This window comes from Paeniglutamicibacter psychrophenolicus (assembly GCF_017876575.1).
GTDB classification, from domain to species: Bacteria; Actinomycetota; Actinomycetes; order Actinomycetales; family Micrococcaceae; genus Paeniglutamicibacter; species Paeniglutamicibacter psychrophenolicus.
On sequence record NZ_JAGIOE010000001.1, the window covers coordinates 3,027,053 to 3,084,723 of the forward strand.

At 68.8% G+C, this 57,671-nt stretch carries 47 protein-coding genes (2 of these 47 running past the window's edge); 5 read left to right on the plus strand and 42 right to left on the minus strand.

Annotation, left to right across the window (positions count from 1 at the left end):
• The 5 genes from JOF46_RS13730 to JOF46_RS13750 form a co-directional block, all read right to left on the minus strand.
• Positions 1–826, minus strand: partial view of a DegV family protein gene (locus JOF46_RS13730; protein WP_245348129.1) — the 5' portion only. It extends 362 nt beyond the left edge of the window; 826 of the gene's 1,188 nt are visible here — the first part of the coding sequence; it begins with the start codon at positions 824–826; the stop codon falls past the left edge of the window.
• 24 nt (positions 827–850) lie between these two features.
• Complete coding sequence (gene leuS / locus JOF46_RS13735; protein ID WP_425355056.1) at positions 851–3,367, minus strand: leucine--tRNA ligase; 2,517 nt, start codon at positions 3,365–3,367, stop codon at positions 851–853.
• Between the two features lie 231 nt (positions 3,368–3,598).
• Positions 3,599–4,111 (minus strand): hypothetical protein, encoded by a 513-nt coding sequence (locus tag JOF46_RS13740; protein WP_209907964.1) that lies wholly within the window; start codon positions 4,109–4,111, stop codon positions 3,599–3,601.
• Between the two features lie 196 nt (positions 4,112–4,307).
• Entirely contained in the window at positions 4,308–5,822 is a 1,515-nt protein-coding gene (gene glpK / locus JOF46_RS13745; protein WP_209907966.1) for a glycerol kinase GlpK, read from the minus strand.
• Between the two features lie 93 nt (positions 5,823–5,915).
• A complete protein-coding gene (locus JOF46_RS13750) occupies positions 5,916–7,622 on the minus strand; it encodes a glycerol-3-phosphate dehydrogenase/oxidase (protein WP_342592452.1) in 1,707 nt (568 codons plus the stop codon).
• A 185-nt stretch (positions 7,623–7,807) separates the two neighbouring features.
• Between JOF46_RS13750 and JOF46_RS13755 the strand changes: the two genes are divergently transcribed.
• Positions 7,808–8,869 (plus strand): alpha/beta fold hydrolase, encoded by a 1,062-nt coding sequence (locus tag JOF46_RS13755; protein WP_209907970.1) that lies wholly within the window; start codon positions 7,808–7,810, stop codon positions 8,867–8,869.
• Here JOF46_RS13755 and JOF46_RS13760 read toward each other — a convergent pair.
• From JOF46_RS13760 to pyrR, 13 genes are all read right to left on the minus strand, one after another.
• Complete coding sequence (locus tag JOF46_RS13760) at positions 8,866–10,977, minus strand: primosomal protein N' family DNA-binding protein (protein ID WP_209907972.1); 2,112 nt, start codon at positions 10,975–10,977, stop codon at positions 8,866–8,868. The genes JOF46_RS13755 and JOF46_RS13760 overlap by 4 nt on opposite strands.
• Before the next feature lie 149 nt (positions 10,978–11,126).
• A complete protein-coding gene (gene metK, locus JOF46_RS13765) occupies positions 11,127–12,332 on the minus strand; it encodes a methionine adenosyltransferase (protein WP_209907974.1) in 1,206 nt (401 codons plus the stop codon).
• 169 nt (positions 12,333–12,501) lie between these two features.
• Positions 12,502–13,803, minus strand: a complete 1,302-nt coding sequence (locus tag JOF46_RS13770) for a bifunctional phosphopantothenoylcysteine decarboxylase/phosphopantothenate synthase (protein ID WP_209907975.1) — start codon at positions 13,801–13,803, stop codon at positions 12,502–12,504.
• Positions 13,804–13,911: 108 nt separating this feature from the next.
• Complete coding sequence (rpoZ, locus tag JOF46_RS13775; protein ID WP_113762374.1) at positions 13,912–14,175, minus strand: DNA-directed RNA polymerase subunit omega; 264 nt, start codon at positions 14,173–14,175, stop codon at positions 13,912–13,914.
• Between the two features lie 108 nt (positions 14,176–14,283).
• Positions 14,284–14,862 carry a guanylate kinase gene (gmk, locus tag JOF46_RS13780; protein ID WP_209907977.1) on the minus strand — a complete coding sequence of 193 codons (579 nt, stop codon included), beginning with the start codon at positions 14,860–14,862 and terminating at the stop codon, positions 14,284–14,286.
• Positions 14,863–14,873: 11 nt separating this feature from the next.
• Entirely contained in the window at positions 14,874–15,209 is a 336-nt protein-coding gene (mihF, locus tag JOF46_RS13785) for an integration host factor, actinobacterial type (protein WP_071215083.1), read from the minus strand.
• Positions 15,210–15,597: 388 nt separating this feature from the next.
• Positions 15,598–16,461 carry an orotidine-5'-phosphate decarboxylase gene (gene pyrF, locus JOF46_RS13790; protein ID WP_209907979.1) on the minus strand — a complete coding sequence of 288 codons (864 nt, stop codon included), beginning with the start codon at positions 16,459–16,461 and terminating at the stop codon, positions 15,598–15,600.
• On the minus strand, positions 16,454–19,792 hold the full coding sequence (gene carB, locus JOF46_RS13795; protein WP_209907981.1) for a carbamoyl-phosphate synthase large subunit: 3,339 nt from the start codon (positions 19,790–19,792) through the stop codon (positions 16,454–16,456). The genes pyrF and carB overlap by 8 nt, the downstream gene beginning before the upstream one ends.
• On the minus strand, positions 19,792–20,991 hold the full coding sequence (carA, locus tag JOF46_RS13800) for a glutamine-hydrolyzing carbamoyl-phosphate synthase small subunit (protein WP_209907983.1): 1,200 nt from the start codon (positions 20,989–20,991) through the stop codon (positions 19,792–19,794). Before carA ends, carB begins: the two co-directional genes overlap by 1 nt.
• Entirely contained in the window at positions 20,988–21,548 is a 561-nt protein-coding gene (locus JOF46_RS13805) for a PH-like domain-containing protein (protein WP_209907985.1), read from the minus strand. Before JOF46_RS13805 ends, carA begins: the two co-directional genes overlap by 4 nt.
• The gene (locus JOF46_RS13810) at positions 21,549–22,880 is read right to left on the minus strand and encodes a dihydroorotase (protein ID WP_209907987.1); all 1,332 of its coding nucleotides are present in this window, start codon (positions 22,878–22,880) and stop codon (positions 21,549–21,551) included. It abuts the gene before it with no gap.
• Between the two features lie 20 nt (positions 22,881–22,900).
• A complete protein-coding gene (locus tag JOF46_RS13815; RefSeq protein ID WP_209907989.1) occupies positions 22,901–23,905 on the minus strand; it encodes an aspartate carbamoyltransferase catalytic subunit in 1,005 nt (334 codons plus the stop codon).
• Positions 23,902–24,492: a bifunctional pyr operon transcriptional regulator/uracil phosphoribosyltransferase PyrR gene (pyrR, locus tag JOF46_RS13820; protein ID WP_209907991.1), complete on the minus strand. Its 591-nt coding sequence runs from the start codon at positions 24,490–24,492 to the stop codon at positions 23,902–23,904. The genes JOF46_RS13815 and pyrR overlap by 4 nt, the downstream gene beginning before the upstream one ends.
• A gap of 94 nt (positions 24,493–24,586) precedes the next feature.
• Between pyrR and JOF46_RS13825 the strand changes: the two genes are divergently transcribed.
• Positions 24,587–25,819: a PrsW family intramembrane metalloprotease gene (locus tag JOF46_RS13825; protein WP_209907993.1), complete on the plus strand. Its 1,233-nt coding sequence runs from the start codon at positions 24,587–24,589 to the stop codon at positions 25,817–25,819.
• An 88-nt stretch (positions 25,820–25,907) separates the two neighbouring features.
• Here the strand turns inward: JOF46_RS13825 and JOF46_RS13830 are convergent, their stop codons facing one another.
• The 17 genes from JOF46_RS13830 to JOF46_RS22285 all read right to left on the minus strand — a co-directional run bounded on the left by JOF46_RS13830 (position 25,908) and on the right by JOF46_RS22285 (position 44,982).
• A complete protein-coding gene (locus tag JOF46_RS13830) occupies positions 25,908–26,069 on the minus strand; it encodes an MFS transporter small subunit (protein ID WP_209907994.1) in 162 nt (53 codons plus the stop codon).
• Complete coding sequence (locus JOF46_RS13835; protein ID WP_209907996.1) at positions 26,070–27,464, minus strand: OFA family MFS transporter; 1,395 nt, start codon at positions 27,462–27,464, stop codon at positions 26,070–26,072.
• Between the two features lie 346 nt (positions 27,465–27,810).
• Positions 27,811–28,221: a transcription antitermination factor NusB gene (nusB, locus tag JOF46_RS13840; RefSeq protein WP_071215092.1), complete on the minus strand. Its 411-nt coding sequence runs from the start codon at positions 28,219–28,221 to the stop codon at positions 27,811–27,813.
• Entirely contained in the window at positions 28,221–28,781 is a 561-nt protein-coding gene (efp, locus tag JOF46_RS13845; protein WP_209907998.1) for an elongation factor P, read from the minus strand. Before efp ends, nusB begins: the two co-directional genes overlap by 1 nt.
• A 215-nt stretch (positions 28,782–28,996) precedes the next feature.
• Entirely contained in the window at positions 28,997–29,599 is a 603-nt protein-coding gene (locus JOF46_RS13850; protein ID WP_209908000.1) for a tetratricopeptide repeat protein, read from the minus strand.
• Positions 29,596–30,687: a 3-dehydroquinate synthase gene (aroB, locus tag JOF46_RS13855; protein ID WP_209908002.1), complete on the minus strand. Its 1,092-nt coding sequence runs from the start codon at positions 30,685–30,687 to the stop codon at positions 29,596–29,598. Before aroB ends, JOF46_RS13850 begins: the two co-directional genes overlap by 4 nt.
• A gap of 194 nt (positions 30,688–30,881) precedes the next feature.
• Positions 30,882–31,451 (minus strand): shikimate kinase, encoded by a 570-nt coding sequence (locus tag JOF46_RS13860; protein WP_209908004.1) that lies wholly within the window; start codon positions 31,449–31,451, stop codon positions 30,882–30,884.
• A complete protein-coding gene (gene aroC / locus JOF46_RS13865) occupies positions 31,448–32,650 on the minus strand; it encodes a chorismate synthase (RefSeq protein WP_209908006.1) in 1,203 nt (400 codons plus the stop codon). The genes JOF46_RS13860 and aroC overlap by 4 nt, the downstream gene beginning before the upstream one ends.
• A gap of 32 nt (positions 32,651–32,682) precedes the next feature.
• Complete coding sequence (locus JOF46_RS13870; RefSeq protein WP_209908008.1) at positions 32,683–33,591, minus strand: shikimate dehydrogenase family protein; 909 nt, start codon at positions 33,589–33,591, stop codon at positions 32,683–32,685.
• Positions 33,588–35,840 (minus strand): endolytic transglycosylase MltG, encoded by a 2,253-nt coding sequence (gene mltG / locus JOF46_RS13875; RefSeq protein WP_209908010.1) that lies wholly within the window; start codon positions 35,838–35,840, stop codon positions 33,588–33,590. Before mltG ends, JOF46_RS13870 begins: the two co-directional genes overlap by 4 nt.
• 172 nt (positions 35,841–36,012) lie before the next feature.
• On the minus strand, positions 36,013–36,537 hold the full coding sequence (gene ruvX, locus JOF46_RS13880; protein ID WP_342592453.1) for a Holliday junction resolvase RuvX: 525 nt from the start codon (positions 36,535–36,537) through the stop codon (positions 36,013–36,015).
• Between the two features lie 5 nt (positions 36,538–36,542).
• A complete protein-coding gene (gene alaS, locus JOF46_RS13885) occupies positions 36,543–39,224 on the minus strand; it encodes an alanine--tRNA ligase (RefSeq protein WP_209908012.1) in 2,682 nt (893 codons plus the stop codon).
• Between the two features lie 145 nt (positions 39,225–39,369).
• Complete coding sequence (locus tag JOF46_RS13890) at positions 39,370–39,603, minus strand: hypothetical protein (protein ID WP_209908013.1); 234 nt, start codon at positions 39,601–39,603, stop codon at positions 39,370–39,372.
• Between the two features lie 134 nt (positions 39,604–39,737).
• Positions 39,738–40,109 carry a DUF948 domain-containing protein gene (locus tag JOF46_RS13895; RefSeq protein WP_113762394.1) on the minus strand — a complete coding sequence of 124 codons (372 nt, stop codon included), beginning with the start codon at positions 40,107–40,109 and terminating at the stop codon, positions 39,738–39,740.
• Between the two features lie 158 nt (positions 40,110–40,267).
• Positions 40,268–40,894 carry a 30S ribosomal protein S4 gene (gene rpsD / locus JOF46_RS13900; protein ID WP_113762395.1) on the minus strand — a complete coding sequence of 209 codons (627 nt, stop codon included), beginning with the start codon at positions 40,892–40,894 and terminating at the stop codon, positions 40,268–40,270.
• 240 nt (positions 40,895–41,134) lie between these two features.
• Positions 41,135–42,763, minus strand: coding sequence for a replication-associated recombination protein A (locus JOF46_RS13905; RefSeq protein ID WP_425355057.1), 1,629 nt, complete (start codon positions 42,761–42,763; stop codon positions 41,135–41,137).
• Positions 42,764–43,056: 293 nt separating this feature from the next.
• Positions 43,057–44,982 carry an HNH endonuclease signature motif containing protein gene (locus tag JOF46_RS22285; protein WP_245348131.1) on the minus strand — a complete coding sequence of 642 codons (1,926 nt, stop codon included), beginning with the start codon at positions 44,980–44,982 and terminating at the stop codon, positions 43,057–43,059.
• A gap of 204 nt (positions 44,983–45,186) precedes the next feature.
• Between JOF46_RS22285 and dtd the strand changes: the two genes are divergently transcribed.
• Entirely contained in the window at positions 45,187–45,627 is a 441-nt protein-coding gene (dtd, locus tag JOF46_RS13915) for a D-aminoacyl-tRNA deacylase (protein WP_209908015.1), read from the plus strand.
• 29 nt (positions 45,628–45,656) lie between these two features.
• On the opposite strand, the gene JOF46_RS13920 is transcribed toward dtd, so the two are convergent.
• The 4 genes from JOF46_RS13920 to hisS all read right to left on the minus strand — a co-directional run bounded on the left by JOF46_RS13920 (position 45,657) and on the right by hisS (position 51,011).
• Positions 45,657–46,769 (minus strand): hypothetical protein, encoded by a 1,113-nt coding sequence (locus tag JOF46_RS13920; RefSeq protein WP_209908017.1) that lies wholly within the window; start codon positions 46,767–46,769, stop codon positions 45,657–45,659.
• A 70-nt stretch (positions 46,770–46,839) separates the two neighbouring features.
• Positions 46,840–47,166, minus strand: coding sequence for a PadR family transcriptional regulator (locus JOF46_RS13925; RefSeq protein WP_113762399.1), 327 nt, complete (start codon positions 47,164–47,166; stop codon positions 46,840–46,842).
• A 497-nt stretch (positions 47,167–47,663) separates the two neighbouring features.
• Positions 47,664–49,466 carry an aspartate--tRNA ligase gene (gene aspS / locus JOF46_RS13930; protein WP_209908019.1) on the minus strand — a complete coding sequence of 601 codons (1,803 nt, stop codon included), beginning with the start codon at positions 49,464–49,466 and terminating at the stop codon, positions 47,664–47,666.
• Between the two features lie 210 nt (positions 49,467–49,676).
• Positions 49,677–51,011 carry a histidine--tRNA ligase gene (gene hisS / locus JOF46_RS13935; RefSeq protein ID WP_209908021.1) on the minus strand — a complete coding sequence of 445 codons (1,335 nt, stop codon included), beginning with the start codon at positions 51,009–51,011 and terminating at the stop codon, positions 49,677–49,679.
• Positions 51,012–51,286: 275 nt separating this feature from the next.
• Here hisS and JOF46_RS13940 point away from each other — a divergent pair, with 275 nt between their 5' ends.
• The gene (locus JOF46_RS13940) at positions 51,287–52,999 is read left to right on the plus strand and encodes a DUF349 domain-containing protein (RefSeq protein ID WP_425355058.1); all 1,713 of its coding nucleotides are present in this window, start codon (positions 51,287–51,289) and stop codon (positions 52,997–52,999) included.
• 158 nt (positions 53,000–53,157) lie between these two features.
• Positions 53,158–53,820, plus strand: coding sequence for a type IV toxin-antitoxin system AbiEi family antitoxin (locus JOF46_RS13945; protein WP_209908023.1), 663 nt, complete (start codon positions 53,158–53,160; stop codon positions 53,818–53,820).
• 38 nt (positions 53,821–53,858) lie between these two features.
• Here JOF46_RS13945 and JOF46_RS13950 read toward each other — a convergent pair whose 3' ends face one another.
• The 3 genes from JOF46_RS13950 to secD form a co-directional block, all read right to left on the minus strand.
• Positions 53,859–56,150 carry a RelA/SpoT family protein gene (locus JOF46_RS13950; RefSeq protein WP_209908025.1) on the minus strand — a complete coding sequence of 764 codons (2,292 nt, stop codon included), beginning with the start codon at positions 56,148–56,150 and terminating at the stop codon, positions 53,859–53,861.
• A gap of 241 nt (positions 56,151–56,391) precedes the next feature.
• Positions 56,392–57,375 (minus strand): protein translocase subunit SecF, encoded by a 984-nt coding sequence (secF, locus tag JOF46_RS13955; RefSeq protein WP_209908027.1) that lies wholly within the window; start codon positions 57,373–57,375, stop codon positions 56,392–56,394.
• Positions 57,368–57,671, minus strand: partial view of a protein translocase subunit SecD gene (secD, locus tag JOF46_RS13960; RefSeq protein WP_209908029.1) — the 3' portion only. It continues 1,430 nt past the right edge of the window; 304 of the gene's 1,734 nt are visible here — the last part of the coding sequence; its start codon lies off the right edge, out of view; the stop codon is at positions 57,368–57,370. Before secD ends, secF begins: the two co-directional genes overlap by 8 nt.

The window sequence follows — 57,671 nt, forward strand, 5'->3', positions numbered from 1 at the left end:
AGTGCACCGCCAGGCGCACCTCGGGCCCGCGTTCGGCGGCCTCCTGCCGGGCGATGGCCACCAGGCGGGCCAGCGTGCGCGAATGCGTGCGGACCTTTTCGTGGGCGATGATGTGCCCGTCGCACACCGACAGGATCGGCTTGACGTTCAGCAGCGTGCCCAGCACCGAGGCCAGGGCCCCGATCCGCCCGCCGCGGCGCAGCTGCTCCAGGGAGGGAACGGCAAAGTACACGTGGTTTTCCGCGGCCCTTTCGGCCACGGCCCGCAGTTCCTCGATGGGCGCGCCGGTCGCGGCCAGCTCCACCACATCCATGACGGCAAATCCCTCGGCCAGGGCCACGGTGAGCGAATCGACGACGGTGACGGGAACCGGGGAGGACTCGGCGGCCAGGCGTGCGGCCTCCACCGTTCCGGAAAGTGCGCCGGAGAGGTGGATGGAGATGATTTCCTTCACCCCGGCCGCGGCGAGTTCCTGGTAGGCGCGCAGCATCTGCCCGGGGGCCGGGCGCGAGGTGCGCACCGCCTTGCCCATGGCCAGGCCAAGGGCAAGCTCGGTGGGCACATCGTCGGTGCCCTCGGAGAAGATCTGGTCATCGACCATCACCGGCATGGGCACCACTCGCAGGTAGCGTGCGTGCTGCCCCACCCAGGTCTCGGGCAGCGCGGCGGCCGAATCGGTCACCACGCCCACGGGCACCGAGCCCGCATTTTGGGCCTTGCCCTGCACCGGGGCGCCGGTGCGTTGCCTCCGGCCGCGCAGCCGACCCATCCAACCGCCGGGGCCCGAGGGGCGCGGCGGTTGGTGGGCGGGCTGCGATTGGTCCATGGAAGAAGGCTACCTTGCGGAAGCCTAGGAGGCCGGGACCACGTTGACCAGCTTCGGCGCGCGCACGATCACCTTGGCGACCGCCGCACCGTCGAGGCAGCGCACCACGGCCTCGTCCGCCATGGCCAGCGCCTCGAGTTCCTCGGCCGTGATGTCCACCGAGACCTCCAGGCGGGCCCGGACCTTGCCCTTGATCTGCACCACGGCGGTGATGGTGTCCTCGATGAGCAGCGCCTCGTCGACGGCGGGCCATCCGGCGTTGGCGACCGAGGGCTCGTGCCCCAGGGCCGCCCACATGTCTTCGGCCGTGTACGGGGCGAAGAGCGAGAGGATGATCGCCACGGCCTCCGCGGCCTCGCGCACCGCCGGGTCGGCTGCGCCGGCACCGGAGTCGATGGCCTTGCGGGTCGCGTTGACCAGCTCCATGGTCTTGGCGATCACGACGTTGAACTTGCCGGTATCCAGCATGCCGGCGGCCTCGTGCACCGCCTTGTGGGTGACCGAGCGCAGCGCCTTGTCACCGGTGGCCGGGTCGGTCCCCGGTGCGCTGGAAACATCCTGGGCCATTCGCCAGGCGCGGGCCAGGAACTTCTGCGAACCCGAAGGGGAGACATCGGCCCAGTCCACGTCGTCCTCCGGCGGGGAGGCGAAGATCATGGTCAGGCGCACGGCGTCAACGCCGTACTTGTCCAGCTGCTCGCCCAAATCCACGCCGTTGCCCAGCGACTTGCTCATGGCCTTGCCGCCGTTGAGCACCTGGCCCTGGTTCAGCAGCGCGCTGAAGGGTTCGGTCACGTCGATCAGGCCCAGGTCGTGGATGACCTTGGTGAAGAAGCGCGAGTAGAGCAGGTGCAGGATGGCGTGCTCGACGCCTCCCACGTACTGCCCGACCGGCATCCAGTCGCGCACCGCCTGCGGGTCAAACGGGCCCTCGGTGTAGTTCGGGGAGACGAAGCGCAGGAAGTACCAGGAAGAATCCACGAAGGTGTCCATGGTGTCGGTGTCGCGCTTGGCGTCGGTCCCGCACTTCGGGCACGGCACGTTGACCCAGTCGCTGGCCGCTGCCAACGGGCTGGTGCCCTTGGGGGCCAGGTCCTCGCCGCGCAGGTCGTCCGGCAGGCGCACCGGCAGCTGGTCATCCGGAACCGGGACCTCGCCGCATGTTTCGCAGTGGATGATCGGGATCGGGGTGCCCCAGAAACGCTGGCGGCTCAGCAGCCAGTCGCGCAGGCGGAAGTTCACGAACTTCTCGCCCGTGCCGGCGGCTTCGACGATCTCGATGGCGCGGGCAATGCCCTCGGCCTTCGGCAGCCCGTCCAGCTCGCCGGAGTTCACCAGGGTGCCCTCGCCGGCGGTGGCAATGCCGGTTTCGGCCGGATCCTCGGCGCCGGTGTCAACGACCACGCGCACCGGCAGGTGGAAGGTGCGGGCGAAGTCCAGGTCGCGCTGGTCGTGGGCGGGCACGGCCATGATCGCGCCGGTGCCGTATTCGGCCAGCACGTAGTCCGCGGCCCAGACCGGCAGCTTTTCCCCGTTGAGCGGGTTGATGGCGTAGCGACCGGTGAACACACCGGTCTTCTCGCGCTCGGTGGCCTGGCGCTCGATCTCGCTCAAGGCCTTGACCTTGTCCTGGTACTCCTCCAGCGCCTGGCGGTGCTCCTCGGTGACCAGCTCGTTGGCCAGCTCGGCGTCGGCGGCGACCACGAAGAAGGTGGCGCCGTGCAGCGTGTCCGGGCGGGTGGTGAAGACCGTGGTCTTGTGTGCTTCCTGCGTGTCGGTGGCCTCGACGATGAAGTCGACGTGCGCGCCCTCGGAACGGCCGATCCAGTTCTTCTGCATGGCCAGCACGCGCTCGGGCCAGTGCCCGTGCAGCGCGTCCATGTCATCGAGCAGGCGGTCGGCGTAGTCGGTGATCTTGAAATACCACTGGTTCAGCGACTTCTTGGTCACCGGGGTGCCGCAGCGTTCGCAGGCGCCGTTGACTACCTGCTCGTTGGCCAGCACGGTCTGGTCCTTCGGGCACCAGTTCACCGGGTGGTTCTTGCGGTAGGCCAGGCCCTTTTCGTAGAAACGGGTGAACAGCCACTGGGTCCAGCGGTAGTACTCCGGGTCGGAGGTGTGGATGCGGCGTTCCCAGTCGGCGGAGATCGCGTAGCGCTTGAAGCTGGCGGCCTGGGTGTCGATGTTGGCGTAGGTCCACTCCGAGGGGTGGGCGTTGCGCTTGATCGCGGCGTTCTCGGCGGGCAGCCCGAAGGAGTCCCAGCCGATCGGGTGCATCACGTCGTATCCCTGCTGGCGCCAGTAGCGGGCGACGACGTCTCCCATGGCGAAGGCCTCGGCGTGGCCCATGTGCAGGTCGCCGGAGGGGTACGGGAACATGTCCAACACGTAGCGGCGCTCGGCACTGCCGTCGTCCTTGGGCGTGAAGACCCCTAGTTCGTCCCACACCGGAGCCCATTTGGCTTCCATGTCCTGGAAGCTGTAGGCCGCTGCGGTGGAATCGTTGTCCGCGGTTTCGGTGCCGGTGGGCTGAGTGCTCACTATCGTGTTTCGCCTTCTTTTGTCGTGCGCCTGTGGGGGAACGTCTCTTGGCCAGCTGAGCCGAGTGGGTGTGCCTGGCGCAAATGCCCGTGACACACAAAAGCCCCTTGGCAATCAAGGGGCGGCCGTACGGGGAGTATCCCGTACGGCTAGGTTAGCAAGAGCGCAACGTTCATGTCGCCAATTCTACCGCACGAACCGTGCGGGGTGCGGGTTCGTGTCCCGGCCCCCCTATTGGACGGGGCGGCGGTAGGCCGCCGAGTCGTCGTGGTGCAGCGGTCCCGCCGGTGCCGGACGCCGTCCCAGCCAGGCGATCGCTCCCAGCACCCCGATCACCGCATAGGTCGCCTCCGATGATGCCCCGTGCCACGCCACCCTTGCGGACAATGCCGGGTATTCGGTGTAGCTCGGGTCCATCCGGATGGCTTGCTGCACCTCGCTGGTTCCGAAGATGAGCACGCAGGCGGCCATCACGAGAGCCGCCGCCAGCACGGCCCCCACGCCTGCCGTGCGTTTGGACTGCAGGTGCGTTACGGCCCCGATGCCGGCAAGCACGACGGTCAGTGCGATCGCGGCACCGAATTCCCAGCCGGCCCGCGGCATCATCACCGCGAAGGGTTGACCTCCCCAGTCCAGGCGCACGCCCCTGGACAGCCAGTCAAAATGCATTCCCAGGTAGCCCAGCAGCGCGAACAGCACGAAACCCGCTGCCGCCCCGCCAAGAATCCGCACCAATGCCCGCATGCCTTGCCCGCCTGTCCGTGCGGCTTCCTGCCCGCAGGGGCGGAAGCGTGGGTGGGCCCGAACGCCGAAGTATGCGGGCCGAAGTTCCTTCCACCCTAGCCACGGGTGCATCTCGCGGGGCGTTTTGGCCCACAACGTTATGCAGCCGAGACGCTGCGGCGCCGGCCTGCACGATGTGGCTGCCCACGAAAGGCGATTAGCGCACGTCCTGGTCGACCCAGTCGAAGGTGCGGGTGACGGCCTTCTTCCACAGGCGCATCTGTCGCTCGCGTTCGGCCGGGGCCATGGCAGGTTCCCAGCGCTTGTCCTCGGACCAGTTGGCCTCGAGCTCCCCGAGGTCCTTCCAGAACCCCACGGCCAGCCCGGCGGCGTAGGCCGCTCCCAGCGCCGTGGTCTCGGTGACCGTCGGGCGGATGACCGGGACCCCGAGCAGGTCGGCCTGGAACTGCATGAGCGCATCGTTGGCCACCATCCCGCCATCGACCTTCAGCTCGGTCAGCGGAACCGCAGCGTCCGCGTTGACAGCGTCGAGCACCTCGCGGACCTGGAACGCCGTGGCCTCCAGCGCAGCCCGGGCGATGTGGTGCTTGTTGGCGAAGCGGGTCAGCCCGACGATGGCCCCGCGGGCCTCGGCGCGCCAGTACGGGGCGAAGAGCCCGGAGAAGGCCGGGACGATGTACACCCCGCCGTTGTCCACCACGCCCGCGGCCAGGGTTTCGACCTCGGCGGCGGTGGAGATCATGCCGATGTTGTCGCGCAGCCACTGGATGAGGGATCCGGCCACGGCGATCGATCCCTCCAGCGCGTAGACCGGGTCCGCGTCGCCGAGCTTGTAGCCCACCGTGGTCAGCAGCCCGTTCTTGGAGCGGACGATTTCTTCGCCGGTGTTGAAGATCAAAAAGCAGCCGGTGCCGTAGGTGTTTTTCGCCTCCCCTGCGCCGAAGGCCGCCTGCCCGAAGGTTGCTGCCTGCTGGTCGCCCAGGATCCCGGCGACCGGCACCTCGCGCAAGAGCTGCGAGGAGGCCACCTTTCCGTAGACCTCGGAGGAGGACTTGATGGCCGGCAGCATCGAGGCGGGCACCCCGAAGTCAGCGAGGATCTCCTCGTCCCAGGCCAGGGTCGCCAGGTCCATGAACATGGTGCGCGAGGCGTTGGTGACATCGGTGATGTGCACCCCGCCGTCGGTTCCGCCGGTGAGGTTCCAGGTGACCCACGAGTCGGTGTTGCCGAAGAGCAGGTCCCCGGCCTCGGCGCGTTCGCGCGCCCCGGCGACGTTGTCAAGGATCCACTTGACCTTGGTGCCGGAGAAGTAGGGGGCCAGCGGCAGCCCGGTGCGTTGCCTGTACCGCTCCGTCCCGCCGTCGGCGGCCAATGACCGGACGATGTCCTGGGTGCGGGTATCCTGCCAGACAATCGCGTTGTAGACCGGTTCGCCGGTGTGCCGGTCCCACACCACGGTGGTTTCGCGCTGGTTGGTGATCCCGACCGCCGCGATGTCGTGCCGGGTGAGGTTGCCCCCGGCCAATGCAACGGCGATGACCTCCCGCACGTTCCGCCAGATCTCGAGCGCGTCGTGCTCCACCCAGCCGGGGTGCGGGAAGATCTGCGCGTGCTCCATTTGCCCGGTGGAGGCAACGGTGCCCGCATGGTCAAAGACGATGGCGCGGGAACTGGTGGTTCCCTGGTCGATCGCGATGACGTACTGGTTCATGGCGGTGCCTTTCAGCGTCGGATGGGGGCGGTAAGGCGGGATCGGAGATGTGCGGGGAGCCAAGGCGGCCGCGCCGCCTCCCTGGGCGACGCCCTACGCGTTGGACAGCGCCGGGCGCGCCCCGTGGTCCTCGGTGAGCACGCGGCGGCACTCGGCGACCTGCGCGGCGGCCTGGCCCTGGTCCCAACCAAGCACCGAGGCCAGGGCCTCGGCGACCTGTTCGAGCAGTTCGCCGGTGACCAGCCCGCGGAAGGCCAGCGAGGTGCGCCGGATGAACACGTCGGCCAGCGATCCCAGGTGTTCGTGGGTGCCCAGGTAGGCAAGTTCGGCAGCGGAGAGTTCGTCGCTGGCCGGCAGCGTCGGGTCATCGGGCCCGATGAACTCCAGCACCGTGTCGGCCCGGGTGCCGTAGCGCTCCAGCAACACCTCGAGCCTGCGGCGTCCGGCCAGCGGGGCGCGGGCGGCAAACCAGGCCTCGAGCGCGGCGGGGGTGCCGGGGTAGTTCCGCCCTCCCCCGATGGGCAGGTTCCTGGTGGTGGGCCCCGGTGCCACGCCGAGCTCGGCCAGCACCTTCTTGCCCAGGGTCTCCCCCAGCGCGCGGAACGTCGTCCACTTCCCGCCGACCAGCGACAGCTCGGTGGTGCCTCCGGGAAGCGCCGTGCGTTCGATGCGGTAATCGCGGGAGACGAAGCCGGGGGCGGTGTCGTCGTGGCGCGGCAACGGGCGCACGCCGGAGAACCTGTAGACGATGTCTTCCTCGCGCACCTCGATGGACGGGAAGACGTGCCGGACCAGGTCGAAGAAGTACGCCACCTCCGCATCGGTGCAGCGTGCCGGCACGCCCATGTCCGCGTCGATGTCGGTGGTGCCCACCAGCACCCGGTCCCCCAGCGGGTAGATCAACACGATCCGCCCGTCGGAGTGCTCGAAGAAGATCTCCCGCCCGCCGCAGGCCTCGAGCAGGCCCAGGTGGTCAAGCACGATGTGGCTGCCCTTGGTCCCGCCCATGAAATTGCTGGCGGTGCCGATGGCCTCGTTGGTCAGATCCACCCAGGCGCCGGTCGCGTTGACCAGCACGTCGGCGTCGAAGTCGAATTCCTCCCCGGTGAGCTCGTCGCGCAGCCGTGCACCGTCGACACCGAATCCGGCCAGCGAGACGTAGTTGCTGGCCCGGGCGTGCGGGTTGGCCTCCAACCCGTCGCGCAGCACATCCAGGGTGAGGCGCTCGGGATTGTGCACCGAGGCATCGAAGTAGGTGGCCGTGTACTTCACATCCCCGCGCAGCAGCGGCAGCTGCGCCAGCGAGGCCTTGGCCCCGCGGAACTTGTGCCACGGGGTGTTGCGCCCCACGGCCCCGGCAAAAACGTCGTAGAGCACCAGCCCGGCCTTGATCAGCACCGCACCGCGCTCGGTGGTGGTGGAGCTGCGGTGGGTGAGGAAGCGCATGGGGGCCGAGAGGATCCCGGAGAAGGTGGAGAAGATCGGGATGGTGGTGCGCAGCGGCTTGACGTAGTGCGGGGCGATCTCCAGCAGCCGGTTGCGTTCCTGCACGGACTCGTGGACCAGGCGGAACTCGCCGTTTTCCAGGTAGCGGATGCCGCCGTGGATCATGTGCGAGGAGGCTCCCGAGGCGCCCTGGCAGTAGTCCCCGCGCTCCACCAGCGCCACGTCCACGCCCTGCATGGCCAGGTAGCGGAAGGTCGCCACGCCGTTGATGCCGCCGCCAACGATGAGGACCTTGGCTCCGGGCCGGGCGCGCAGCGCGGCCAGTTCGGATCGGTGGGACGCTGTGGCTGCCACGATGGGGCCATCCTTCGGTGTTGCAGTGGGCGTAAAGCGTGCTTCACATGGTCTTCTCGACATTACCGGGGCGCGGGTGCCGGTGCCTAGCCCACGGGGTGAAGCGTAAGCGAATCGTTGCCGATCCCCGGTGGAACCCGGAGCCTCGCAGCCGCGCGTCCCGCGGCCCGGGATAGGCTGGGAACATGCCCCTTTCCCCGCCGCAAACCCCGCGCCGCGCCCTGAAAAGCATCCACCACGTGCATGGTTCGGAGGTGTCGTGCTGGACCTACCCGGCGCCGGCGTCCTGCCGCGGCGTCATCCTGGCGGTGCATGGCTTCCGCGGCGACCACCACGGCCTGGCGCGGATCATCGAGCAGCTGCCGGACTACACCGTCATCGTTCCGGATTTGCCCGGGTTCGGCTCTTCGACCCCGTTTTCCGGCGTGTCGGCCCACGGCGCGCCGAACGTTGCCCCGGAGTTCCCGGCGCCCGGCGAGGCCCCGGAAACCACCGGGCCGCGCCACGACGTGGCCGGCTACGGCGAGGTCATCGGCGCGCTGCGCGGGCAACTGGGGTTGGGTCCGGCGACGATCTTGCTGGGCCATTCCTTTGGCACCATCGTCGCCGCCGCCTACCTGGCCCGGCACCCGGGAAGCTTCGGGCAGCTGGTGCTGGTCAACCCGATCTGCGAACCGGCGCTCGAGGGCAGCCAGGCGCTGATGTCCCGCGCCGCAGGTGCCTACTACGCCGCCGGCGCACGCCTGCCTGCCGCCCTGGGAGAGGCGCTGCTGCGCTCGCGGCTGGTCACCGATGCGATGTCGCTGGCCATGCTCAAGTCCAGCGACCGGGCGACGCGCGCCTACGTCTTTGACCAGCACCGGCGCTATTTCTCCGGGTTCACCTCGCGCTCCACCCTGCGCGAGGCCTATGCGGCCTCGATCACCGCCACGGTGCGCGAGGTGGCGGCCCGGATCAACGAGCCGACGCTGCTGGTGGTCGGGGAGCAGGACGAGCTCGGCTCGGTGGCCGCCCAGCGTTCCCTGGCCCGCACCTTCCCGCGCGCGACCATGCGGGTGATCGGGGACGTGGGTCACCTGATCCACTACGAAAAGGCGCCCGAGGCCGCTGCACTGATCGAGGAATTCCTGGGCGCCGGGCACCCGTGGGTGCCGCGCGGGATGCCGCGCACGCTCTACCCGGGCGACGGGCGAAGGAACCAGCCAAGGCAGCCGAATCGGTCAAGCGAGAGATCCCAGGCGGGCTAAAGGATCCCGTCCGGGTCGATGCGGATGGCCACGACCGGCTCCTTGGCGGCGCTGAAGGTGGCACGCAGCGCACGCAGCGCCGCGGTCACCGCCGGTCCCTGGGCGTAGGAGAAGAACAGCAGCCAGCGGTGCTCGCCCTCCCCCAGCAGCACCGGCCCGTGCCGGCGCACCTCGTCGCCCAGCACCAGGGCGTCCATGAACTTGTCGGCGGTTCCCGCCGGTCCCTTGACCATGGCGGTGCGCACCGCCGGGGGCAATCCCAGGGTGCGGCGCTCATCGAGCTCCGCCTGGGCATAGGCGGCCGCGTCAAAGCGGACCAGCGCACGCATGGGCTCGGTCGGGTCCCCGGCCACCACCACGGTGCCGCCGCCCGGGTGTCCCTCGGTGGCATCCCGGCCGCGGGCCAGGGACGCGGCGCCCATCCAGCGGTTGAGCACCTCCTCGCCGGTGCGCAGCCCCTCGCGGGCCATCATCCGGTCCCCGTCCAGCAGCAGCACCGCCGCGTACCCGTTGGCGGCCACCGGTTCGGCGCCCGGGGTCGCGACCACCAGTGCCGGGGAATCGGGCACCGCGTGCAGCGGCTTGGCCCCGGTCGCGGCCACCACCTTGATGCCCGGGAAGGCCCGGCCAAGTTCCTCGGCGGTGCGGTCCGCCCCGATCGATGCGGCGCGCAGGCGCATGAATCCGCACTCCACGCAGCTCCAGTCGTGGGCCACCAGGCCGCACCAGCCGCAGGCCGGGGCCCCGCGGGCATCGCCCAGGGCCAGCGGGCCGTTGCAGGCGGTGCAGCGGGCCGGGGTGCGGCAGCGTTCGCAGCGCAGCGCCGGCATGAACCCGGTGCGGGCGACCTGCACCAGCACCGGCCCGCGGGCCAGCGCGGCCTTGGCCTCGCGCCAGGCGGCGGCCGGGAGCCGCGCGGCGTGCAGCAGCGGGTCGCGTTCGGCCTCGAACTCGTCCGAGGCGGCGATGACCCGCGGGGCATGGGCGCGCAAGAGCTTGCGGTCGGCTTCCAGTTCGTGGGCCCAGCCGCTGCGCACCAGCCGCTGGGCCTCGGCGCTGCGCCCGGGTGCGGCCAGCAGCAGCCCGGCGTTCTCGACGCCGCAGCGCAGCAGCAGCACCTCGCGGGCGTGGTGGTAGGGGGCGCGCGGCTCGGCGTGCGAATTGTCCGCGTCGTCCCAGATGATCGCCAGGCCCAGGTCCCTCACCGGGGCGAAGGCGGCGTTGCGGGTGCCGACGACCAGCCGTGCGGACCCGCGGGCCACGCGCAGGAAGTTCCGGTAGCGCGGGGTGGCCCCGTCCTCGGCGGTCAGCCGCGCGTACGCCTCGGGGCCCAGTCGCTCATCGAGCCTGGCGCAGAGCCTGGCCATGTCGCGGGCGTCGGGTACGACGATGAGCACCCCGCGCCCTGAGGCCAGGACCAGCTCGGAGGCCTCGAGCAGCAGTGCGGGCCAGTCCCCGGGGCGGTTGGGCACCGCGGAGAGCACGGCCCGCGGGGATTGGCCGGTGCGCAGCATCCGGGCGTAGTCGGCCCCGCCGTGGTACTCGGACAACAGCGGCGCCGGAAAATCACCGGCTGGTTCGCCGGCCGCGCTTTTCACGGCCGGGCCAGTCACGGCGGAAGCATCAACGGCCGGGCCGGCCACGGGCGGTTCGTCCGCCCGCATGCCGTCCCCGGCATCGGTTTTCTCGGTTTCCACCCGGGCCATGCGGGCCGGGACGGCCGAGCGCAGCACGTCCCACACCCCGCCGGCGTAGCGTTCGGCCACGGCGCGGGCCACGGCCAGCACCTCGGCGGAGAGCACCACCTCCGGGGACACGACCGCGCGCAGCGGCTGCAGCCTGATCCCGGGCTCGGAGTGCTCGAGGCGTTCGACGAGGAATCCGGCAAGTTCCTGCCCGCCGAAGCGGACCTTCACCCTGACCCCGGGCTGCGCGGCCGCATCGAGTTCGGCCGGGACCAGGTAGTCGAAGGGCCGGTCCAGGTGCGGGAGGGCCGAATCGATCACCACCCGGGCGATCGGAAGCGTGCTTGCCATGTGCGGGATTCCGGGCAGCGGCGCGGACAGGTCGAAACCGGCCAGCAGCGAGGGCTGCAGCGACTGGTCCACGCACCCCACCTCCCGTTCGTACGCCTTGAGAATCACACTACCGCCGACACCCCGGCTGACCGGGAGCGGCTTAAGAACGCATCGGGTGCCGCAACGCCTCGCGGGCGCGGCACCCGATGCCCGGCGGATGTCCCGGCCGGTGAACGGTGCTAGGCGTTGAAGTACGCCTTCAGCGCGTCGACGCGGTCCAGGTTCTCCCAGGTGAAGTCCGCATCCTCGCGGCCGAAGTGGCCGTGCGCGGCGGTCTTCTGGTAGATCGGGCGCAACAGGTCAAGGTCCTCGATGATGCCCAGCGGGCGCAGGTCGAAGACCTCGTTGATGGCCGCGGTGATCTTCGCCGGGTCCACGGTCTCGGTGCCGAAGGTCTCCACGTACAGGCCCACCGGGCGGGCGACGCCGATGGCGTAGGCGACCTGGACCTCGACGCGGCGCGCCAGGCCGGCTGCAACCACGTTCTTGGCAACCCAGCGCATGGCGTAGGCGGCCGAGCGGTCGACCTTCGAGGGGTCCTTGCCGGAGAAGGCGCCGCCGCCGTGGCGGGCGAAGCCGCCGTAGGTGTCCACGATGATCTTGCGGCCGGTCAGGCCCGCGTCGCCGACAGGGCCGCCGATGATGAACGGACCCGAGGGGTTCAGGATGATGCGGGTGTTGGAGGTGTCAAGCTCGGTGCCCTCGAGCACCGGGGTGACGACCTCGGCCAGCAGGCCGTCGAGCAGGTCCGCGAAATCGAATTCGGCGGCATGCTGGGAGGAGACCACGATGGTCTCCACGGAGACCGGCTTGTCCCCGTCGTAGCCGACCGTCACCTGGGTCTTGCCGTCCGGGCGCAGCAGCGACAGCGTGCCGTCCTTGCGGACCTGGGTGAGTCGCTCGGAGAGCCGGTGTGCCAGGTGGATCGGGGTGGGCATCAGCGTTGCCGTCTCGTCGGACGCGTAGCCGAACATCAGGCCCTGGTCGCCGGCGCCCTGCGCGTCGCGCGGGTCCACCGCGGTGCCCTCGCGGACCTCCAGGGAGTTGAAGACGCCGTCGGAGATTTCCTGGGACTGCTGCCCGATGGACACCGAGACGCCGCAGCGTGCCCCGTCGAAGCCGTTGGCCGAGGAGTCGTAGCCGATGTCCAGGATGGTGCGGCGCACGATCTCCGGGATCTCGACGTACCCGTCGGTGGTGACCTCTCCGGCCACGTGCACCAAACCGGTGGTGGTCAGGGTCTCCACGGCGACCCGGGAGTTGGGGTCCTGCGCCAGCATGGCGTCGAGGATGGCGTCGGAGATCTGGTCACAGATCTTGTCCGGGTGGCCCTCCGTAACCGATTCGGAGGTGAAGAGGCGTAGCTGCGGGGATTCTAAAGTCACCCAGCCACTCTACCGGTAACCGGGCCCCGGGTCAGATTCGCGGTTCCGCCCCGTCACATGCCCGCTTTGGGGTCCCCGCATGACGGATTGCGGCGCATTGCGACGCGCTCCGTCGGCACATGACGGGCACCGGGTGTGGGAAGGATCGCAGTTGCCCCCCGGCGACCCGCTATCTGTCGCGGGTGCCCTCCCCCAGCGCGCCGGCCACGGCCTCGATCACCGAGGAGGCGACCTGGTCCTTGGACCCGGAGGCGTGCACTGGCTCCGCGCCGTCGGCGAAGAGGATGGTCACGGTGTTTTCGTCGGTCCCGAAGGTCAGGTTCTCCCCCACCTCGTTGACGACCAGCATTTCGCAGCCCTTGCGTGCCAGCTTGGCGGCCCCGTATTCCAGCACGCCGGCTTCGGCGTCGCCGGTTTCGGCGGCAAATCCCACGACCAGCGGCGGGAGGTCCCCGGCAACTCCTTCCGCGGCGCGCTGCGCAATGAGCATGGCCAGGATGTCGGGATTGCGCACCAGGGTGATCACCGGGTCGGCGTGGTCGTCGGACTTCTTGATCTTCGACCCCACGTATTCGGCCGGGCGGAAGTCGGCGACGGCGGCGCTCATGATCAGCACGTCGGCCCCGCGTGCGGCCTCGGTGACGGCGCCCTGCAGCTGCGCGGCGGTGGAGGCGGTGCTCAGCTCCACGCCCTCGGGCGCGGGCAGGTCCATGTGTGCGGCAATGAAGCGGACGGTGGCCCCGGCCACGAGTGCGGCCTTGGCCAGGGCGATGCCCTGCCGGCCCGAGGACCGGTTGCCGAGGTAGCGCACCGGGTCCAGCGGTTCGCGGGTGCCTCCGGCGGAAATCGCGACGACCTTCCCGGCCAGCGGACCGGGTCCGGCGGTGCGCGGGGCGGTGCCTGCCATCGGCGTGTCGGGCCCCGACGCGCCGGAGGGTGCCGTCTCGTCCAGGTACCCGGCGACGGCGGCGAAGATCTCCTCGGGGTCCGGAAGCCGTCCGGCGCCCGAATCCTTGCCGGTGAGCCTGCCCACGGCGGGTTCGATGATGTGCACGCCGCGGGAGCGCAGCGTCGCGACGTTGGCGACCGTGGCGGGGTGCTCCCACATCTCGGTGTGCATCGCCGGGGCCATGACCACCGGGGCGCCGGTGGCCAGGAGCGTGCCGGTGAGCAGGTCGTTGGCCATCCCGGCCGCGGCGCGGGCCAACACGTCGGCGGTGGCCGGGGCGATGACGACCAGGTCGGCCTCCTGGCCGAGGCGCACGTGGTTGACGGTGTCCACCGCCTCGAACACCGAGGTGTGCACCGGGTTGCCGCTCAGCGCCTCCCAGGTGGCGGCGCCGACGAACTCCAGCGACGCGGTCGTGGGGATGACATCGACGTGATGTCCTGCCTCCTTAAACAGCCGTAGCAGCAAAGCTGCCTTGTAGGCGGCGATCCCTGCGGATACACCTAGGACAATGCGCTTCACTGCTACCACCGATGCCTAGTGCGTGGCGCCGGGCCCGGCCCGCCCGTGAGGGGTCGGGGAATGGGTTGCGCCGGCGCCTACGCGTCGTAAATCGTTTGTTTCCGAGTGCTACTCGGCGACTTCCTCGATCTTCGTGACGCTGAGCAGGCCCTCGTTGATTTCACGCAGGGCGATGGACAGCGGCTTCTCGTTCAGGCGGGTGTCGACCAGCGGGCCGACGTACTCGAACAGGCCCTCGTGCAGCTGGGCGTAGTACGCGTTGATCTGGCGTGCGCGCTTGGCGGAGTTGATCACCAGTGCGTACTTCGAATCGGTGGTGGTCAGCAGCGAGTCGATGGACGGGCTGATGATGCCTTCAAGGTTCGTGTTCACGAAGCCTCCAAATAACTAGTTGGTGGATCAAGACGATAAGTACTGCACCCGCTTACTCCCCGGGCGCCGGGCGGCACCAAGGGGTCAACGGGTCTGACACAAAAGTTTTTAGCGTGCGTGCGGGGTCAACCCCATGAGGGTCACCAGCTCGTCAGCAGCCCGCGAAATCTCGTCGTTGACGATGGTCACGTCAAATTCGGATTCGGCAGCAAGCTCCAGTTTAGCGGTTTCCAGCCGGCGCTGCTGCTCCTCGGGGGTTTCCGTGCCGCGGCCCACAAGCCGGCGCACCAATTCGTCCCAGCTGGGAGGGGCCAGGAACACGAATTTCGCCTCCGGCAGGTTCGCCTTCACCTGGCGTGCGCCCTGCAGGTCGATCTCCAGCAGCACCCGCTTCCCCGCGGCCACCGCCTCCTCGACCTTGGTGCGGATGGTGCCGTAGCTGTTCTGCCCGTGCACGACGGCCCATTCGAGCATTTCCCCGTTTTCGACCAGTTCGCCGAACTTTTCGGGGCCGACAAAGAAGTAGTGCACCCCGTCTATTTCGCCGGGGCGCGGGTTGCGCGTGGTGGCGGACACCGAGAGCCACACCTGGGGGTAGTTGTCGCGAATGTAGGTCGAAATCGTTCCCTTACCTACGGCCGTGGGACCGGCGAGGACTGTGACCGTTGGGTGGGGGCTAACCGTCATGGTGTGCTTCGTTACTCTTTCGTTTTGGGGGGCGATTGCTGGAAATGTTCCACCAATGCGATGCGCTGTTTGCGCCCCAGCCCGCGCAGGCGTCGGCTGGGTGAAATACCTAGTCTATCGATAAGCGTGTGGGCGCGGATCTCGCCGACACCCGGAACGGACTCCAGCAGGTCCATGACCCGCAGCCGGCCGATGGCCTCGTCGTCGGGCACCAGCTCCAACAGGTCGGTGATGCTCAGCTTGCCGGCGCCGAATTGGTTCTTGATCTCGGCCCGTCGCGTGCGTGCCGCCAACGCCTTTGCCCGTGCGCGAATACGGTCCTCGTCTGAGAGTTCTCGCAGTACCATGCCTCTTGCCGCCAATCCATCCATAGGGTCAAGCACCAGGGCAAACAGCCCTGAACTGAAGATAACCAATCGAGCGCCCCGATGCAATGGTTAATCGCGCTGTGGCTACCACAAATGCGTTAACAACGGAAAAATTCGGGTCATTGGGCGCAAAGCGGCGCCACGGGTGTAACCAAGATCATCCCGGGTTTGGCGCTCCGCGTCCGATCCCGGCCCCACATGCACCGATGCGTGGGGGCGGGGGCCCTGGCACGGATCGCACCCGCCGGGGCCCGACCGGGTCCGGGACGCAAGAGTTTGCGGGACAATGATGCCCCCGGCGCGGCCCCTTGGGGGCGCGCCGGGGGCATCGAACCAAGCCCGTTGCCGGTCCTTCGGGAAATCGCGCCTACAGCAGCGAATCCCTGGTTGCTGCCGCAGCACCACGCAGGGCGTCGGCGTCGGGGCCGGCCTTGAGCACGTCGCGGCTCGAGGTTCCCAGCACCTGCGGCCAGAACGCGCCGAACGACGCCTTCATGTCCGCCCCGGTGGCCCCCTGGGCGCCCAGGCCCGGTGCCAGGATCGGGGCGTTGGAGGTTGCCAGGTCGATGCCCAGTTCCTCAAGCGCCGCGCCCACGGTGGCACCGATGACCAGGCCGGTGGAACCGAACGGGGTTGCCCCGTCGTTCTCCGCACCCACGGCGCCGATGATGCCCTTGGCGACCGAGGAGGCGCCGCCGACGTGCTGCACGGTCTTGCCTTCCGGGTTGGAGGTCAAACCCAGCACGAACACGCCGCGGCCGGTGGCCGCCGCAAGGTCCAGGGCCGGGCGCAGCGACTCGTAGCCCAGGTAGGGGCTCAGCGTCACCGCGTCGGCGGCCAGCGGGCTGCCCTCCCCCAGCCAGGCATCCGCGTACGCGGCCATGGTGGAGCCGATGTCCCCGCGCTTGGCGTCGGCGATCGACAGCACGTGCCCGGCGGCGCACAGCGCCAGGGTTTCCTCCAGCACCGCCAGTCCGCGCGAACCGTGGCGCTCGTACAGGGCGACCTGCGGCTTCAGTGCGGCGACGTGCCCGGCCAGGGCCTCGACAACCGTGAGGGAGAAGCTGCGCAGCCCCGCCACGTTGTCTTCCAGGCCCCAGGCGGCAAGCAGGGACGGGTGCGGGTCGATGCCCACGCACAGCGGACCGTGCGCGGCCATCGCCGCGGCCAGGCGCTGCCCGAAGGCGGTGCGCCCGGCCGCCGCGGCGGCCCGTGCTTCGGGGCTAGGCATTGGCGCCGTCCTTGGCCGCTGCGGCCGCGTCGGCCTCGGCGATGCCGGCGGCCTGCAGGGTCTTGGCGTGCTCCTGCAGCGAGGTCACCGACCATTCGAAGTGGCGCATCGCGTCGATGGCCTGGATTGCGGCACCGAACTCGGCGACGGTGGTGATGATCGGGGTGCCCACGGAGACCGCTGCGGCGCGGATCTCGTAGCCGTCCCCGCGCGAGTCGCCGCCCGAGGGGGTGTTCAGGATCAGGCTGATCTCCCCGTCGGTGATCAAATCGACGATGTTGGATTCGCCCTCGACCTGTCCCTCGCGGACTTTGCGGACCACGGTGGAGGGGATGCCGTTGCGGCGCAGCACCTCGGCGGTGCCGCCGGTGGAGATGATCTCGAAGCCGATGTCGGCCAGGTGCTTGACCGGGATCACGATCGAGCGCTTGTCGCGGTTCGCGACCGAGACGAAGACCTTGCCCTTGGTCGGCAGCGGCGAGTTGGCCGCGGCCTGCGATTTGGCGAAGGCGGTGTCGAAGTACTTGTCGATGCCCATGACCTCGCCGGTGGAGCGCATTTCCGGGCCGAGCAGCGAGTCAACGACCTTGCCCTCCGGGGTGCGGAAGCGGGCGAAGGGAAGCACTGCTTCCTTCACCGAGACCGGTGCGCCCTCGGGCAGGTTGGCCCCGTCGCCGGATTCCGGCAGCAGGTGGTGCACCGAGCGCAGGTGGGCGATGGACACGCCGACCCCGATCATCGCCGCGGCCTTGGCCAGCTGCACGCCGGTGGCCTTGGAGGTGAACGGCACGGTGCGGCTGGCGCGCGGGTTGGCCTCGATCACGTAGAGCACGTCGGACGCCAGCGCGAACTGGATGTTGATCAAGCCGCGCACGCCCACGCCCTCGGCGATGGCGCGGGTTGCGGCGACCACGCGGTCGCGCACATCCTGGCCCAGGGTGATGGGGGGCAGCACGCAGGCGGAGTCGCCGGAGTGGATGCCGGCCTCCTCGATGTGCTCCATGATGCCGCCGACGTACAGGTCGGTGCCGTCGAACAGCGCGTCGACGTCGATCTCGATGGCGTCCTCGAGGAACCGGTCAACGAGCACCGGGTGGTCGGCGGTGATTTCGGTGGCGTTGGTGATGTAGCGGGAGAGGTTTGCCTCGTCGTACACGATCTCCATGCCGCGCCCGCCCAGCACGTAGCTTGGGCGCACCAGGACCGGGTAGCCGATCTCGTCGGCGATCTTCTTGGCCTCGTCGAAGGACACCGCGGTGCCGTTCTTCGGGGCGATCAGCCCGCCGGCATCCAGCACGCGCTGGAAGGCGCCGCGGTGCTCGGCCAGGTCGATGGCCTCCGGGGAGGTGCCCAGGATCGGCACGCCGGCATCGGCGAGTTCCTGCGCGAGCTTCAGCGGGGTCTGCCCGCCGAGCTGCACGAACACGCCCAGCACGCCGCCGGTGGATTCCTCCGCGTGGATGACCTCCAGCACGTCCTCGAGCGTGAGCGGCTCGAAGTACAGGCGGGTGGACACGTCGTAGTCGGTGGAGACGGTTTCCGGGTTGCAGTTGACCATGACGGTCTCGTAGCCGGCCTTGCGCAGCGCCATGGTGGCGTGGACGCAGGAGTAGTCGAATTCGATGCCCTGGCCGATGCGGTTCGGGCCCGAGCCGAGGATGATGACCGACGGCTTTTCGTGCAGCGCGACCTCGGTCTCCTCGTCGTAGGAGGAGTAGTGGTACGGGGTGAAGGCCTCGAACTCGGCGGCGCAGGTGTCGACGGTCTTGAAGACCGGGCGGATGCCCAGGGCGTGGCGGATCCCGCGGACCACGGCCTCGGTCTTGAAAGTCAGCTTGGCGATCTGCGCATCGGAGAAGCCGTGGCGCTTGGCCTCGCGCAGCACCTCCTCGTTCAGATCGGGGTTGGAGCGGATCATCGCTGCGGTCTCGTTGATCAGCACCAGCTGGTCCAGGTACCACGGGTCGATGGCGGTCTTCTCGAAGACCTGCTCGATGGATGCCCCGCCGAGCAGCGCGCGCTGCACGTTGTACAGGCGGTCCGTGGAGCCCTTGATGGAGTCCTCGAGCAGCTGCTCGATCTCGAAGTCCATCGGCTTGTTGAACTCGATTTCGGACCCCTTTTGCTCCAGGGAGCGCAGGGCCTTCTGCAGTGCCTCGGTGAAGTTGCGGCCGATGGCCATGGCCTCGCCGACCGACTTCATGGTGGTGGTCAGCGTGGCATCTGCCGCCGGGAACTTCTCGAACGCGAAGCGCGGGACCTTGACAACGACGTAGTCGAGGGCCGGCTCGAAGGCCGCCGGGGTCTTCAGCGTGATGTCGTTCGGGATCTCGTCCAGCGTGTAGCCCAGCGAGAGCTTGGTGGCGATCTTCGCGATGGCGAAGCCGGTGGCCTTGGAGGCCAGCGCGGAGGAACGCGAAACGCGCGGGTTCATCTCGATGACCACGATGCGCCCGGTGTCCGGCTCGATGGCGAACTGGATGTTGCAGCCGCCGGTGTCGACGCCGACCTCGCGGATGACCGCGATGGAGATGTCGCGCAGCTTCTGGTACTCGCGGTCGGTCAGCGTCATGGCCGGTGCCACGGTGATCGAGTCTCCGGTGTGCACGCCTACCGGATCGAAGTTCTCGATGGAGCAGATGACCACGACGTTGTCGTTCTTGTCGCGCATCATTTCCAGCTCGTACTCCTTCCAGCCCAGGATCGACTCCTCCAGGAGCACCTCGGTGGTCGGCGAGTACTGCAGGCCCTGGCCGGCGATGCGGCGCAGGTCCTCGGCGTTGTACGCCATGCCCGAGCCCAGTCCGCCCATGGTGAAGGACGGGCGCACGACGACCGGGTAGTTCAGTTCCTCGACGGCGGCGAAGGCCTCCTCCATGGTGTGCACGATGACCGACTTGGCGCTTTCGGCGCCGCAGCGCTCCACGACGCCCTTGAACTTCTCGCGGTCCTCGCCGAGCTCGATGGCCTCGATGTTCGCGCCGATCAGCTCGACGTTGTACTTGGCCAGCACGCCGGCCTTGTCCAGCGCGATGGCGGTGTTCAGTGCGGTCTGCCCGCCCAGGGTCGGCAGGATCGCGTCGGGGCGTTCCTTGGCGATGATCTTTTCAACGACCTCCGGGGTGATCGGCTCGACGTAGGTGGCGTCGGCGAACTCCGGGTCGGTCATGATGGTGGCGGGGTTGGAGTTGACCAGGATGACCCGCAGGCCCTCCTCCTTGAGCACCCGCAGTGCCTGGGTGCCGGAGTAGTCGAACTCGGCTGCCTGGCCAATGACGATCGGCCCGGAGCCGATGACCAGGACCGACTTGAGGTCTTCGCGCTTCGGCATTACTTCTCTCCCTGGGTGGAATCTGCGGTGGTTGCGGCGGCGTTCTTGGCCGCTGCCATGTTGGTGATGAACCTGTCGAACAGGTGGGATGCGTCGTGCGGCCCGGAGGCGGCCTCGGGGTGGTACTGCACCGAGAAGGCCGGCAGGTCAAGGCAGTTCAGGCCCTCGACGACGCCGTCGTTCAGCGAGATATGGGACACCTCGACGCGGCCGAAGCGCTCCAGCGGGGCGTTTGCCGCGCCCTCGCGCGGGGCGTCGACGGCGAAGCCGTGGTTCTGGCTGGTGATCTCCACCTTGCCGGTGGCCTTGTCCAGCACCGGCTGGTTGATTCCGCGGTGCCCGAAGCGCAGCTTGTAGGTGCCGTAGCCCAGGGCGCGGCCCAGGATCTGGTTGCCGAAGCAGATGCCGAAGTACGGGATCTTCGCCTCGAGCACCTGGCGGACCAACTCGACCTGCACGTTGGCGGTGGCCGGGTCGCCGGGGCCGTTGGAGAAGAACACGCCGTGGGCACCGGTGGCGGTGACGTCCTCGAAGCTGGCGTCGTGCGGGAGCACGTGCACGCGCACCCCGCGCTCGGCGAAGCGCTGCGGGGTCATCATCTTGATGCCCAGGTCGATGGCCGCGACGGTGTACCGGACCTCGCCGGTGTAGCCGTGGTCCGCCGGCTCCACGGTGTAGGCCTCCTTGGTGGAGACCAGCGCGGAGAGGTTGGCACCCTCCATGGACGGCTGCGCGTTGACCGTCTTGACCAGTTCCTCGACGGGAGCGGCGGCTGCCTCCCCGGAGAAGATGCCCGACTTCATCGCGCCGCGGTCGCGCAGGTGGCGGGTCAGGGCGCGAGTGTCGACCTGCTGGATGCCGACGATGCCGCCGGCAACCAGGTCTTCGTCGAGGGTGCGCTGGGCACGCCAGTTCGAGGGGATGCGGGCGGCCTCGCGGACCACGTAGCCGGCGGCCCAGATGCGGGAGGACTCCGCGTCCTCGTCGTTGACCCCGGTGTTGCCGATGTGCGGGAAGGTCTGCACGATGATCTGTCCGGCGTAGGACGGGTCGGTGAGGGTCTCCTGGTAGCCGGACATGCCGGTGGAGAAGACCGCTTCGCCCAAGGCCGTGCCGATGGCGCCGTAGCTACGGCCGCGGAAAACCCGTCCGTCTTCGAGCACCAAGAGGGCTTGCTCGGTTCCCTGTACTGCTGTCACTGGTTTTCCTTTGTTTCGGCGGGTGGTTCTTCGTTGTTGTCTGTTCCGGGAGCGCCCGGCGCGGCGATGCGCGCGAGGATCCCGGGGAGTTCGGCGTGGTAGCGCGGGCGGAACCCGGTGTCCACGGCCTTGGTGCCCAGCATCCAGCTGATGACCAGCAGGCCATCCTTCTCCACGAACTTCCCGGCCATGCCGCTGGAGCGCGACACCCCGGTGATTGCGGCGGCGGGGATGAACACGTCGGGGGCGCCGTGGCGGGCCAGCAGCACGCCCTCGGGATGGATGGACAGGTCTGCATTGGTGCGGATTCCCAGGTGGTGGGCGGCGATGCGGTCCAGCCAGTCCCCGGCGGTGGTGGTGCACACGTACACGCCCTGCGCCGGTTCCCCGATGAAGTCGCCCAGCTCCGGGTCCCCGTTGGCGTCGAGCGGGATCTGCGGCGGGGCCGGGACGTCGGATTGCCGGCGCAGGCGGTTGCGCCAGCCCAGCAGGATCAGCCCGGCGGCCAGCACGATGACCGCCAGGGTGATCAGGACCGCGCCGGTGTACTGGCCCATCTAGAAGGCCCCGGAGAGCCGCGGGGTGGCCAGCTTGCCGTCGAGCACCGTGGGGTGCCCGTGGAAGAACACGTGGGTGACCTTGCCCGGCAGTTCCAGTCCCTTGAACGGGGAGTTCCGGCCCTTGGTGGCCATCGCATACGGGTCAACGACCCAGCGGGCCTCGGCGTCCACCAGCGTGATGTTTGCCGGTTCGCCCACGGCCAGCTCGCGGCCCTGGTCTTCGACGCGGCCGATGGCCGCCGGGGCGGTGGAGGTGATGCGGGCGAAGTCGGCCCAGCTGATCAGCCCGGTCTCGACCATGGTGTGCTGCACGACCGAGAGCGCGGTTTCCAGCCCGGTCATGCCCATGGCCGCCGCGGCCCATTCGCATTCCTTGGCCTCGGAGGGGTGCGGTGCGTGGTCGGTGCCGATGATGTCGATGGTGCCGTCGGCCAGTCCGGCGCGCAGCGCCATGACGTCGGTCTCGGTGCGCAGCGGCGGGTTGACCTTGTAGACCGGGTCGTAGCTGGAGACCAGTTCGTCGGTCAGCAGCAGGTGGTGCGGGGTGACCTCGGCGGTGACGTTCACGCCGCGGGACTTGGCCCAGCGGATGATCTCCACACTCCCGGCGGTCGAGACGTGGCAGATGTGCAGGCGGGAACCGACGTGTTCTGCCAGGAGCACGTCGCGGGCGATGATCGATTCCTCGGCGACGGCCGGCCATCCGGCCAGTCCGAGGACCGCGGAGACCTCGCCCTCGTTCATCTGGGCACCCTCGGTGAGCCGGGGTTCCTGGGCGTGCTGGGCGATGACGCCGTCGAAGGCCTTCACGTATTCCAGGGCGCGGCGCATGATCAGCGGGTCGAAGACGCAGATGCCGTCGTCGGAGAAGACCCGGACCTGTGCGCGGGAGTCGGCCATCGCGCCGATCTCGGACATCTGCTTGCCCGCAAGCCCGACGGTGACCGCTCCCACCGGGCGCACGTCGACCCAGCCCGAGCGCTTGCCCAGGGACCAGACCTGCTCGACGACACCGGCGGTGTCCGCCACGGGGTTGGAGTTGGCCATGGCGTGCACGGCGGTGAAGCCGCCCAGGGCGGCGGCGCGGGTGCCGGTCTCGACGGTCTCGGCGTCCTCGCGGCCCGGTTCGCGCAGGTGGGTGTGCAAATCGACCATGCCCGGCAGGGCGATCCGGCCGGCGGCCTCGATCACGGTGGCGCTCGCGGCGGCCGGGTGCGTTGCGGCGTCGGCCCCCAGGGCGGCGATGGTGCCCTCGTGGATGAGGATGTCGGTTCCCTGGCTGCCCAGCGGCTTGGCGCCCCGGATCAGGTAGGTGGTGTTGGTGCTCATGAGGATTGACTCCCGTTTCTTTACAGGCCGGCCGGACGGGTGGCGTCCGAGGGTGCGGGACGCTGCTGGTCCCCCGATAGCAGTAGATACAGCACGGCCATGCGCACCGCCACGCCGTTGGCCACCTGGGCCAGCACGGTGGAGCGGGGCGAGTCGGCGGCCGCGGAGGAGATTTCCAGGCCGCGGTTCATCGGACCGGGGTGCATGATGATGGTTTCGCCGGTGTCGCGGGCGTCCAGCGCCGCGAGCCGTGCGTCGTCGAAGCCCCAGAGTCGCGAGTATTCGCGGGTGTTGGGGAAGTAGGAGTCGTGCATGCGTTCGCCCTGCACGCGCAGCATCATCACCGCGTCGATGCCGCCGGCCAGCGTCGCGTCAAGGTCGTAGCTGATGGTGCATGGCCACACGTTGGAGCCGTGCGGCAGCAGCGTGGGCGGGGCGACCATGGTCACCTCGGCGCCCAGGGTGCGCAGCAGCCAGAGGTTGGAGCGGGCGACCCGCGAGTGCAGGATGTCCCCGACGATGGCGACCTTCATGCCGGACAGGTCCGAACCCAGCGAGGTGTGTCCGTGCAGCGCGGACCAGTGGGTGCGCAGCGTGAACGCGTCCAGCAGCGCCTGGGTGGGGTGTTCGTGGGTGCCGTCCCCGGCGTTGACCACCGGGGCGTCGATCCAGTCGGTGGCTGCCAGGCGGGCCGGGGCCCCGGAGGCGCCGTGCCGGATGACCACCGCGTCGGCGCCGATGGCCTGCAGGGTCTGGGCGGTGTCCTTGAGCGATTCGCCCTTGGAGACCGATGAACCCTTGGCGGAGAAGTTGATGACGTCCGCGCTCAGGCGCTTGGCGGCGGCCTCGAAGGAGATGCGGGTGCGGGTGGAGTCCTCGAAGAAGAGGTTGACCACCGTCCGTCCGCGCAGCGCCGGGAGCTTCTTGACCTCGCGGGTGCCCACGGCGGCCATTTCCTCGGCGATGTCCAGGATGCGGATCGCATCGTCGCGCGACAAATCCAGGGTGGAGAGCAGGTGCTTCATGCGTGGGCCTCGATGACGACCTCGTTGTTGTTGGCCCCGTCGACCTCGGAGAGGTGCACGCGCACCTTTTCGGTGGTGGCGGTGGGCAGGTTCTTGCCGACGTGGTCGGCGCGGATGGGAAGTTCGCGGTGGCCGCGGTCCACCAGGACAGCGAGGCGGACGATGCGGGGGCGGCCCAGGTCGGCGATGGCGTCGAGGGCGGCGCGGATGGTGCGCCCGGAGTAGAGCACGTCGTCCACCAGCACCACGACCTTGTCGTCGATGCCGGAGGCCGGAAGACGGGTGGGCACGGGGGTGCGGGTGGTGGAGCGGCGCAGGTCGTCGCGGTACATCGTGACGTCGAGCTGTCCGGTGATGGAGGCCGGATCCAGGCCCGGGGTGGTGGCGGCGATGCGCTGCGCGAGACGTTGGGCCAGCGGGAAGCCGCGGGACGGGATGCCCAACAGCACCAGGTCCTCCACACCCTTGTTGGCCTCGATGATCTCGTGGGCGATGCGGGTGAGAACGCGGTCGATGTCCTCGCTGGAGAGGACTATCCGGGCACTGACGGGCGCAAGGGCACGGTCCCGGGTGGGCTCGTTGCTCATGTGCGGCCTCCTTCCCCGCCTCACTGGACGGAATTTAAAGGTTGCTTGCTGGATCAAAATTATCACAGGCCGTGCCGCACGTAGGATTTGAGACATGCGCGTTACCTCACACCCCCCGCAATCGTCCCCGCACTCGGCCCCGCAGGACCCCTGGGCCTCCGCCGGCTCCCCCGCTTTCCCGGACTCGCCCGGCCTGCCCGGATCCGCTCCTTCGCCTTCCGGTCCCCCACCGGGGCACCGGCGCCGTTCGGGGTCCACGGCGGTGACCCTGGCCCTGGTGGCCTGCACCGTGGTGCTGCTGGGTGTGGGCTTCTTCCTGGCCGGGGCCTTCGGCTCCGGCACGGTGCTGTGGCTCGGCGCCCTGGCCATGGTGCCGCTGGCGCTGTGCCTGCTGGGACTGCGCTGGGTGGATCGCTGGGACCCGGAGCCGCGCGCCCTGCTGGCGCTGGGGCTGTTCTGGGGTGCCGGGGCCTCGGTGGCCGGGGCCCTGCTGGTGGGGGACGTGTTCATGGAGCTGTTCTTCGACCCCGCGGGCCGCCTGGACCTTGACCTCTTCGGCGCGGTGGTGCAGGCCCCCATCGTGGAGGAACTGGCCAAGGGCGCCGGGGTGCTGCTGATCTTCTGGATCAACCGCTCGCACTTCGACGGCCCCATCGACGGGATCGTGTACGGCGGCATCGTCGGTGCCGGGTTCGCGTTCACCGAGAACATCTTGTACTTCGCCTCCAGCTACGTCGACCCGGGGGCCAAAGGCGAGCTGGTTTCGGTCTTCGTGCTGCGCGGGCTCTTCTCCCCCTTCGTCCATGTGATGTTCACCGCATGGACGGGGTTTGCCCTGGGGCTGTGTGCCGCGCGCGGCAAGCGCGGGCGCTGGCCGCTGTACTTGGTGCTGGGCCTGCTGCCGGCGATGGTCGGCCACTTCCTGTGGAACGGAGGGGTCGGGATCTTCTTCGACAACTTCCTGAGCTTCTACTTCGTGCTGCAGGTGCCGTTGTTCGCCGCCTCGATCGTCGCGGTGGTGCTGCTGCAGCGCGGGGAGCGGAAGCTGACCGAGCAGCGCCTGGACGAGTACCGGGCCAGCGGCTGGTTCACCGCCGCGGAGGTTCAGATGTTTGCCACGCGTGCGGGCCGGCGCAATGCCCGGCGCTGGGCGGCGGGCATCGGACGCAGCCGGCAGATGAAGGAGTTCACCGCCACCGCGATGAACCTGGCCGCGGTGCGCCAGCGGATCGCGGCCGGACATCCCACGGGCACCGACTTCGCCCGGGAGCTGGCGTTGCTGCACAAGTCGCACCTGCAGCGCGCGCAGCTGCTCACCCTGGCCTGAGCACGGGACGGGCAACCAGCACGGGCTTTCGGCGTGTCGCGGTGCAACACGCCGAAAGCCCGATGGTTTTGCCCGGCAGCCGGTACTGCTACTGGAAGAGCTGGCCGACCCGCGACAGGGTGGTGACGACCCCGTACCCCAGCGGGATCCCGACCAACAGCCAGCCGAAAACCAGCCGCCCGGTGGCGGGGTTCACCGGGACGTCGGCGGGCCCTGCGGGATTGACGGTGTCATGTGGTTGCGATGGCATCTAGGATCCTTTCCTGGCGGAAGCGAGTTCTTCCTCCGGCTCGTGGTACTTCGCGTCGACCGGGCGGATGAGCGTGCTGGCGACGAAGCCGATGGCCAGCAACCCCACCATGGTCAGCAGCACCGGAAGGTAGTTGTGCGCGTTCATCGTCCCGGGCTTGCCCTGGGCGTCCAGCAGCCCGTTGACGATCAACGGCCCGGCGATGCCGGCGGCGGACCACGCGGTGAGCAGGCGGCCGTGGATCGCCCCGACCTGGAAGGTGCCGAAGAGGTCCTTGAGGTAGGCCGGGGCGGTGGAGAAGGAGCCGCCGTAGAAGCTGATGATGACCACTGCCATGGCCACGAAGAGCAGCATCGAGCTGCCGCCGAAGAAGGCCAGCACCACGTAGAAGACCGCGCCGGCACCGAGGTAGACCATGTAGATGCGCTTGCGCCCGATCACATCCGAGGTGCTTGACCAGATGAAGCGCCCGGCCATGTTGCCGATCGAGAGCATGCCCACGAATCCGGCGGCCACCGCGGCGTTGACCGCGGAGTTCCCGTCGGCGCCGCGGAAGAAGTCCTGGATCATCGGGGATGCCTGTTCCAGGATGCCGATACCGGCGGTGACGTTGAGGAACAGGACGGCCCACACCAGCCAGAAACTGCGGGTCTTGATCGCGTTGGCCGCCGAGACCTGCTTGGTGGTGACCATCGCGGAGACCTTGGCCGTGGAGGGGTCCCAGCCGCGCGGCGTCCAGCCGGGGGCTGGAACGCGGATGTTCAGCACCCCGTACATCATCACCGCGAAGTAGAGCACGCCCAGGGTCAGGAACAGCTTGCCGACCGAGTTGCCCGAGGCGATCCAGTCGGCGCCGTCGGTTGCGGGGTTGAACCCGTCAAAGAACTTCAGCAGGGCGCTGGACATCGGGGAGGCGATCAGCGCCCCTCCCCCGAAACCCATGATCGCCATGCCGGTGGCCATGCCCGGGCGGTCGGGGAACCACTTCATGAGGGTGGAGACCGGTGAGATGTAGCCGATGCCCAGCCCGATGCCGCCGATGACGCCGTAGCCCAGGTAGACCAGCCAGAGCTGTGAGGTGAAGATGCCGGCGGCACCGACCAGGAAGCCGGCACCCCAGAAGGAGGCGGCGACGAACATCGACTTGCGCGGCCCGCTGCGTTCGACCCAGGTGCCCATGATGGCCGCGGAGAGGCCGAGCATCACGATTGCGATGGAGAAGATGATCCCGATGGCGGTCTGCGAGAGGCCAAAGTGGCCGATGAGTGCGGACTTGTACACGCTGGTGGCGTAGGCCTGGCCGATGCACAGGTGCACGGCCAGTGCGGCGGGCGGGATCAGCCAGCGGTTGAAGCCCGGAGGGGCCATGGAGCGGGAGCGGTCGAGCCAATTCAACGTGTTCTCCTCTGTTCTGGGGTGGGCGCGGGTGTCACCGGGAACAGAAACCATGCGGTTGTCGGATTCTGCGACCCAAGCACACAGTGTGGCACGCTTCACAGGCCGGGCCGCGGCCCCGCGCCGGGGAATGCCGATTTGCCGCCGCTGGAAGGTGCGACATGCGGGCCTGGCCTGCTGGTTGGCCGACCTCCTGGCCGTACGGCATCCCCGCTGGCCGGACGGTCGCGCCGTTTGGCCGCCGGGTCGACTGGGGACCGGGGCACCGGTTAACGCACCGCGGCCGGCGGGAGCCCGAAAAGTTCGGGTTCCCGCCGGCCGGCGGAGAGGTGCGAAGCGCGGGCCGCTAGGCCAGCAGCGTCGGCTTCATCTGCTGGATGCGTCCGAGCAGTCCGTTGACGAATTCCGGGGACTCGTCGGTGGACAGCTCGCGGACCAGCGAGACTGCTTCGGCCACGGCAACGCCGTCGGGAACGTCGTCGTTGAACAACAGCTCCCAGGCGCCGATGCGCAGCGCGGTGCGGTCCACCGTGGGCATGCGCTCCAGGGTCCAGCCCTTGGAGTAGGAGGAGAGGATCTCATCGATCCTATCCAGCTCGCCCATGACGCCCTCGATGAGGGTCACGGTGTACTCGTTGATGGTGATGTCCGTGGCTTCACGGCGCAAACGCATGGCCGCCAGCGGCGAGACATCGCGTTGTTCGGCTTCAAAAAGGATGTCAAGTGCCCGGCGGCGGGCCTTGGCGCGTGCGCTCACTAGGAGACACGCCCGAGGTAATCGCCGGTGCGGGTGTCGACCTTGACCTTGGTGTTCTGTTCGACGAACAGCGGCACCTGGATCTCCTTGCCGGTCTCCAGCGTGGCCGGCTTGGTGCCTGCCGAGGAGCGGTCGCCCTGCAGGCCCGGCTCGGTGTAGGTGATTTCCAGGACGACCGACGGGGGCAGCTCGACGTACAGCGCGGAACCCTCGTGCATCGCGATGGTGACGTTCTGGTTCTCCAGCATGTAGCCGGCGGTCTCACCCACGGTCACACCGGCGACGGTGATCTGGTCGTAGTCGCTCAGGTCCATGAACACGAAGTCTTCGCCGTCCTGGTACAGGTACTGGTAGTCGCGGCGGTCAACGGTTGCGGTCTCGATCTTGGCGCCGGCGTTGTAGGTCTTTTCCAGCACGCGGCCGGTAAGCACGTTGCGCATCTTGGTGCGCACGAATGCGCCGCCCTTGCCCGGCTTGACGTGCTGGAAATCGATGATGCTCCAGAGCTGGCCCTCGATCTTGAGGACCTGTCCGTTCTTGATGTCGGTGGTTGATGCCACGATCTACTCTTCTTCCGTATTTCGCCGCCGGCTCGCCCGGCGCGGAATCGCGCTGGCGGGCCCAAGCCGCCGCAAAGCGGCAACCCCGGGCGTGTTGTCAAAAATCCAAGATTCAGTTTAGCGCACCGGGGCAGTTGCCCGGGTAACACCCGATGGTGATCTGCCGGACGCCGGTGCCCGGCCGGCACGCTTGGCGTGCGCCGGCGGGGCCGTTCCTACTGCCCGGGGTGCTGGTGGGCCGGCTGCGCGGAACCGGCTCCGGTGTGCTCGAGCACCGAGGCCAGGCAGGCGCGCGAGGACTCGACCAGGTGGGCGTCGGCCCCTGCCGCGGTGCGCAGGTCAAGGGCCTTGCGGAAACGGTTGGCCGCGGCCAGCAGGTCCCCGGACTCCACGTAGGCGAAGCCCAGGTGCTGCTGCAGGATGGCCTCGTGCTCGGTGTCCTTGAACTCCCTCAGCAGCGCGCGCAGGCGGTTGATGGCCCTGGGCGCGTCGCCCGAGGCACGGGTCAGCGAAGTGTCAAGCACGCGCATGGCGAAGTCCTGCGGGTCGCTCAGGCGGGTCTCGGCGACCAGTTCGCTGGCGGCGCGCAGCTCGCCCTTGGCCAGCAGCACCACGACCTGCCAGGCGGCGGATCCGGTGCGCAGGGTTTCCTCGGCCAGGGCCGCGTCGGAAATCTCGTGGCGCATCAGCGACGGGTTCAACCGCACCCCGGGGATGCCCGATTCGATGTTTTGGCGCGGGGCGCTGTCCAGTCCCCCGACGGGTACCTGCAGCAGCGCCTGGGTGTGGGTCAGGTCCCGATCCGGTGCGGTGATCATTGTGCAATCTCCTGGTAGGCGGCGAACAAGAGGGAAGTGTCGGGCACATCGAGCATGCGCGGGCTGCCGATGCCATCGAGCACCACGAAGCGCAACAGGTCTCCGCGGGTTTTCTTGTCCCGGCGCATCCCGTCGAGCAGGGCCTGCCAGCGGTCCCCGCGGTAGGTGGTGGGCAGTCCCAGGGACTTCAGGATGTCCAGGTGGCGGTCGGCGACCGCATCCGAGGTGCGTCCCACGCTGCGGCCCAGTTCGGCGGCGAAGGCCATGCCGATGGACACCGCCGCGCCGTGGCGCATCGAGTAGCGCTCGACCAGCTCGATGGCGTGCGCCAGGGTGTGCCCGTAGTTCAGGTATTCGCGCTCCCCGGATTCCCGCAGGTCGTTGGAGACGACCTTGGCCTTGACGATGATGGCTCGTTCGATCAACTCGCGCAGGCGGGCGGAGGTGGCGTCGGTGGCGTCGGCCGGGTCTTCCTCGATGAGCTCGAGGATGCGCTCGTCGGCAATGAAGCCGCACTTGACGACCTCGGCCATGCCGGTGACCAGCTCGTTCTTCGGCAGCGTGGCCAGGGTGTCCAGGTCCACCAACACGCCGGCGGGCGGGTGGAAGGCGCCGACGAGGTTCTTGCCCTCGGCGGTATTGATGCCTGTCTTGCCGCCGACCGCGGCATCGACCATGCCCAGCAGCGAGGTGGGGATGTGGATGACCTTGGTTCCGCGCAGCCAGGTGGCGGCGACGAATCCGGCCAGGTCGGTCACGGCCCCGCCGCCCACCGCGACGATGGCGTCCGAGCGGGTGAAGTCGTTCTTGCCCAGCACCTGCCAGCAGAAGGAGGCGACCTCGATGTGCTTGCCCTCTTCGGCGTCGGGGATCTCGGCGACCATCGCGGCGTAGCCGGCGGCCTCGAGGTCGGCCTTGACGATGTCGCCGGTGGCGCGCAGGGCGCGCGGGTGGATGATCAGCACCTTCTTGACGCGCTCGCCCAGCAGGCCGGGCAGGCGCCCTAGCAGGCCGTTGCCGACGATCACCTCGTAGTTCTCGGCAGGAGCCGATCCGGTGACGTTGATCGTCGTGGGTGCGGGGTTCATCGTTGGATCCTCCATGTGCTGCGTGGCGCGCCGGGCCCCGGCACCGACCGGGTCGGTGCGGTTGGGGGCTTGGGCGCGTGGGTGAATACGCGTCAACCGATTCTTCGCCGGTGACCAATTAGCCGTGCGGCGGGCGCGCGGATGCGTCCGTTGCTTGGCTTAAGCCTACGCGTTTGGGCGTCCGAGTTGGGGTTTCAGTGTCCGGCATCACGGTATGCGGTGAGGATCGCCTCGGCGATTTGTGCCGCGGTCCTCCCCCGGGTGTCGATGCGCAGCGTCGCTGTCGCCTCGTAGAGTTCGCTGCGTTCGGCGAAGATCCGGCTCCATGATTCAAGCGGGGTGGCGCCGAGCAGCGGACGGGTGGTGTCGGCGCCGATGCGCGGGCCGACGGTGGCCGCATCGGTCAGCAGGTACACCGCGAAGCCCGTGGCGATCAGGTCCCGGTTCCCGGCCGCGAGCACCGAGCCTCCCCCGGTGGCAACGACCGCAGGGGCGCACCGGTCGGCCGGGGCGGGGATGCCGGGCGCAGCCTTGGCGTGCGCAGCCTTGGCGTGCGGGCGCACGGCATCGGCCAGCGCCTGGGACTCGAAGCGGCGGAATCCGGCCTCCCCGTGGGCGGCGAAGATCTCGGGGATCGTGCCGTGGGCAGCAACGACGCGGGCGTCGGTGTCGATCAGGGTGGTTCCCAGCAGGCGCGCCAGGATCGCCCCGACCGCACTCTTGCCGCTTGCCATCGGCCCGATCAAGAAGATCGGCGTGCTCATGGGGTGCGGACCGACCCCAGGTTCTGCGGGATGGCCCCGAGGTAGTTTTCCACGTTGCGCTTGACCTCGGTGATCGAGTCGCCGCCGAACTTCTCCAGCATGGCCTGGGCCAGCACCAGGGCGACCATGGCCTCGGCGACGACGCCGGCGGCCGGAACGGCACAGACGTCCGAACGCTGGTGGTGCGCCGTGGTGGCCTCGCCGGTGGCGGTGTCGATGGTGCGCAGGGCGCGCGGGACGGTGGCGATCGGCTTCATGGCCGCGCGCACGCGCAGCACACCCCCGATGCTCATGCCGCCCTCGATGCCGCCGGCCTTGTTTCCGGAGCGGTCGATGACCCCGTCCTCGCCGCGCACGATCTCGTCGTGGGCGGCCGAGCCGCGGCGCGAGGCGGTGAGGAAGCCATCTCCCACCTCCACGCCCTTGATGGCCTGGATGCCCATCAGCGCACCGGCAAGGCGCGCGTCGAGGCGGCGGTCCCAGTGCACGTAGGAGCCCAGCCCGGGGGGAAGGTTGTAGGCAAGCACCTCGACGATGCCGCCGAGGGTCTCACCCTCCTTGTGGGCGGCGTCGACCTCGGCGACCATGGCCGCGGAGGTCTCGGAGTCGAAGCAGCGCAGCGGGTCGGCGTCAAGGGCCCGCACGTCTGCGGCGGTGGGCAGCGCGGAATTCTCCGGGGAGGCAACGGTGCCGACCGAGACGGTGTGGGAGACCAGCTGGACGCCGAGCTGGGCCAGGAAGTTTGCTGCCACCGAGCCCAGGGCGACGCGGGCGGCGGTTTCGCGGGCGGACGCGCGCTCGAGGACCGGGCGGGCGTCGTCGAACCCGTATTTCTGCATGCCGGTGAAATCGGCGTGGCCCGGGCGCGGGCGGGTCAGCGGCGCGTTGCGCGCCATCGATGCCAGTTCCTCGGCGTCAACGGCGTCGGGGTTCATGACCTTTTCCCACTTGGGCCACTCGGTGTTGCCGACCTCGATGGCCACCGGTCCGCCCTGTGTGAGCCCGTGGCGGACCCCGCCGATGAAGGACACCGCATCCTGCTCGAACTTCATCCTCGCGCCGCGGCCATAGCCGAGGCGGCGGCGTGCCAAGGCATCGCGCACATCCTGTGAAGAGATGGCAATGCCCGCGGGCAGTCCCTCGATAATTCCAACCAATGCGGGGCCGTGTGATTCGCCCGCCGTCAACCAACGCAACATGCACTCCATCTTGCCATGTCCCGGGGCCGTGATCAGGGCCGGGACAGCCCCACTGCGTCGCACATCACATTTGTGACGTGCTCCCAGTCCGCATGCTGGACACCGGAAAAGAGCTTGACCTGCTCCACTCCCTGGTAGAGCAGCATCGAGAGCCCGGAGACGACGGTGCCGCCCGCACGCTCCCAGGCGGTGGCGAGCACCGATGGCCATGGGTCGTAGGCGACATCCAGCAGCACGGCGCCGGGGGCCAGGGCGCCGGTCGCCGGGCTTCGTTCCGGGCCCAGGCCCAGCGGGGCCACCAGCTCGTCGGCGGCGTGCGCCGGGAGCGTGGAGATGACCGCCTCGTAGTGCGCCAGCCGCTGCCCGGCGACGGTGCTGTCGATCGCTTCGCATCCCAGCCCCAGGGCTTGGGCCAGGTCCAGGGCGGCGGCGGCGCGTTGCGGGTTGCGCACCACCAGATCCACCTGGGTGTGCCCGAGCTCGGCGCAGGCCTCCAGCGCGGCCAGCGCGGTGTTCCCGGCACCCAGGATCGCGGCGCGGCGCACCCGGCCCGGCGTGTCGCCGTGGCGGCGCGCGGGAAGCACCCCGGACATCGCCCCGACGATCCCGTCGACGTCGGTGTTGTGCCCGTACAGGTGCACGGCCCCGCCACGGTGCTGGACCACCACGGTGTTCAGTGCCCCGAGACGCTGCACGCGCTCGGAAAGTTCGTCCAGGTGCGGGATCAGCGCGTCCTTCAGCGGCATGGTCACCGAGACCCCGACCCAGCCCGGTTCGGTGCGCAGGCGCTGGGCGAAGGCCGCCGCCTGCCCGGGGAGCGTGTCGATCGCGGTGTATTCGATGTCCACGCCCAGGGCCCGGTAGGCGCTGGAGTGCAGCAGCGGGGAACGCGAATGGGAGATCGGGTGGCCGAGCACCGCCGCGCGGCGCGTCGCGGTCACTTGCACACGTCCGTGTTGGCGGCGCACCAGGAACGGAATTCGTTCTGGTACACGCGGTGTTCGGCGTAGGTCCTGGCGAACTTCGTTTCGCCGGTGTTGGTGTTCACGGTGACCCAGTAGTAGTAGTCGTTGGGCGTCGGGTTGGCCGCGGCCTTGATGGCCGGGTCCCCTGGGGAGCCGATGGGGGTCGGCGGCAGTCCCTTGTGCTCGTAGGTGTTGTACGGGTTGCCCGCGTCGACCTTCTCCGCCCCGCTGATCTGCAGGGTGTAGCGGTCCAGCCCGTAGATGACGGCCGAGTCGACCTGCAGCAGGCCGTTGGTCTCGGTGTTGTTGGGGTGCAGGCGGTTTTCCAGCGCCCCGGCCACGGTGGCGTAGTCGTCCTTGCGGGCCTCGGCCTGCAGGATCGAGGCGACCTTGAGCACGTGGTATTGCTGCTCCGGGTCGGTGATGCCGTTGGCCTTCAGCGTCTTGGCGGTGGCATCGACCATGGCCTTGAGCACCGTCTTGGCGTCGGCGTCCAGCGGGAAGCGGTATTCGCCCGGGTGCAGGTAGCCCTCGAGGTTTGAGGCCCCGGACTTGATGCCGAAGGCCTTGGGGTCCTCGGACAGGGCTTGGAGGTCCTCGAGTTTCAGGCCGGTGGACTTGGAGATTTCCTCGAGCACGCCGGACAGGCGGGTGTTTTGCTTGATGGCCACGTAGGAGACCTTGGCGGCGGGTTCGCCGATCAGGATCGTGGCGGCATCCAGGGCGGGCATCTCCTGGCGCAGGTCGTAGGTCCCGGGGTGGATTTCGCGGTTTTCGGCATCCACCAGCTGGATGGCCTCGAGGAACAGCTTGTCGCTGGCGACGATGTCACGGTTTTCAAGTTCGCGCCCGATTTGCTTCGGGCCCCAGCCGGACTTGACCTCGAAGGAAACGGCCGCGCCTCCGGGTGCCGGGAAGTCCTGGGGATTCAGGCGTTCCATGAGTCCCTGCAGGAAGAGAACGACGCCGAAGATGACGGCGCAGAAGCCCAGCAGCACCACCAGCACGACCCAGTTGCGTCGGCGGCGGCGGGTCTTGCGCGCCTTCGGGTCGGCCGCAATGGTGGTCAGGAACAGGTTTTCGCGTTCCAGCGACTCGTCGGGTTCCACCGGGTAGCCGCCGGTGCCATCGTAGTGGGCCGCGGGCAGGTGTCCAGCTTCGGGGTACCCAACGTCCTGGTGGCCGGCGTCGTAGTGGTCGGCGTCTTGATAGCCAACGTGGTGGGGATCGATGACGTGTTGGTCTGTGCCGTCGATTTCCACGCCGTGTGCCGGGGCGGATGCCTCGGGGTAGGTGTGGGGGTCCTCGTGGACCGCCTGCTGCGTTTCGACCCCGGCACTGTAGTCACCCGGGACCTGCAGGCGTTCGGGGTCGGGGGCCGGGTATGCGGGACCGGCCGCGTCGGCCTGGTCCCGGCGCGCTTCCCGGGTCTCCTGCTTCTGCACCCTCGGCGGGATGGCGGGGTGGGCGGGGGGCCCCTGGGCACCGGGCGCGGACAGTGCCTGGGCCTGGGTTGCCACGGGATCCACTGCTGCTTCGGTGGCACCGGTACGGTGCTGCGACGCGTCCTGGTCGAACGGGCCGGCGGCGGCTGCGCCGAGGGCCGGGACGATGGGTTTCCCGGTGGGCGGCGCCACGTGCGATGAATCGGGGGTGATGGCGCTTCGGGCCGCGGCGGACCTGTCACGCAACGGTGCGGCGTTGGCCCGCAGCGTCTGGCGCACGCGCTCGGCGGCGGCGCGCTGGGCCTCGATGGCTTCCTTGCGTGCCCGCTGCGCGCTTTGGGTCCGTGCCCGTTGGGCGGCGTCCAGCGCCTTGGTGCGTTCGGCGGCCGCGGTCCGGGCGCGTTCCTCCGCAAGGACCTGGGCCGCTGCGGCGGCCCTCGCTGCCTCTTCGCTGGCTGCGGTTGCGGCCGGCAACTCCAGGTTGTTCTCCTGCAACGCCGTGACGGTGTCGGCCGGGGCTTGGTGCCCCGAGGCGGGCGCGGCATGATGGTGGGCCGTGCCGTGGCGTTCGGGCAGTGGTTCGCCGGCGGGGTCGCCGGCGGGGTCGCCGCCGGGAGCGGTTGCCGCCGCGGTGTCGGGGCCGGCGGACGAATCCCCCGCGGCCGGAGCCTGGGCCCCGGCGCGTTGGCGCTCGGCATCCTCGCGCGCGGCGCGGGCGGCACGCCGGGGTGAAATCCCGGGTTCGTGGCGCGGAGAATCGTTGGACGATTCGTGTGTCATGCGGTTTTCTCCCATGCCCGCAGGCAACGTAGTAGCCGAGGGGCGACGCAGGCCCGTGTCTTCAGCCGAATGAGATGTTATGCGATCGTAACCCAAAGCGGGGTCTCCGGGCAGCACCCCGGGGGCAGCGCGGCGTGCGCTCCCCCGGTCCGCGCCGGTGGTTTGCCCCGGTTCAGCTGCCATCGCCCGGCCCGAAGGTTCGGCCGTCGGCAAGTTGTCCGGGCGAGTGCTGCCCGTTGCGGCGCATTTCAAGCACTTGCTGGAGAATCTCCACGGCGGCGACCTGGTCGACCACCGCCCGGTGCTTGCGCCCGTCCAGACCGGCTTCGTGCAGGGCGCGGTGCGCGCTGACGGTGGTCAGGCGCTCATCGACCAGCCTGACTTCCGCGACCACGTGGGCTCGGGACAGGGCGTTAGCCAAGTCGCGTGCATAATCGCGGGCCATGGTGGTGGAGGCGGTTTCCCCGCCGGACATCGACCGTGGCAGCCCGACAAAGATCTGGGCGACCTCGCGCTCGGCGGCCAGCTTGACCAGCACCGAAATGTCGCTGGCCTTTTTCAGGTCGCGCTTGAGCGTCTTGACCGGGGTGGCCAGCAGCCCGTTGCGGTCGGACGCCGCGACGCCGACGCGGGCCATGCCCACGTCGACGCCCAGCAGCACCCCGGCAACCCCGGAATGCGTGGTTTCGCCTGGCACCGAGGTTATGACAGCTCCCGGATCGAGCGGACCATGGCTTCCAGGGCCTCGGCGGTCTTGGAAACGTCCTGGCCGCCGCCCTGTGCCACGTCGTCCTTGCCGCCGCCGCCGCCGCCCAGGATCTTCGCGGCGGTGCGCACCAGCGCCCCGGCCTTGGCGCCCTTGGCGCGGGCTTCCTCGTTGGTCGCCACCAGCACCAGCGGGCGTCCGTTGGACGCTCCGGCGAGGGCAACGGTGGATGCCTCCGAGCCCAGGCGGTCGCGCAGGTCAAGGGCCAGGGTGCGCAGCGCTTCGGCCGAGGGGACCTCGCCGACGTCGTGCGCCAGGACCTTGATGCCGTTGACCGTGGCGGACTTTGCCGCCAGGGCACCGGCCTGGGCGGCCAGTTGGGCCCCGCGCAGCTTCTCGATTTCCTTTTCGGCGTGGCGCAGCTTCGCGACGGTGTCGGAAATGCGTTCGTTCAGCTGTGCGGCCGGGACCTTGAACATCGCCGAGAGATCCGAAACCAGTGCGCGTTCGGCCGCCCCGTGGCGGAAGGCCTCCATGCCGACCAGGGCCTCCACGCGGCGGTTGCCCGAGCCCACGGAGGCTTCGCCCAGCAGGGTCAGCGAGCCGATCAGCGCGGTGTTGGCCACGTGGGTGCCGCCGCAGAGCTCACGGCTCCAGGCGTCGTTGATCTCGACCATGCGCACGGTGTTGCCGTACTTCTCGCCGAACAGGCTCATGGCGCCGGCGGCGCGGGCCTCGGCCAGCGGCATGACGTTGGTGCGCACCTGGTGGTTGTTGCGGATGGCCAGGTTCACGACCTCTTCGATCTCGTTGCGGGCCGCGGCCGACAGGGCCTCGGACCAGGAGAAGTCGAAACGCAGATAGCCGGCCTTGTTGAAGGAGCCGGACTGCAGGGCGTCGGGGCCCAGGATCTCGTGCAGCGCCGCGTGGACCAGGTGGGTGGCGGAGTGCGCCTGTTCCCCGGAGTGGCGGCGGGTGCGGTCGACCTCGGCAAGCACCGAGGCGCCGGCGGGCAGTTCACCCTCGCGCACGATCACCTGGTGGACGTTCAGCCCGCGGATCGGGGCCTGGACGTCCAGGACCTCGAGCACGAAGCCGTCGCCGGTGATCAGCCCGACATCTCCTGCCTGGCCGCCGGCCTCGGCGTAGAACGGGGTCTCGTTGAGGACCAGTTCGATCTGTTGGCCCTGTTCGGCCACCTCGACCAGGGAGCCGTTGTGCACGATGCCGCGCACGGTGGATTCGCTGGTGAGTTCCTCGTAGCCGGTGAAGATGACGTCGCCGCGCTCGTGCAGCTGGGTGAACACCGTCAGGTCCGCGTGTCCGGCCTTCTTGGCCTTGGCGTCCTTCTGCGCGCGGGTGCGCTGCTCGTTCATCAGCTCGCGGAACTTGGTTTCGTCGACGGCCAGGCCGGCCTCGGCGGCGATTTCCAGGGTCAGGTCGATCGGGAAGCCGAAGGTGTCGTGCAGCGCGAAGGCGTCTTCGCCCGAGAGCGAACCGCCCTTGGACTTGGAGACCTTCAGCGCCTCCTCCAGGCGGGTGGTGCCCGAGGCGATGGTGCGCAGGAAGGCGCGCTCCTCGGCGTAGGCGATGCGGGCGATGCGCTCGAAGTCGGTCTCGACGATCGGGTAGACGCCCTTCATGGCGTCGCGGGAGGCCGGCAGCAGCTCGGGGAGCACCGCGGTTTCCACGCCCATCAGGCGCATGGCGCGCACGGCGCGGCGGATCAGGCGGCGCAGCACGTAGCCACGGCCCTCGTTGCCCGGGGAGACGCCGTCGGAGATCAGCATCAGGGAGGAGCGGATGTGGTCGGCGACCATGCGCATGCGCACGTCGTCCGCGTGGTTCGGGTCCTTCGGGTCCTCGGTGGAGGTGTAGGCCTTGCCTGCCAGCTCAGCCGCCTTGTCGAGCACGGGACGGACCTGGTCGGTCTCGTACATGTTCTCGACGCCCTGCAGGATCATGGCCAGGCGCTCAAGTCCCAGGCCGGTGTCGATGTTCTTCTTGGGCAGTTCGCCCAGGATCTCGAAGCTGTCCTTGCCGGTGCCCTCGCCGCGCTGGTACTGCATGAACACGAGGTTCCAGATTTCGATGTAGCGGGTGTCGTCGGCCTCCGGGCCGCCCTCGATCCCGTACTCGGGTCCACGGTCGTAGAAGATCTCCGAGCACGGACCGGCCGGGCCGGGCTGGCCGGTGGACCAGTAGTTGTCCTCCATGCCCATCTTCTGGATGCGCTCGGCCGGGATGCCGATCTTGTCGCGCCAGATCTCCAGTGCCTCGGTGTCCTCGTGGAAGACGGTGATCCACAGCTTTTCCGGGTCCAGGCCGTAGCCGCCGTCCCCAAGGGAGCTGGTCAGCAGCTCCCAGGCATAGGAGATGGCGCCTTCCTTGAAGTAGTCGCCGAAGGAGAAGTTGCCGGCCATCTGGAAGAAGGTGCCGTGTCGCACGGTCTTGCCGACCTCTTCGATGTCGCCGGTGCGGATGCACTTCTGGACGGAGGTGGCGCGGTTGTACGGCGGTTCTTCGCGTGCGGTCAGGTACGGAATGAACGGCACCATGCCGGCGACGGTGAACAGCAACGACGGGTCGGAGGAGACCAGCGAGGCGCTGGGAACCGCGGTGTGGCCCTTCGACTCAAAGTAGTCGACCCACCGGCGTGCAATTTCCTGCGATTTCATCGTTCCTCTTCGATCCCTTCGTGCTTACGGGCGCTGTGCTTGGGTGTGGCTTCCATGTCTGCTTCCCCCGTGGCCGGTTGGCCGGGGAACGGCATGCTGCCGGGTCCGCCATGGTGGCGGGCACCGGAGTGCCACGACAATAAGTTTAGTGGTGGCTTGCGCCGGTTGTTTCATCCAGGCCCAGGGCCTGGCGCAATTCTGTTTCGCGTTCGTTCATGCCGGTCCGGAAGGCCTCGGCCACTTCGTGCAGCGAATCGCTGATGCGTCCCACGGTGCGGTTCAGTCCGTCGGCGCTGGCAAGGTCCCTGGCTGCGGAAAGCTTGCGGGCGGCCAGGACGCCCACGCCGATACCGATGCCGACCCAGAATAGTTTCTTCATCTGCGGTTTCCTCGTTTCGTGGATGATGGATCGTGCGCTGCACGGCATCGGACGGTCGCCGGCCCGGCTCCGCTGCCCGATGTGTTCGGGCGGGTGGCTCCGGGGCGGCGGGCCCGGTGATGCTTCGGTGCTGGTCAGCGCGAGCGTCGGCCCTTGCCCGTCGGCCGGGTGCCAAGGGCCGAACGGACCCCGGCGGAGAAGGCGGCGACCTTGATCAAGGGACGGCCGACGGTGGCAGCGGTCAACGAGGACAGCGCGCTGATGTTGGCGGACGCGTCGGAGACGTGCGAGGTGATGCCATCGACCTTGCGCAGCTGGTCATTGGTGGTTGCCACGGTGTTGGTGACCTCCGAAAGCAACGGGGTGGTTCCGTCGGACACTTCCCGCACGGCGGCGCGCAGCTCGTCGAACACCTTTCCGAGCTTCCAGATGGGGATGGCAAGCAAGGCCACCAGTACGGCGAAGACGCCCGCCGCAATGAGTCCGGCTATATCCGACCCTGTCATGTGCTTTTCCTCTACCGTTGGTGACGTGTGCTTTTCCACCTTACCGAATGGTTGGCGGTAGCACGGAACCGAAACGTCTTGGATAACACGAAGCCCGCGGCGCGGGGCCACGGGCTTCGTGTTGCAAACTGCATTCGTTGGGTGTGAACCCGGTGAATTTAGCGTGCGTAGTACTCGACGACGAGGTTCTCTTCGCAGGTTACGGGAACCTCGGAGCGCTTCGGCTTGCGGACGAGCTTGGCCTGAAGGGCTTCAAGCTTGACGTCCAGGTAGGCCGGAACGGCGGGGAGAACATCGCGGTGGGCGCCTGCAGCGGCGATCTGGAACGGGCCCATCTTTTCGCTACGCTCGTGAACGTGGATCAGCTGACCCTCGGACACGCGGAACGAGGGACGGTCCACGCGGGCACCGTTGACCATGATGTGGCGGTGCACAACCAGCTGGCGGGCCTGGGCGATGGTGCGGGCGAAGCCTGCACGCAGAACCAGTGCATCCAGACGCATTTCCAGCAGGGCAACCAGGTTTTCACCGGTCTGGCCTGCGGTGCGCTTGGCTTCCTCGAAGGCACGGGTCATCTGTGCTTCGCGGATGCCGTACTGGGCGCGCAAACGCTGCTTTTCGCGCAGACGCACTGCGTAGTCGCTGTCCTGCTTCTTGCGGGCACGGCCGTGCTGGCCGGGACCGTACGGACGACGCTCCATGTACTTTTCAGCTTTGGGGGTCAGAGCAAGGCCGAGGGCTCGCGAGAGGCGAACCTTGCGGCGGGCACGAGTGTTGTTAGCCACGAGTGTCCTTATCTTTTGTGAGCGGTTGTCATTGGGTCTGGCCTCCATGATGGAGAGTTGTGGGAAACCGCATCCCTAGTCACTACAACTGCCGCGGTGCGCACCGTCCGGAACCGAAGTTCCGGGTGGTTTGCGGTTGGGCAGCTTGCCAGCCAAGGATCAATCCTACCACCGCGCGCAAACCCAAAGTGCACCTCGGGTGGTGGCCTGCCATGTGGGATGCGTCGTCTTCGCGGCGGATTACGGGCGTCGGCGGTCCTTGGCCCGGATGATGCCGCGGATGCGTTCGACGCGTTCGCCGATCCCGCGCTCGGCTCCGTTGGCGGTGGGCTTGTAGTAGTCCACGCCCAGCAGGTCATCCGGCGCGTACTGCTGGGTGGCCACCGAGTGCGGTGCATCGTGCGAATAGATGTACCCCTTGCCGTGGCCCAGCTGCTGGGCTCCGGCGTAGTGTGCGTCGCGCAGGTGCTTGGGCACGCCCCTGCCGCGGCCGGCCCGAACGTCGGCCACCGCGGCGTTGATGGCGTTGTAGGCGGCGTTGGATTTGGGCGCGGTGGCCAGGTGCACCACGGCGTGTCCCAGGATGAGCCGGGCCTCGGGCATGCCGATCAGCTGCACCGCCTGGGCTGCGGCCACGGCGGTTTGCAGTGCGGTGGGATCGGCCATGCCGATGTCTTCGGAGGCACTGATCATGATGCGACGGGCGATGAAGCGCGGGTCCTCGCCGGCCTCCAGCATCTTGGCCAGGTAGTGCAGCGCGGCGTCCACGTCGGAACCGCGGACCGACTTGATGAAGGCACTGATGATGTCGTAGTGCTGGTCCCCTGCCTTGTCGTAGCGCTGGACCGCGGCATCCATCGCACGCTCGGTGTGTTCGATGGTGATGACGATCTGGCCGCTGGGAGTCAGCGCGCCGGTGTCGTCGGCGTCGTCATGGACAGCACCGGTGTCCTGGGTTGCGTCGGCGTCAGGGGTTGCCCCGGCGTCCGCGGGTTCGGCGGGTTCGCCGTCCGCGGGTTCCTCGTCGGGCCGGACCTCGGGTGGAGCCGGGGCTGACATATCGACCGTGTCCTTGGCCGGGACTTCGGCGGTGTCTTCCGTGCGGGCGGCCTGCACCAATTTGGCTCGCTTGTCCAGCAGGCCGTGGGCTTCGGCGGCGCTCCAGGCCACGCCTGCCGCCGCTTCCAGGGCCGTCAATGCGCGGCGGGCATCGCCCCCGGCCATGCGTACTAGGTGGTCGAGGGCGCCCGGGTCCAGGACCAGCTCGTCATTGAAGCCGCGCACGTCGGCAAGCGCGCGGGTGATCAGCGCGGCGATGTCTCCCTCTTCCAGGGGACGCAGGGTCAGCAGCAGGGAGCGCGAAAGCAATGGGGAGACGACCGAGAAGGAAGGATTTTCGGTGGTGGCGGCGACCAGCACGACCCAGCGGTTTTCCACCCCGGGGAGCAGGGCGTCCTGCTGGGCCTTGTTGAAGCGGTGGATCTCGTCGAGGAAGAGCACTGTGGTGAACCCGCGCAGGTCGCGATCCTCGAGCGCCTGGTCCATGACGCGCCGGACGTCCTTGACGCCGGCGGTGATGGCGCTGAGCTCGACGAAGCGGCGACCCGGGGACCGGGCGATCACGTGTGCGATGGTTGTTTTTCCGGTGCCGGGAGGACCCCAGAGAATGATGCTGGAGGGCCCTGACGGGCCCGGACCGTCGATGCCGGCCAGTTGCCGCAGGGGCGAACCCGCCTTGAGCAGGTGTTGCTGGCCGACGAGCTCCTCGACCGAGCGGGGGCGCATGCGCACGGCCAGGGGTGCGCGCGGGCGCACATGTTCTTCGTCGTTTTCCTCGTCGTCACCCAAGGCACTGAGCAGATCGTTCACTCCCCCAGCCTAGTTGAGCATCCGGGTGCCTGCTTCCAGTGTTGCCGACGAGGCGGTTTGCCGTTTCGCCGAGGCGCCCGGTTACCCGGTCAGCGTGTCAGGGCGGCGGGCCTGCGACTCGGCGGTTCACCCTCGGGCCGGATCATCGGAGCGCGGCCGGGATGAAGGTGGCCCGGGTGCTGTCGTCGCGTCGCGACGGTGGGGCATGGGGGCGACCCCGCCGGCGGGAAGACAGCACCCGGGGGCTTGGTGCGGCACGGACGGAACTTGCTTGCCGCGGTGCATGCCCGGCGCTAATCGAAAAGTGGTGCCTGGTAGCCTGCGGTGCGAAGCTCGGGATGCCAGTACAGGTTTCGCTGCGGGGCGCCTCGTGCCTGGCCGGCGATTTCAACGACGTACGGCACGCCATTGATCGATCTGAGCTTGATCAATCCGGCATGCACCTGCAAATGATGGTACTCACAGAGCATCGCAGAATTTTCCACGCTCGTTGGGCCGCCCTGGCTCCAGGGAATCACGTGGTGGCATTCTGACATTGACGCCGGATGCCTGCAACCGGGGATGATGCAGCCGCGATCACGGATGGCGATGGCCCGGCGCTGGGCCTTGGTGAAGCCGCGGATCTCGCGGCCCAGGTCCAGGACGGCGCCTTCATCTCCCATGAGCGCCGGCAGGATGTCTGCGTTGCATGCGAGCCTCCGGACGTTGGCCGCGGAGATGGGCCGGTTGTGGTCTGTCAGTCCGGCTTCCTCGCATTGCCCGAGCAGGCTGCGGTAGCCGATCAGCACACCGATCTTCACGCGCATCCCGCCGGATTCGGCGATGTCGGTCCCGTTCATGACCCCTGCACAGGCGGCGATGAGCGCGTCGAGGAACAGCTGGGGGTTGGTGCGCGGATCTTGGCTGGTGAGCTGTTCCATTCCCGAACCCTCGGGAGGCAGGCCGCAGGCGAACTCGCTGAGCGGAATCTGCGAGCCGCTGGCGCCCACCGGCGTGGCCCATTCCGGGGCGGGGGTGCCGGCCGGGGAAAAGGTCGGAGTCCCGGAGGGAGAGGGCCCAAGCGGCGCTGGCTGCCGGGGTTCGCCCGTGGTGCCTTCACCTGTGGTGGCTGCGCTTGGCGGGGCTTCAGTGGCCGGGTCGGGGTTTGCGGGGATCGTGGGCGTGGCTCCGTCGCCGGTGTCGGGGTCCGGCTCGTCGGGACGCTGCTCCTTGCCTGCTTCGGGCCGGGGATCGCCTGCCGGCCGCTGGCCGTCGACTGGCCCGGTCGGCCTGGTCGGCATCGTGGGCATGGTCGGCATGGTCGGGAGCTCGTCGGACGGGGGCCGAGGGGTGGTGGAGGCGGAGAACGGCGGGGATTTCGTCGAGCGTGGATTGGTCCACGCCTCGCAGAAGGAGAAAAGCACCTCGGAGTCCTCGGGATCGCAGCGCAGCAGGTACTCGTCGCTGCCGTCACGGAAGCCGCGGTAGAAGACTCCGCGCCGGGCACGGATTTCCTCGTCGCTGATGGGTGTGCCGTTTTGGGCCAGGAAGCCGCCCCAGTCACGCAGGGCTTGGCCGCACGTCTTCGGGTCTCCGGTCCTGGCTTCGTGGGCCAGGGAATCCTCGATGGCGGTGTTCACGTTTTCGGCGTCGGGCCGGGTCTTGATGCGTGGCTGCATGGATTCCAGCTGCCCGGCCAACGAGGCGAGGTTGGCGACATCCGCGGTGCCGTCGGATGCCGCCTTGGCCAGGATCGGGTAGCTGGGGGTCGGTGGCGCTTCGTCGGCGCCTGCAGCGGGCAAGGCCACCAGGAGCCTGGATCCGTTGATGCGTCGGCAGGCTTCGCCGGAGGAAATGTGCAGGTGCGCCTGCATGAAGGCCTGGGTGTTCTTGTGCGGGGCCATGCCCTGGCGTAGTTCCTCGGGCGGGATGCCTGCGGTTCCGTCGGCCAGGGGGCCGGGCTGCGCGACGAGCTGGTCGATTTGCTGGGCGGTGACCGGGTCCAGCCGGTGGACCTCGGCCGCGTCGGCTCGCCGGGTGATGAGCAATTGGGCGTAGGCGATGGCCCGGTGGCTGCGCTCGAGAAGGCCCATCATGGCCGCGGCGGCGGCGGCATCCAGCGGCACCAGGGCCAGCTGCCCGGTGGTGGCGGACAGGGCAAGGGCCGCGGCGGCCAGTTGCTGGCCAAGTTCCGCGGTGCTCGTCTGCCCCGTCCGGGGCGCGGATAGTGGTGTGCCCATGTCCTCGAGTCTGCGCCCTTGGGGCTGAACTCGCCCCTGCCGGAAGCCAAATGTGCGGGAAAGTGGGAACCTGTCCCCACGATGGCCGTGAATGGGTGGACAGGGACGCGAATCGGTAGAGTCGATACGTCCGCGCTCGTGCGGGCGGCACATGGTGCCGCCGCGGCGGGCCATGACGTGAAGAACCAAAACAAGGGTGGATGGATGAAGGCAGTGTTGCAGGTGGTTTCCCGGGCCTCGGTGGAGGTCGAGGGTTCGGTCGTCGGGAAGATCGACGGGCCCGGCCTGGTGGTGTTGCTGGGCGTGACCCATGGCGACAGCCCGGCCCTGGCGGCGAAGCTGGCCGCGAAGGTGTGGCGGCTGCGGATGCTCGAGGGTGAGAAGTCCTGCGAGGACCTGGCCGCCCCGCTGCTGGTCATCAGCCAGTTCACGCTCTACGGGGATGTGCGCAAGGGGCGCCGGCCGGGATGGACGAACGCCGCTCCCGGCGCGGTGAGCGAGCCGCTGTACGAGGAGTTCATGGCGCAGCTGCGCGCACTGGGTGCCCATGTGGAGTCGGGCGTGTTCGGGGCGATGATGGAGGTCTCGCTGGTGAACTCCGGTCCGTATACGCTCATCGTCGACACCGACGAGTTGCCGGGCTAGGTTTCTCCGGGCAACTCGTCGGCAAACGATCAGTCCCCGTCGTTGCCGGCCAGGGTGCGGGCATCGGCGCGGCGTTCGTCCTGGCGCGCGGTGGCTTCGGCATTGATCCGGGACGGACGCCAGGAAAACACCACCATGACGGCCAGGCACAGCCACATCGCGGACTGGATGACCAGCCAGGCGGTGACCGGGCCCTCGAAAAACTCGGCACCGATGGTGAAGCCGAAAAACGCCACGATCAGGCTGAATCCGGCACGGCGCAACAGGATTCCACGCTTGGGGACCGTGCGTTCGGCCGCAGCAAGCTGCGCGGCAAAAAGCTCAACGTTGCCGAATTCCCCCGAGGCGGTGCCCGCTGCGGATTGGGCGCGGTGCCCCCTGGCCTCTGCCAGGGCACGGGCGGCCTGGTCGCGGGTGAAGAGGTAGCGGCCGCGGAGCAGGTTTGACGCGCGGGTGAAGTAGCGCTCGTCGTCCCAGGCGGCATCGTCGGCCAGTTCCCGGGTCTTTCCCTCGGGCAGCTTGAACCCGATGGCCACAAGGGCCAGGCCAGCGATCGGCATCACCCAGTTCGGCGGGCCCGCCGGCTCGAAGCCGCCCAGGAGCAGCATCAAGGCGATGGTTCCGGCCACCCCGGCCAGGACTCCGGCCCAGATCGCCCACGGCGCCCGCAGAAGTCCGCGGGTGCGCAGCAGCCAACCCCAGATCCCGATGGCGGCGAGCACGTAGAGCACCGGGAAGAGCAACAGGACCGGGCCGGCGAAGCTGTCCTCGCGCCACCCGTCGGCGAATCCGGTCCAGATCCCGAGCACCACCAGCAGCATTCCCAGGCCGGCGAGCAGGGCCGTGAAGGCACCGGCGGCATTGCGGAAGGGCAGGGCGCCTTCCAGCACCTGGGTCGCGGCGCGGTTGCTCCGACCCACGCCGCGTCCGTAGTCGACGGGGCCCCCGAAGAGCTCTTCGGCGGCTTGACCGCTGGAGGCCATGGACTCGCGCACCAGCGCCAGCTCCCTGGTGATGGCCGCCTCCGGTGCATCGGCGAAGAGCATGGCTCCCGCTGCGAGGTTGGCCCAGTCGCGCTGGGATTCGGGCCAGAGATCGACCTCTGCGCCCCAGGCGGTGTCGTTGCCGTGCGTTGCGCTCATGCCGGACCTCCATCGTCGATTCCTGCGTGTCTCCCGGATCTCCTCGTGGATCCAGGTCGGCTTGGCCGGATCATGCGCGCAGCACCGCTTCCTGAAAGAAGGCCCAGAGCTCGCGCTGGGATGCCAGGTGGCCGCGGCCGGTTCCGGTGAGCGTGTAGACCTTGCGCCCCGGTGCCCCGTCACCGTCCTCCCAGGTGCTCTCCATGTACCCGGCGGCCTCGAGCTTGACCAGGGCCGGGTAGAGCGTGGCGCCCTTGATGGGCGAGAAGCCGCGGGCCTCCAGGATCTGGCCGAGGGCGTAGCCGTGGTTGGGGCCCGCCTCCAGCGCGTCGAGCAGGCTCAGCGGAAGCAGCGCGCGTTGCCAGGTGCCCGGGAATTCCTTGCCGCCCCCTAGCATGGCCGCTCCCCCGCTTCCGGGAGGCGCCGGTGGCCCGGGTGGGACGTCGGGTGGCCGACGTGCTGCTGGTTTGGGGTCGTCATGTCGTGGCCTTCCTTGGAGGGTGCGTATCGTGGTGGACGCACGCCGCGAAAATCCGGACTAAGTCAAAAATTGATCTAGATTTAAAACAATACCAAGATTGTGCACATTTGGCGACGTTTTCCATGACGGATTCGTGGCCGCCGCCGCACGCCCGAAACCCGGCAGCCGCGATCTACCTGCCGACATGCCCTGTCCCGGGCCGGTTCCCCGCGGGCAGGCCGGAGACACAGCGGGCGCAAGGTTGGCCCAAGGCGGCGCCCGGTGCGGGCTCCCCTTCCCCGCTCCCCCGGACCAAGATTTGGGCGGCGCCCCCTCGGGCCGGCACCTGGGATTTGGCCCCGGACATGCACATGGGGGCGCCCACCGGGAATGGTGGACGCCCCCATGAAACCGCCCGAAGGCGGTGGGCGGAACTACTTCGCGTCGGCCGTGGCCGGCTCGTTGGACTCGGCCTTCTTGGGCTCGGGCTTCGAGTCGACTCCGGCTTCCTTGCGCTGCTGCGCGGTGATCGGCGCCGGGGCACTGGTCAGCGGGTCGAAGCCGCCGCCGGTCTTCGGGAAGGCGATGACGTCGCGGATCGAGTCCGAGCCGGTGAGCAGCTGCAGCACGCGGTCCCAGCCGAAGGCGATGCCTCCGTGCGGCGGGGCGCCGTACTTGAAGCCCTCGAGCAGGAAGCCGAATTTCTCCTGGGCGGCTTCCTCGTCGATGCCCATCATCTTGAACACGCGCTGCTGCAGGTCGGCCTGGTGGATACGGATCGAGCCGCCACCGATTTCGTTGCCGTTGCACACGATGTCGTAGGCGTAGGCCAGCGCGTTTTCCGGATCCGTGTCGAAGGTGTCCATGAATTCGGGCTTCGGGGAGGTGAAGGCGTGGTGCACGGCGGTCCAGGCGCCGGTCCCAACTGCCACGTCGCCCGAGGCAACCGCGGCCGCGGCGGGCTCGAACATCGGTGCGTCGACGACCCACACGAAGGCCCAGTCGCCGTCCTTGATCAAGCCGGTGCGGTGGCCGATTTCCACGCGGGCGGCGCCCAGCAGGGCACGGGCCTCGTTCTTGGCGCCGGCGGCGAAGAAGATGCAGTCTCCGGGCTTGGCTCCGGTGGCCTCGGCCAGGCCGGCGCGCTCGGCGTCGGTCAGGTTCTTGGCGACCGGGCCGGCGAGCTCGCCGTCCTCCTTGTAGAGCACGTAGGCCAGGCCCTTGTGCCCGCGCTGCTTGGCGAATTCCTGCCAGCCATCCAGGGTGCGGCGGGGCTGGGAGGCGCCTCCCGGCATGACCACGGCGCCGACGTGCGGGGCCTTGAAGACGCCGAAGCCGGTGTCCTTGAAGAACTCGGTCATGTCGGTCAGCTCGAGGCCGAAGCGCATGTCCGGCTTGTCCGACCCGTACTTGGCCATGGCCTCGTGGTAGGTGATGCGGGCGATCGGCGTCGGGATCTCGACGTCGATCAGCTTCCACAATTCCTTCACCAGGGCTTCGCCCAGGGCGATGATGTCATCCTGCTCGACGAAGGACGCCTCGATGTCCAGCTGGGTGAATTCCGGCTGGCGGTCGGCGCGGAAGTCCTCGTCGCGGTAGCAGCGGGCGATCTGGTAGTACTTCTCGAATCCACCGACCTGCAGCAGCTGCTTGAACAGCTGCGGGGACTGCGGCAGCGCGTACCAGGAACCCGGGGCCAGGCGTGCCGGGACCAGGAAGTCGCGGGCGCCTTCGGGGGTGGAGCGGGTCAGCGTCGGGGTCTCGATCTCGCAGTAGCCGTCCTCGTGCAGCAGGTTGCGGGCCACGCGGTTTGCCTCGGAGCGCAGGCGGATGTTGCGGTTCGGGGTGGGGCGGCGCAAATCGAGGTAGCGGTGGCGCAGTCGCGCCTCCTCGCCGACCTCGACGTGCTCGTCGACCTGGAAGGGCAGCGGCGCGGCGGTGTTCAGCACCACCACGGTCTCGGCGATGACCTCGATCTGCCCGGTGGCCAGCGCCGGGTTCTCGTTGCCCTCGGGGCGGCGTTCGACCGTGCCGGTGATCTGCAGGACGAATTCGTTGCGCAGCGGGTGGAAGACTTCCTCCTCGCGCACCACGACCTGGGCGAAGCCCGAGGCGTCGCGCAGGTCAAGGAAGGCGACCCCACCGTGGTCGCGGCGGCGGGCCACCCAACCGGTGAGGGTGACGGTTTCTCCGATGTGCTCGGCGTTCAAGGTGCCGAGCTGATGAGTGCGTAGCACTGCATTCCTTTCTACAAAGGTGCGAATTTCCGCGGGTGTCCCGAAGGCTGTGTGGCGCCGGTGGCGCGTGGGGTTTCGGTGCGGAAAAGGGAAGAATCTATGTGCGAGTTTACCGGCAGCGGTGCACCCGCGGCACCGGAACCCCCGCGGTTGTGCCCTGACTCACGTGCGGGGCGCGCCGGGAGGGGTTCCGGTGGCGTGTTTTGGCCGTTAGCCGGCGGCGGTGACGCGGTTGGTGAGGTCTTCGGCCTCGGGCATCCAGCCGGCCGGGTCGGCGGAAACCTGCTCGCCGCTGCGGATGTCCTTGACCTCGTGGGTGCCGTCCTCGGAAGTGAACCAGACAAAGGGGATGCCGCGCTTGTCGGCGTACTTGATCTGCTTGCCGAACTTCTCCGCCTTGGCGGCGACCTCGCAGGCGATGCCGCGGGCGCGCAGCGCGGCGGCGACGTCCTGCGCCTCGTTCCAGGAATCGTCGTTGGCCAGGGTCACCAGCACCGCGGAGGGCACGGTGCGTGCGGCGACGGCGGTTTCCTCGGCGAGCATCCGCGAGACCAGGCGGGTGACGCCGATGGACAGGCCCACGCCCGGGTAGTTCTTCTTGCCGGTGGAGGCCAGCGACTCGTAGCGCCCGCCGGAGCATATCGAGCCCAGGGACTCGTGGCCCACCAGGACCGTCTCGTAGACGGTGCCGGTGTAGTAGTCCAGGCCGCGGGCGATGGACAGGTCGGCGACGACCTTGCCCGGGGCGCGGAGCACTGCGGCCTCGATGACCTGGCGCAGTTCGTCCAGGCCCTCCTCCATCAGCGGGTGGGTGACGCCCAGGGCACGGACCTTTTCCACGAAGGAGGTGTCCTGGGTGCATATCTGCGCAAGGGCCAGGGCGGCCGCGGCCTGCTCGGCGGTGGCGCCGAGCTCGGTCTGCAGCAGTTCGGCGACCTTGTCCGCGCCGATCTTTTCCAGCTTGTCGATCGAGCGCAACACGCCGGCGGTGTCGGTCAGCCCCAGACCCAGGTAGAAGCCCTCGGCGAGCTTGCGGTTGTTCACGCGCAGGCGGAAGTCCCCGATCGGCAGGGCGGAAAGGGCCTCGGCGATGACCAGGGCGAGTTCCACGTCGTAGCGGAAGGGCAGGGTGCCGTCGCCCACCACGTCGATGTCGGCCTGGGTGAATTCGCGGAAGCGGCCGTCCTGCGGGCGTTCGCCGCGCCAGACCTTCTGCATCTGGTAGCGGCGGAAGGGGAAGGGCAGGTGCCCGGCGTTCTCCACCACGTAGCGGGCGAAGGGGACGGTCAGATCGAAGTGCAGGGCCAGCGCGTTCGGGTCGGACTTGGCCGATTTCTCGGCGGCCAGGCGGGACAGGCCGTAGACCTCCTTGTCGATCTCGCCCTTGCGCAACAGCTGCCCGACGGTTTCCACGGCGCGGGTCTCGATGTTCGCGAACCCATGCAGCTCGAAGATCCGACGCAGCGTGTCCAGTACATGCTGCTCCACCGCACGCTCCTGCGGGAGCCATTCGGGGAAGCCGGATAGTGAGGCCTTGCGTGCCATGAAGTCAGTACTCCTGTATGAAAGGGGGAAAAGCAATGGTGGTTGCCACGTCCCTGGCAGCGGCGGGCCCGCCAGGGGCGGCGCCGCGCCCAGCGGGCACGTAGGGAAGCAAGTCTACTGGCGCGCCGGTGCGCCGAGGGCGAAACGACGCGAATGCGTCGCCGAATCGGGGCGGCAGAGTACCGGTGGGCGGGCCATGGCGGGTAAAGTGGCGGTGACAGTTGTGTCCTGAGCGCAGAGTCTCTGGGCCGATCCTTAGCGAAAGAGTTTCAGCGGTGACCACCAGTCAGCAATCCGACGACAATCTCCAGCCAGCAGCAGTGGCCGAGGAGCAGCAAACCGAAGGCACCCCGGCGCCGGTTGAGGCGCCAGTTGCGCCGGCACCCGACGCGGCACCCGTAGCCGAGGCCGCCGAAGCGCCCGAGCAGCCGGCCGAGGCAGCCCCCGAGGCCCCCGCGGCAGAGGAAGCACCGGCAGCCGAAGCCCTTGTGGCCGAGGAAGCACCGGTCGCAGAAGCAGCGGCAACCGAGGCCCCGGCAGCCGAAGAGGTGCCGGTCGCAGAAGCAGCGGCAACCGAGGCCAAGGCCGAGGAAGCAGCTCCCGCCGCAGTGCCGACCCCGGCAGCGGTGCCGACCCCGGCCGCCATGGTCCCGTCGCCCGGCGCACCGCGCCCGACCGGCAAGCACGCCGCCAAGGCCGCAGCACCGGTTGCAGCTCCCCCGACCTTCACCACCCCGCTGGAGGACGCCGCGAAGATCAGCCGCGTTTCCGAGGACGGCCACGTGTTTGTCATCATCGACGGCACCGAGCACCCGGTGGGCCAGTACCCCGATGCCACCGCCGAGGAGGCCCTGGCCTACTTCGTGCGCAAGCACGACGAGGTCGTCTCCTCCCTGATGCTGCTCGAGCAGCGCGTTGCTGCCAAGGCACCGAGCTCGGACATGAACAAGACCCTGGACCACCTGGCCGCCACCGTGGCCGAGCGCGCCATGGTCGGAGACATCCCGGCCCTTGAGGCCCGCATCGAGACCGCACGCGTTGCCGTCGCCGAGCTGGTTGCCGTCGAGCGCAAGGCCAACGAGGAGTTGCGCGCCACCGAGTTTGCCGCCCGCGAGGCAATCGTCGCCGAGGCCGAGGCCCTTGCCGCACTGGACCCGACCACCGTGCAGTGGAAGCAGGGCTCCAACCGGATGAACGACCTCTTTGATGCCTGGAAGGCAGCACAGAAGTCGGGCGTGCGCCTGGGTCGTTCCACCGAGGATTCGCTCTGGAAGCGTTTCCGCGGGGCCCGGACCACCTTCGACCGCCACCGCCGTGCCTACTTCTCGCAGCTGGATGCCACCAACTCCGAGGCCAAGAGCGCCAAGGAAGCGTTGATCGCCCGTGCCGAGGAACTCTCGCGATCCACCGACTGGGGAGCAACGGCCGGTGAATACCGCCGCCTGATGGACGAGTGGAAGGCCTCCAAGCGCGCCTCGCGCAAGGACGACGACGCGCTGTGGGCACGCTTCCGCGCCGCCCAGGACGTGTTCTTCGAGGCCCGCACCTCCGCCAACGCCGCCATCGACGAGGAGTTCGGCGCGAACCTCATCGTCAAGGAGGCGCTGCTTCTCGAGGCCAAGGCGCTGCTGCCGATCAAGGACCTGGCCACGGCCAAGCGCCTGCTCGATTCGATCCGCGACCGCTGGGAATCCGCGGGCAAGGTTCCGCGTGCGGACATGCAGCGCGTGGAGTCCTCGCTGCGCCAGGTCGAGGATGCCGTTCGTTCGGCGGAAGACGACCAGTGGCGCCGGTCCAACCCGGAGACCAAGGCACGGTCGAACTCGATGCTGACCCAGCTCGAGGATGCCATTGCCGGACTCGAGGACGACCTGGCCAAGGCGAAGGCCAAGGGCGTGGAGTCCAAGATCAAGGCCGCCCAGGAAGCCCTGGATGCCCGCCGCCTGTGGCTCGAGACCCTGCAGAAGTCCTCGGCCGACTTCCAGTAACACGCAATACGGCAGTACTGGCGCCGGGCGGGTGCGGTTCGCAAGAACCGCACCCGCCCGGCGCTTTTTGCTGCGCCGTTCGATGGGAGCGGCCGCAGTTATCCACAATTTCGGCATCTCCCCTGCCGCGGGGCACCGTGGCCTGTGAGAGTGGAGGAATGGAAAGCACAGACACGGGCCGCGACCCGGCCCCGGATCCCGCAGCACCGGCCCCAACACCCCAGTTTCCGCCCCGGGCACGCAGGGGCCCGCGGGTGGTCCTGGTGGACGAGCCGTTCACCCTCAACGAGCTGCAGGCATTGCGGCTGCGCGGGTCGTTGCGGGAAGTCCTGCCCGGGGCCTACATCGCCGCGGTGCATCCGGAAAACCCGGTGACCCGGGCGCAGGTGGCCGCCGCGGTGGCCGGGGAACAGTTGCTGCCCGGCAGGGCCCTGTGCAAGGGCACCGCCGCATGGGTGTACGGCTGTGCGCCGATGCCGCGCGAACTGGACATCGTGGTCCCGCGCTACCACCGGCCGTGCGCCCCGACGGCCCGGATGCTGCTGCGGCTGAGCGAGGGCGTGCTGGACGAGGAGCAGATCTGCACCGTGGGGGGCGTGGCGGTGACCTCGCCGCTGCGCACCGCGATGGACATCGCCTTCAACTCCGAGTGGCGTGAATCGCTGCCGGTGCTCGCGGCCATCGACGCCTCGCCGCGCCTGCGCTGCGGGTACCGGCAGATGCTGGATTCGATCAACGAGCAGGTGCGCCGGCCCGGACGGCGCCGGGCGCTGGGCGCGGTCACCCGGCTGATGGACCCACCCCTGCCCGCAGCGGCCTAGGCACCGCCGCGGGTCCGCCCCGCCGGGTGGATTCCGCGCTAGGTGCGGCGGTTGCCCCCGGAGGTGCGGTACACGTCGTACACCCCGTCGATGCGCCGCACGGAGTTCAGCACGTGGCTGAGGTACTTCGGGTCGCCCATCTCGAAGGCGAAGCGGGAGAAGGCCACCCGGTCCCGGGAGGTTGAAACGCTCGCCGCCAGGATGTTCACGTGGTTCTCCGAGAGCACCCGCGTCACGTCCGAGAGCAGCGACTTGCGGTCAAGGGCCTCGACCAGGATCTCCACCAGGAAGACGCTGGACTTGGTCGGCGCCCACTGCACCTCGACCAGGCGGTCGGGCTGCTGCTCGAGCTCCTTGAGGTTCACGCAGTCGGTGCGGTGCACCGAGACCCCGGAGCCGCGCGTGACAAATCCGCGGATCGGGTCCGGCGGCACCGGGGTGCAGCAGCGTGCCAGCTTCGCCAGCACCTCCCCGGCACCCGGAACGATGACCCCGGCATCGGAGTCGGGGGCCCGGCTGGGCACCGCGTAGATGGGGGTTTCCTCCAGCACCTCCGCGACGGAGCCGTTTTCCCCGCCGACCAGCGCGGTGAGGTGCTCGATGACGTTCTGGGCGGAGGTGTGTCCGTCGCCGACGGCGGCATAGAGCGCGGAGATGTCGTGGTGGCGCAGCTCCTGGGCGACGGCGGAGAGCACGTCGTGGGTCATGAGCTTTTGCAGCGGAAGATTGTTCTTCCGCAGCGCCTTGGTCAGCTGCTCCTTGCCCTTCTCAATGGCTTCCTCGCGGCGTTCCTTGGTGAACCACTGGCGGATCTTGTTCCGCGCGCGCGCGGACTTCACGAAGCCGGCCCAGTCCTGGGACGGCCCTGCGTTCTCGGCCTTGGAGGTGAAGACCTCCACCATGTCGCCGTGGTGCAGCTCCGAGTTCAGCGGGACCAGCTTGCCGTTCACCCGGGCGCCGATGGTGCGGTGCCCCACGTCGGTGTGCACCGAGTAGGCGAAGTCCACCGGGGTGGAGCCCACCGGCAGGGACATGATCTGGCCTTTGGGGGTGAAGACGAAGACCTCGGCGGTGTTGATCTCGTAGCGCAGGGAATCCAGGAACTCGTTCGAGTCGGAAGTTTCCTTCTGCCAGTCCATGAGGCTGCGCAGCCAGTCCATGTCCTGTTCCTCGGCCGAGCGGGAATCCCCGCCGTTGCCGTGCTTGTACTTGAAGTGCGCCGCCACGCCGTACTCGGCACGCTGGTGCATGTCGTGGGTGCGGATCTGGATCTCCACCGGCTTGCCGCCGGGGCCGATCACGGTGGTGTGCAGCGACTGGTACAGGTTGAACTTCGGCAGCGCGATGTAGTCCTTGAAGCGCCCGGGCAGCGGGGTCCAGCGCGCATGCATCAGCCCCAGCACCGCGTAGCAGTCCTTGACGGTGTCAACGAGCACCCGCACGCCCATCAGGTCGTGGATGTCGTCGAAGTCCTTGCCGCGCACGATCATCTTCTGGTAGATCGAGTAGTAGTGCTTGGGCCGGCCGCTGATGGTGGCCCGCAGGCGTGCGGCGGTGATGTCCTCGGAGATGGCGGAGCGCACCGTGGCCAGGTACTTCTCGCGCTCCGGGGTGCGCTCCCCGACCATCCGCACGATCTCCTCGTACACCTTGGGGTGCAGAGCGGCGAAGGAGAGGTCCTCGAGCTCCCACTTGACGGTGTTCATGCCCAGGCGGTGGGCCAGCGGGGCGAAGATCTCCAGGGTCTCGCGGGCCTTCTTGGCGCTGGACTCCGGGGAGACGTAGCGCCAGGTGCGGGCGTTGTGCAGGCGGTCGGCCAGCTTGATCAGCAGCACCCGGATGTCCTTGGACATCGCGATGACCATCTTGCGCACGGTCTCGGCCTGCGCCGCCTCCCCGAACTGGACCTTGTCCAGCTTGGTGACCCCGTCGACCAGCTTCGCGATCTCGCTCCCGAACTCGGCGGTGAGCTGTTCCAGGGAGTAGTCGGTGTCCTCGACGGTGTCGTGCAGCAGCGCGGCGGCAAGGATCGCCCCGGTCATGCCCATCTCGGCCAGGATCGTGGCAACCGCCACGGGGTGGGTGATGTACGGGTCGCCGCTCTTGCGTTTCTGGCCCTCGTGGTGGTGCTCGGCGACCGCGTACGCGCGGGCCAGCAGGTCGATGTCGGCCTTGGGGTTCTGCGCGCGCACGGTGCGCAGCAGCGGTTCCAGGGTCGGGGGCTGGGCGGTGGAGCCGCGTCCGGCCAGGCGGACCAGGCGGGAGATGGTCCCGCGCTTGGGTGCGGGATTCGGGGCCCCGGGCATCATGACACCGTGGTTCTCTGCCATCGGGTGCCTCCTATCGATCGGGATCCGTCGCGTGGGCGCGTGGCGCGCCGTATGGGGTGGCCGTGGAGTGCGGCACCTGCCCCGAGGGGACCGGGCACCGTAAGGGACTTTGACCACGCCCAAGTTCCTCTTGCTAGGTTATAGCACTTCGTGCCCAAAGGCGGACGGCGGGGACCCGGAGTTAACCTCCGGGTCCCCGCCGTCCGCCGTGCCCGCAAAAACCCCGGGCTTCGGCGCGTGCCTAGGCGTTGGCCAGGCGGTGCGCCGCGGTCTTCTTGTTGTGCTTCTCGATCTCCGCTTCGCCGTCACGCAGCAGCGAGTACAGCGGGGCCTGGACGAACAGCGTCGAGAGCGCCGAGACGATGATGCCGATGAACAATGCCAGCGACAGGTCCTTGAGTGTTCCGGCACCCAGCAGGTAGGAGCCGATGAACAGGATCGAGGCCACCGGAAGCACCGCCACCACCGAGGTGTTGATCGAACGCACCAGCGTCTGGTTGATGCCCAGGTTGACCAGTTCCTCGAAGTTGCGCTTGTTCTGGTCCTGGAACCCGGCGGTGTTCTCGCGCACCTTGTCGAAGACCACCACGGTGTCGTACAGCGAGTAGCTCAGGATGGTGAGGAACCCGATGATCGCCGAGGGGGTGACCTCGAAGCCGGACAGCGCATAGATCCCGGCGGTGACGATCACGACCTGCAGCAGGCCGATGATTGCCGCCAGCGACATCTTCCAGGTGCGGAAGTACGCGGCCATCAGCAGCGAGACCAGCACCACGAACACGACCAGGCCGATCAGTGCCTGCTTGGAGACGTCGGCACCCCAGGTCGGTCCGACGAAGGTCGAGGTGACCTCGGATTTGGTCACCCCGTACGCGGTGGCCAGCGCCTCGGCGACCGACAGCGTCTGGTCGTCGGTCAGCTTGTCGGTCTGCACGCGCATGGTGTTCGGCGCGATGTTGGTGACCCGCGGGTGGTGGTCGGGTGCGATCGCCACCACGGCCTTCTCGCCGGTGGGGACATCGACGTGTTCGACCTTGGAAATGGTGAATTCGGATCCGCCGCGGAACTCGATGCCGAGGTTGAACCCGCCCTTGACGACGGGGACCAGGATGGCGAGCAGGACCAGGACCGCGGAGATGGACAGCCACAGCTTGCGCTTGCCCGTGAACGGGTAGGACCGCTTGCCGGTGTAGAGCTCATTGCCCCAGGTTGCGAGACTAGCCATTTGATGAATCCTTATCCACGCGTACGTCCGACTTGGTGGGCGCCGCGGAGGTGGCCGCGGCCTTGCGTCGCTCGGCGATGGTCTGCCGGCGTTCGGCCTCGCTGGCCGCCTTGGCGTTCTTCTTGCCGCGGGCGGCTTCCGCCTCGGTGCTGAAGCTGCGGATCTTGCCCGCGCCCTGGTACAGCGGCACCGCGCCGAGCAGCGAGGGATCGAGCCCGGAGAACCGGTGCCCCTCGCCGAAGAACCGGGTCTTGCCCAGCAGCTGCAGGGTCGGGTGGGTGAGCAGGAAGACCACG

What these genes read in the sequence shown, in the direction of transcription:
- JOF46_RS13740 (WP_209907964.1), bottom strand. Translation starts at nt 4,111, where the DNA reads ATGCGGGCATTGGTGCGGATTCTTGGCGGGGCGGCAGCGGGTTTCGTG.
- glpK (WP_209907966.1), bottom strand. Translation starts at nt 5,822, where the DNA reads ATGAACCAGTACGTCATCGCGATCGACCAGGGAACCACCAGTTCCCGC.
- JOF46_RS13755 (WP_209907970.1), top strand. Translation starts at nt 7,808, where the DNA reads ATGCCCCTTTCCCCGCCGCAAACCCCGCGCCGCGCCCTGAAAAGCATC.
- gmk (WP_209907977.1), bottom strand. Translation starts at nt 14,862, where the DNA reads ATGACGGTTAGCCCCCACCCAACGGTCACAGTCCTCGCCGGTCCCACG.
- mihF (WP_071215083.1), bottom strand. Translation starts at nt 15,209, where the DNA reads ATGGTACTGCGAGAACTCTCAGACGAGGACCGTATTCGCGCACGGGCA.
- pyrF (WP_209907979.1), bottom strand. Translation starts at nt 16,461, where the DNA reads ATGCCTAGCCCCGAAGCACGGGCCGCCGCGGCGGCCGGGCGCACCGCC.
- carB (WP_209907981.1), bottom strand. Translation starts at nt 19,792, where the DNA reads ATGCCGAAGCGCGAAGACCTCAAGTCGGTCCTGGTCATCGGCTCCGGG.
- JOF46_RS13805 (WP_209907985.1), bottom strand. Translation starts at nt 21,548, where the DNA reads ATGGGCCAGTACACCGGCGCGGTCCTGATCACCCTGGCGGTCATCGTG.
- JOF46_RS13810 (WP_209907987.1), bottom strand. Translation starts at nt 22,880, where the DNA reads ATGAGCACCAACACCACCTACCTGATCCGGGGCGCCAAGCCGCTGGGC.
- JOF46_RS13815 (WP_209907989.1), bottom strand. Translation starts at nt 23,905, where the DNA reads ATGAAGCACCTGCTCTCCACCCTGGATTTGTCGCGCGACGATGCGATC.
- pyrR (WP_209907991.1), bottom strand. Translation starts at nt 24,492, where the DNA reads ATGAGCAACGAGCCCACCCGGGACCGTGCCCTTGCGCCCGTCAGTGCC.
- JOF46_RS13825 (WP_209907993.1), top strand. Translation starts at nt 24,587, where the DNA reads ATGCGCGTTACCTCACACCCCCCGCAATCGTCCCCGCACTCGGCCCCG.
- JOF46_RS13830 (WP_209907994.1), bottom strand. Translation starts at nt 26,069, where the DNA reads ATGCCATCGCAACCACATGACACCGTCAATCCCGCAGGGCCCGCCGAC.
- JOF46_RS13850 (WP_209908000.1), bottom strand. Translation starts at nt 29,599, where the DNA reads ATGATCACCGCACCGGATCGGGACCTGACCCACACCCAGGCGCTGCTG.
- aroB (WP_209908002.1), bottom strand. Translation starts at nt 30,687, where the DNA reads ATGAACCCCGCACCCACGACGATCAACGTCACCGGATCGGCTCCTGCC.
- JOF46_RS13860 (WP_209908004.1), bottom strand. Translation starts at nt 31,451, where the DNA reads ATGAGCACGCCGATCTTCTTGATCGGGCCGATGGCAAGCGGCAAGAGT.
- aroC (WP_209908006.1), bottom strand. Translation starts at nt 32,650, where the DNA reads ATGTTGCGTTGGTTGACGGCGGGCGAATCACACGGCCCCGCATTGGTT.
- mltG (WP_209908010.1), bottom strand. Translation starts at nt 35,840, where the DNA reads ATGACACACGAATCGTCCAACGATTCTCCGCGCCACGAACCCGGGATT.
- alaS (WP_209908012.1), bottom strand. Translation starts at nt 39,224, where the DNA reads ATGAAATCGCAGGAAATTGCACGCCGGTGGGTCGACTACTTTGAGTCG.
- JOF46_RS13890 (WP_209908013.1), bottom strand. Translation starts at nt 39,603, where the DNA reads ATGAAGAAACTATTCTGGGTCGGCATCGGTATCGGCGTGGGCGTCCTG.
- JOF46_RS13895 (WP_113762394.1), bottom strand. Translation starts at nt 40,109, where the DNA reads ATGACAGGGTCGGATATAGCCGGACTCATTGCGGCGGGCGTCTTCGCC.
- JOF46_RS22285 (WP_245348131.1), bottom strand. Translation starts at nt 44,982, where the DNA reads ATGGGCACACCACTATCCGCGCCCCGGACGGGGCAGACGAGCACCGCG.
- dtd (WP_209908015.1), top strand. Translation starts at nt 45,187, where the DNA reads ATGAAGGCAGTGTTGCAGGTGGTTTCCCGGGCCTCGGTGGAGGTCGAG.
- JOF46_RS13920 (WP_209908017.1), bottom strand. Translation starts at nt 46,769, where the DNA reads ATGAGCGCAACGCACGGCAACGACACCGCCTGGGGCGCAGAGGTCGAT.
- JOF46_RS13925 (WP_113762399.1), bottom strand. Translation starts at nt 47,166, where the DNA reads ATGCTAGGGGGCGGCAAGGAATTCCCGGGCACCTGGCAACGCGCGCTG.
- hisS (WP_209908021.1), bottom strand. Translation starts at nt 51,011, where the DNA reads ATGGCACGCAAGGCCTCACTATCCGGCTTCCCCGAATGGCTCCCGCAG.
- JOF46_RS13945 (WP_209908023.1), top strand. Translation starts at nt 53,158, where the DNA reads ATGGAAAGCACAGACACGGGCCGCGACCCGGCCCCGGATCCCGCAGCA.
- JOF46_RS13950 (WP_209908025.1), bottom strand. Translation starts at nt 56,150, where the DNA reads ATGGCAGAGAACCACGGTGTCATGATGCCCGGGGCCCCGAATCCCGCA.
- secF (WP_209908027.1), bottom strand. Translation starts at nt 57,375, where the DNA reads ATGGCTAGTCTCGCAACCTGGGGCAATGAGCTCTACACCGGCAAGCGG.